This window comes from Geodermatophilus sp. YIM 151500 (genome assembly GCF_025716945.1).
GTDB lineage: Bacteria > Actinomycetota > Actinomycetes > Mycobacteriales > Geodermatophilaceae > YIM-151500.
Map to the genome: position 1 here is coordinate 1 of NZ_JAOVZT010000011.1, position 55,884 is coordinate 55,884.

Below are 55,884 nucleotides of genomic sequence, written 5' to 3' on the forward strand. Positions count from 1 at the left end.
GACGCGATGGTCGGCCACCGTTCACCCCGGTACCTGCGCTTCGGCTGGGCGGCCGCCCGCGCCGACGACGTCGCCACCTGGCTGCCCGCCCGGCTCACCGCCGCGCTCACCGTCGCCTGCGCCCCGCTCGCCGGCGGCTCGCCCGCCGGTGCGCTGCACACCTGGTGGCGCGACGGCGCCGCCCATCCCAGCCCCAACGCCGGCCGCTGCGAGGCCGCGGCCGCCGGGGCACTGGGTCTGCGGCTCGGCGGACGCAACCGCTACGGCAGCCGCGTCGAGGAGCGACCGCGTCTCGGCGACGGCCGCTCACCGTCGGCGGCCGACATCGGCCGTGCGGTCCGGCTGTCGACCGCCGTCGGCGCGGCCGCGGCAGCCCTGGCCGTCGCCGTCCGCCTGCTGGCCCCCGTCCGCTCCCCGCCCGGGACGACGCGCCCGAGCCCGTGAGGGATAGGCGACCCTAAGTGAGGGCACGTCCGGTCGTCACCGGGAGATCACCGCACGGCCACCGGAAAGTCGGTGCGCCCGGGCCTACGGATGGGTAACGTCCGAACCGTTCGGAGCGACCGATCCGGTTCCGGTCGGTGGTCCCGCGGCGCGTCCAGAAGCGGCGTGCCGCGGACCCGTCGGTGCTCCCGGCGCGCGTTCGACGAGGAGAGCCGATGTCCTCAGCAGCGACGACCTCGACAGCGACGACCTCAGCAGCGACGACCTCGACCACGCCGGCCCGGCAGCGCGGTCACGTCCTGCCGCTGCGGCCGGTCGCACCGCGATCGGCGACCGACGACCGGATGCCGTCCGCCGGCGCTCCCGGGGCTGCCGGCGACGCCGAGCGGGTGCGGGCCCTCGAGACCGAGGTGGCCCAACTGCGCACGGCGATGGCCAGCCGGGCGGTGATCGAGCAGGCGAAGGGCGTGCTGATGCTGCTCACCGGTTGCGGGGAACAGGCCGCCTTCGACCTGATGGCGCACATCTCCAGCCACACGCACCGCAAGGTCCGCGACGTGGCGCACGTCCTCACCGCGTCGGCGTCCGGGCGCACCGGCCTGCCCGACGACGTCCGCGCCATCCTGCGCGACGCCTGCCCGCCCAGCGTCCCGCTGCACTGACGCCGCGACGCCCCGCCCGACGGGGGCACGCGCCCGGGGCGTCCACCGCACGGACCTGACATCGCTCCCTGCCCGGCGGTTCGGGATGATGCCCGAGCCGCCGGTCTCTCCGCCGTGCGCGGCACCGAGGGAGGGAGCGCCTGCGTGTTCTACGGGATCGCCAGGTTCGTGCTGAAGCCGCTGTTCTTCCTCGTCTTCCGGCCGCGGGTGACCGGCCGGGAGAACGTGCCGCTCACCGGTCCGGTCATCCTGGCCAGCAACCACCTGTCCTTCATCGACAGCATCGCCATCCCGCTGGTCGCTCCGCGGCGGGTCTCCTACCTGGCCAAGTCCGAGTACTTCACCGGCCGCGGCTTCGGCGGCTGGCTGAGCCGCACGCTGTTCACCGCGCTCGGTGCGCAGCCCGTCGAGCGGCAGACCCAGCGCGCCGCGCAGGCTGCCCTGGACACCGCGCTCGGCGTCCTCCGGCGGGGGAACGCCTTCGGGCTGTACCCCGAGGGCACCCGGTCGCGCGACGGCCGCCTGGCCCGGGGCAAGACCGGCGTGGCCTGGTTGGCGCTGACCGCCGACTGCCCGGTGGTGCCGGTGGCCGTGGCCGGCACGGACAAGGCGCAGCCGATCGGGGCCCGCTGGCCCCGGCCGCACCGCATCTCGGTCACCTTCGGCCGGCCGCTGACCTTCCCCGAGCAGCGCGGCCAGGCCGGGCGCAACGCGGCCCGGCGGGTGGTGACCGACCGGATCATGCTGGCCATCGCCGACCTGTCCGGGCAGGAGAAGGCGGGCTGGAACGCCCCGCGCGAGGTCGCGTGACGCCGGGCGCGCTGCTCGTCGCCGGGACGACGTCGGACGCCGGCAAGTCGCTGGTCACCGCCGGCATCTGCCGGTGGCTGGTCCGCCAGGGGGTGTCGGTGGCGCCGTTCAAGGCGCAGAACATGAGCAACAACTCGATGGTCACCCCGGACGGCGCCGAGATCGGCCGGGCGCAGGTGGTGCAGGCCGCCGCCGCCCGGGTCGAGCCGGAGGCGGCGATGAACCCGGTGCTGCTCAAGCCGGGCGGCGAGGACGCCAGCCAGGTCGTCGTCCTCGGCCGTCCCGTCGCCGAGGTGACCGCGCTGTCCTACCGGCCGATGAAGGCCGCTCTCCTGGAGCAGGTGCTGGCCTCGCTCGCCGAACTGCGCGCGCGCTTCGACGTCGTCGTCTGCGAGGGCGCCGGCTCCCCCACCGAGATCAACCTGCGCGCCGACGACATCGCCAACATGGGCCTGGCCACCGCGGCCGCGCTGCCGGTGGTCGTGGTCGGCGACATCGACCGCGGCGGGGTCTTCGCCTCCCTGTTCGGCACCGTCGCGCTCATGCCCCCGGCCGACCAGCGACTGGTGGCGGGGTTCCTGGTCAACAAGTTCCGCGGCGACGTCCGACTCCTGCAGCCGGGGCTGGACGAGCTGGCCCGGCTCACCGGCCGGCCGGCGCTGGGCGTGCTGCCGTGGCTGCCCGGCCTGGCGCTGGACACCGAGGACTCCCTCGGCATCGGCGTCCCGCTCGCCCCGGCCGGCCCGCCCGCCGGGGAGGAGGTGCTGCGGGTGTCGGTGGCCCGGCTGCCGCGGCTGTCCAACGTGACCGATCTCGACGCGCTCGCCGCAGAGCCCGGCGTCCTCGTCCGGTACGCGACCCGCCCGGAGGAGTTCGGCGACGCCGATCTGGTCGTGCTGCCGGGCACCCGCGCCACCGTCGCCGACCTGGCCTGGCTGCGCGCGTCCGGGCTGGCCGACGCCGTGCGCCGGCGGGCCGCCGAGGGCCGGCCGGTGCTCGGCATCTGCGGCGGGCACCAGATGCTCGCCCGCACGATCACCGACGAGGTGGAGTCCGGCGCGGGCACCGTGCCCGGGCTCGGTCTGCTGCCGGCCGACGTCCGCTTCGGACCGGAGAAGGTGCTGGCCCGCCCCGTCGGCAGCGCCTTCGGCGAGCCGGTGCGCGGCTACGAGATCCACCACGGGGTGGTCGGCTACGACGAGGGCGGGGCCGAGCCGTTCCTCGACGGCGGCCGGTCCGGGGCCGTCTTCGGCACGACGTGGCACGGCGCGCTGGAGAACGACGGCTTCCGTCGCGCCTTCCTGACCGAGGTGGCCCGGCTGTCGGGACGGCGGTTCGCGCCGGCCCCGGGCACCGATTTCGCCGCCGTCCGCGAGGCCCGGCTCGACCGGCTGGGCGACCTGGTCGCCGAGCACGCCGACACCGGCGCGCTGTGGCGCCTCCTCGAGTCCGGCGTCCCCGACGACCTGCCCCTCCTCCCGCCGGGTGCGCGGGCGCGCTAGGCCCGCCCGCCATCCCGGGCGGGGCGGCGGATCAGTCGGTCAGCTTGGCCCGGATGTCGTCGGGCCAGGGCGCCGGGCGGCCGTCGGCGATGGCCACGTAGGTGTTGCGGACGACGCAGCAGACCCGCTCCCCCACCCGCACGGTGTAGCGCACCGTGACGCTGGTGGTGCCGAGCCGCTCGAGGTCGGCGTCGACGGTGACCGTGTCGCCCCACCGCGCCGACGACGTCCACTCCAGCGACGAGGCCTTGACGACCGGGTCCCACCCCTGGGCGACCAGCGCGTCCCAGGGCAGGCCGCGCGAGGCCCACCAGTGGTTGGACGTCTCGTCGGCCCAGGTCAGGTAGTGCGCGTTGAAGACGACACCCTGCTGGTCGCACTCGACGTAGCGGACCGGCGAGCTCCACCGTGCTGACACGGGGCAGCACGCTAACGGGCGGCCGTCCCGGGCACGGCGGCCGCCCGCCCGGCCGCCCGGTCGCCGGACCGCCGGGCTCGGGGAGCCGCCGGGCCCCGGCCGGGAGCGGCAGGCCCGATACGGTCCGACCCGTGGACGCCACCCCCGGACCCGCGAGCCGCGCCGACACCGAGGTGCTCGCGGGCTACCGCGCGCCCTCCCAGCGGGTGCTCGACAAGGTCGTCCACCGCATCGACGAGCACTGCGCGGCCTTCATCCGGCTGGCCCCGTTCGCCACCCTGGCGACGTCGTCGGCCGACGGGTGGCCGGAGGTCTCCCCCAGGGGCGGCGACCCGGGCTTCGTGAAGGTGCTCGACGAGCACCGGCTCGCGCTGCCCGACCGGCAGGGGAACAACCGGGTCGACAGCCTGCGCAACCTGGTGGGCAACCCGCGGGCCGCGCTGATGTTCCTCGTGCCCGGCATCGACGAGACGCTGCGGGTGTACGGCACGACCGCGCTGGTCGGCGCCGCCGACCTGGGCCTCGACCTCACCGAGTTCGGCCGGCCGCCGCTGTCGGTGCTGGTGCTGCGGGTGGAACGGGCCTACTTCCAGTGCTCGAAGGCGGTGATGCGGTCGGGCCTGTGGGACCCCGCCCGCCGGGTCGAACGGTCCGTGTTCCCGCCCTTCAGCCAGGTGCTGCGCGACCACTGCCGCGACGACTCCGTGCCCGACGAGGTGGCGCTGCGGGCCGGCCTGGCGCAGGAGCTCTGACGCCGCCCGTTCCGTCGGCGCCCTGCCCTAGCGTGCGGCCATGGCACACGACATCCAGATCGCGGTCGACTGCGCACGGCCGCACGAGCTCGCCGACTGGTGGGCCGCAGCGCTCGGCTGGGAGGTCGAGCCGCAGGACGAGGCGTTCATCCGGCGGATGATCGATGCAGGGCACGCCTCGGACGCCGACACGGTGGTCCACCGCGGGGCGCTGGTGTGGCGCCAGGGGGCGGCGATCACCTCGCCGGACCCCGGCCGCCCGCGTGTCCTCTTCCAGGTGGTGCCGGAGCCGAAGACGGCCAAGAACCGGCTGCACCTCGACGTGCACGTCGGCGCCGCGGCCCGCGAGGCCGAGGTCGCGCGGCTGGTGGCGATGGGCGCGCGCGAGCTCTGGCGCTCCTCGCAGGGCCCGCTGGAGTGGGCCACCCTGGCCGATCCGGAGGGCAACGAGTTCTGCGTCGCGTGACGACAGGGCCGGGAGCATCGCAGCGAGCGCCAGCGAGCGAGGAGCGGACCGGCCCGCGGAGTCACGCCGGGGACACCGCGTGACGACAGGGCCGGGAGCATCGCAGCGAGCGCCAGCGAGCGAGGAGCGGACCGGCCCGCGGAGTCACGCCGGGGACACCGCGTGACGACAGGGCCGGTGTGGCCGGTCAGCCCGCCCGCAGGTCCCGCGCGAGCTTGCGCGACACGACGGTTCGCTCGGCGACCTGGCGGATGCGCTCACGGTGGGGTCTGCGCTCGGGGCCGCGGTACCGGGCGTCCTCGACGAGCTGCAGTGCGGCCAGCACGCTGGCCTGCACCTCGCGCTCGCGCGGGGCAGCCGGACGGGCGGGTTCTGCCGAGGTCATGGGAACCCCCTCTCCCGGGCACCCCGGAGGAGGTCCCCGTGGGGCCATGGTGCCCTGTCACCGGCACACCGAACCCCATCTGTGACTGCTTGATATCAATGGGTCACATGAGGCGTCGACCGCGCCGACCCGGCCCGCGGGATCCGGCCGGGCCGCGCTGCGATCGGGCCCACGGAGCCTGCCCCGGGCTGCGATCGGGCCCGCAGAGCCTGCCCGGGGCTCGGCCGGGCCCGCGTAGCGTGCCGTCATGACACAGCACCGCCTCCGGCGGCTCGGCGCGCGACTGGCGCGCGGCGTCGGGCGGCGGCTCGGCCGGTCCCGGGGCCCGGCCGCGCGGACCGCGCCCGGCGGACGGTCGCCGGGTGAACGGCGACCGCCGGACGACGCCCGACGGGCAGACCAGGAGCACCTCGCGGCCGGACCCGCACGTGCCGGTGCCCCCGCCGGCGCGCCCGTCGTCGACTACCGCCCCTACGACGACGAGCGGCCCGATCCGGGCGAGGTCGTCTGGGCGTGGGTGCCCTTCGACGAGGGCGACGGCCGGGGCAAGGACCGCCCGGTGCTGGTGATCGGCCGCCGCGGACCCGCCCTGCTCGGGCTGACGCTGACCAGCCGCGACCACGACCGCGACGCCGCCGACGAGGCCCGCCACGGCCGCGTCTGGATGGACCTGGGCCGCGGCGCGTGGGACGCCCGGGGCCGCCCGAGCGAGGTGCGCCTCGACCGGCTGCTCGAGCTGGACCCGGCGACCGTCCGCCGCGAGGGCGCCGCGCTGGACCGCGCCCGGTTCGACCGCGTCGTCGCCGCCGCCCGGCAGGTCCAGGGCTGGTAGCCCGGGTCAGGTCGCGGCGACCGGTGCGAAGCCCGTCAGCAACTCGTCGAGCGCCTTCTGGTCGGGGCCGACGAACGGGTCGGCGTCCGGCGCCAGCCGGATGGTGTCCAGCAGGTCGTCGACGCCGTGCAGCGCCGGCGGCAGGTGGGTGCTGAGCACCGCTGACGGCGCCATGGCCCGCAGGCGGTCCATCGTGCGTTCCCACCTCGACCGGTCCACCACGTGCACCCACGGGCTGTCGACCGCGGCCCACAGGAGCTGGGCCGCACGGAGGTCGTCGGCGGGCACCGCCCGGACGTCGTCCGCTCCTGCAAGCTCCCAGGTCGGCAGCGGGGCGCCGAAGCAGTCGGAGCTGAAGACCACACCGGTTGCCGTCTCGAGGAAGCCGGTGGTGGCCGGGCTGTCGTACAGCGGCGGCCGGAACGCCCGCAACTCACGATCACCGACCGAGAGGCTCTGCCCCGGGTTGACCAGGCGCACCCGATCGAGCGGCAGCTCCCGCTCGCACCCGAGGATCCCCATGCCCAGATACGTGGTCACGACGGTCACTCTCGGCGCGGCGGCGAGCAAGGAGAACAGACCTCCGGTGTGGTCGCGGTCGGGGTGCGTCAGCCAGATCCAGCGGACGTCGGCCGGGTCGAGCACCGCGGCGAGATCCTCGACGAAGCGCCGGTCGCCCAGCGACATCCCGGTGTCGACGACGACCGGTTCGGCCGCGTGCAGCACGAAGGCGTTCACCGGCAGCACGCCGATCCCCGGGACATCCTGCGGATCGGCGAGCGTGGTCACCCCCGGCAGGGGGCGGAAGGTGTCCATGACGCTCCTCCATATCTCTGACGCGAGGCGCGCATGCTCGCCCGCGGGGCGGCGGGCGTGCCGATCCCGCCGCAACTCAGAAGGGCACCTGCTGCGCCAGCAGGCCGTCGCCGGTCCCCCGGCCCGACAGCACGCGGCAGAAGTCCACGGCGTCGAGCTCGTGCGCCTCGACGTCCGCACCGCCGTCCGCCCCCGACGACCACTCTCCGCCGGCCGGGCCGGTGAGCCGCAACCGGTACGGCTGGCCGTGCCGGCCCGCCCACTCGGCGACGACGTCCGCGACCAGGACGCCGTCGTGGTCCGCGGTCAGGACTGGCTCCGTGCCGGTGGCCGCGGCGAGGTCCATGCGGTGCATCCACGGGTCACGGGTGAGGACGACGTCGGTGAGGAAGCCGATCCGCCACCACTCGCGCTCGGGACCGACGACCTGCTCCTCGGGCAGCTTCACGGCGCCGAGCAGCACGGACAGCCGACGGCGGCCGCGGACGGCCCGGGGTGCGGCGGCGGCGAGCCGGTCGACCAGCTCCGCGGGCGACAGCCCGGCCCGCTCGCGCACCTGGACGGCGGTGAGCGCGTCGATGCCCCCGCCGGCCCGCGACGCGGCGGCGTTCTGGTGCACCAGCTGGCGCAGCGACGCGGTCATCTCGGTCATGCCGAGGGTGTGCGCGGCCATGGCCCGCACGTCCCACGCCGCGCAGACGGTGGGGCGGGACCAGTCGGCGGGGCCGAGCGCTCGCCACGCGGCGAGCGTGCGGTCGTACTCGGTGGTGGCCAGCCGGTACGCGGTCGCCCGGTCGAGCCGCGGCGCGCGCGGGCGGGAGCGGACGGAGGTCGGAGCGGCCATGTCGGCCTCCTGGATCAGCGGGGACGGGACGGGGAGTGGTGGTGGGCCAACCACATGTCCACCACGTCGGGCAGGATCGAGGTGAAGGCGCCGGTCTCGAACGGCTCACCGGGGGCGTTGGACAGCTGCTGCGAGACGACCCCGCTGAGCACCGCCGTCCAGGTGCGCAGCGCCCGGTCGACGTCGACGTCGACCGGGAGCACGCCCCGGTCGCGGAGCCGGACGACCTCGCCCCGGCCGGCCCGCTCGGCCTCGACCGCAGGCGCGTACGCGCGCTCGGACGGCACGAAGCCGGGAACCGGGCGCCAGAACATGAGCGCCGAGTACGCGGGGTGCTCGACCGCCCAGCGGACGAACTCGCGGGCGACGGCGTGGATGCCGGCCACCGGATCCGGGCCGTCGAGGGCCGCCGCCACGTCGTGCGTCGCGGCCAGCAGCAGCCGCCAACCGCGTTCGAACAGGGCGTCGTAGAGCGCGTGCTTGCCGTCGAAGTAAACGTACAGCGAGGGCGGCCGGATGCCCATCCGCCGGGCGACCTCGCCGAGGGTGAGCCCCGCGACACCCTGCTCGGCCATGACCTCGACGGCGACGTCGAGCACCTGCTCGATCGTCTCCTGCCGCCGCCGCTGCCGGCGGTCGAGCGGCACCGCCCCGGTCACCCCGCGGAGTGTTCTCCTAATGACCTTAGGAAGTCAACGAGGTCGTAGGTCCTGATCCGCCGTCATCCTGCCGCCGGCCGGTCGGCCGGTCGCGGCGCGGCCGCCGTCCGCAGGTGGTAGACCGAGTTGCGGCCTGGCAGCTCCTGCCGGTCGTAGCGATGCACGACCTTCGGGCCCGCGTGCAGGTGGACATGGGTGATCGTCGCCGGCGGCTCGCCGAAACGCGCGGCACGGACCTGCACCCGGCCGTCGAGCGGCCCGCCGATGAAGAGCAGGACGGCGTCCTCCGCCGTCGCCTCCGCAGGTACCGGCATCTCGCCCCCCTCCTCGTGCGGCCCGTGCCAGGGTAGGCGGCTTCCGGCTCGCCGGCGGCGGCTCGCGCGGCCGGCCACCCGTCGGGGGCGGGTCCTCAGCCGGCCCGGCGCCGCAGCCACGCGGCGACCAGCGGCGCGCTCAGCAGCACGGCGAACAACCGCAGCACCTGGACGGCGAGCACGAAGGTGGCGTCCGCCCCGCTGTCGCTCGCCGTCGCGAGGACCGCGTACAGCCCGCCGGGCGTCGTGGCCAGGTACCCGTCGAGCGCGCTGACACCGGTCGACCACGACAGCACCGCCCCGAGGCCGGCGGACGCGGCGACGACGGCCACGATGAGGGCCAGCGCCGCGGGCAGCGCCCGGCCGACGACCGCCAGGCTCGCCCGGGTGAAGGTCAGCCCGACCTGCAGGCCGATGACCAGGAAGGCCGCCGCCGCCAGCGGGCCGGGCACCTCCGCACCGCGCGACCACCCGCTGAGGTCCAGCGCCGCGGCCAGGACCAGCGGCCCGAGCATCGCCGCGACGGGCAGCCGCAGCAGGCGGCCGAGCAGGACGCCGGCGACGCCGCAGACTCCGCACAGCAGCACGCCGGCCGCCCAGCCGGGCCCGCCACCGGTCATCGCGTCGGACCCGTTGCCGGCTGCTCCGCCGTACAGGACGGTGGCCACGACCGGCATGAAGACCAGGACGAGCAGCACGCGCAGGTACTGCAGCACCGCGACCATGCGCTGGTCGGCGCCCAGCTCGTCGGCCATCGCGGTGACGCCCGCGGCGCCGCCGGCGAGCATCGAGAACGCCGCCGTCACCGAGCTGATCCCCCGCTGCAGGCGCAGCACGGCCGCGCCGAGCAGGCTCAGGACGAGCGTGCCGACGGTGACCAGCAGGACGGGGAGCCAGTCGCGGGCCACCGCCTCGAGCGTGCCCACGTCGACCAGCGTGCCGACCATGACGCCGATGACCGCCTGCCCGGACTGCCCGGCCCAGCGCGGGACCCGGGGAGCGCCCGGGGCCACCAGGGCGCGGCCGAGGCCGGCGGCCAGGCCGCCGAACAGGGTCGGCGACGGCAGACCGGCGAGGTCGAGCAGCAGGCTGAGCAGCAACGCGACACCGAGGACGGCGAGGGCGTCGAGCAGCACGAGGACCCGCCGCCTGCCCACAGTGCCTCCTGCCGCCGTCCGCTGCGCCGCCCATGCTGCCCTGCGGGGGGCGGCGCACCTATGAGGCGCCGGTCACACCGGCCGCGCGAGTGGCTGCCGGCCGGATCGCGGCCGGTCAGAGGCCCGCGATGCGGCGCAGCTCGGCGACATGCGCGTCGAAGGCCCGCCGTCCGTCCTTCGTCAAGGACAAGCTGGTGCGCTGGCGCGAGGCGATGGTCGCCTTGTGCACCTTCACGTAGCCGGCCTCCTCCAGCTGCTTGACGTGCTTGGAGAGGACCGAGTCGCTGACGCCCACCCGGTCGCGGACGGCGGCGAACTCCATCAGGTCGACCGCGGCGAGCAGGCCGCAGATCTGCAGCCGCGGTGGCGGGTGGATGACCACGTCGAAGCGCGGCGCGACCGTGGTCACAGCTGCCCGCGCAGCTCGGCGATGTAGATCCGGCTCCACCAGCGGCTGACCAGCGCGATGGTGAGACCGACGACGGCGCCGGCGACGACCATCGCCCCGCGGACCTCGAGGCCGAGCTCGACGACCAGCGCCGGGATCAGGACCGCCGACGCCGCCACCCAGTAGACGCGGACGGCCCGCCGCGTCGGCCCGGGACGGGTGCCGTCGACCCAGGTGCCGGTGAGCCGCCGGTACACCGACATCAACCAGCGCATGCCGAGCAGGTACAGCGGCAGCGCGACCACGGTCACCCAGGGAAAGGCGATCGAGTAGGAGGAGAGGAAGGCGAAGGTCAGCAGCCCGAGCAGCGCGTCGTACCACCACGGCTGCATCGCGCGGTCGGCCAGCGCCGCCCGGTCGGCCTGGAGCGCGGCCAGCTGCGCGGCGGCGGCGTCCCGGTCGGCCGGCGGCTCGATCCGGTCGCTCACCGCTCGCCCCGCAGCTCGGCGGCCCACTGCCGGCTCCACCGGCGGTTCAGGAGCGCGAGGGCGAGGCCGAGGACGGCGCCGGCGACCGGCATGGCCCACACCTGGCCGTACCCGTCCGCCAGCACGAAGGCCGGCACCAGGACGGCGGCGGCGAGCGGCACCCAGGTCAGCCACACGTTCCTGTCCGGGTACGCCCAGACGCCGGTGCGCCACCAGTAGGTCCAGGCCAGCCCGCAGAGACCGACGGCGAAGGCGAGCGTCACGAGCGCACGCACCTGCGAGTCCTCGAGCACCCAGGACGCGAGCAGGCCGGAGAGCAGCAGCCCCGACGCGACGTCGTGCCACCACGGCTGCACGACCCGGTCGGCGAGGTCCTCGCGGTCGGCCTGCAGCGCGGCGAGCTGGGCCGCGGCGAAGTCCCGGTCGGGAAGGTCGGTTTCCATGTCGGAAAGAGTGGCTGTGACTTTCCGATCCGTCAAGTGACGGGGCGGCTGTCCTCGAAACCTCCCCCCGTGGTGTGATGACGCGGCCACTGCGACGGCAGTGGAGGAAGCCGGTGCGAGTCCGGCGCGGTCCCGCCACTGTGACCGGGGAGTCCGACCCCAGGCTCCGCCACTGCGTCCCCGAGGATGTCCCGACGGGATGCGGGAAGGCGGGGGTCGGGCGCCGATCCGGGAGCCAGGACACTCCCGCCGTCGTCCACTGCCACTCCGGGCCACCGCGGATGTACGGCCACCCGGGGAGAGGACGAGTGCCATGCGCTCCGAGGTCGGTTGACCTATCCCTTCGGCGCGGTCGTCGGCATGGCCGACATGCGCCTGGCCCTGTTGCTCAACGCGGTCTCCCCCGCCATCGGCGGCGTGCTGGTGCGCGGCGAGAAGGGCACCGCGAAGTCGACCGCCGTCCGGGCGCTGGCCGCCGTCCTGCCGCCGGTCGACGTCGTCACCGGCTGCCGGTTCGCCTGCGACCCGGCCGCGCCCGACCTGGCCTGCCCCGACGGGCCGCACGATGCCGGCGCGCCCGGCGCGCGGCGGCCGGCCCGGCTGGTCGAGCTGCCGGTCGGCGCGTCGGAGGACCGGGTCGTCGGCTCCCTGGACCTCGAGCGGGCGCTCACCGAGGGGGTGAAGGCGTTCGAGCCCGGCCTGCTGGCCGCCGCGCACCGCGGGGTGCTCTACGTCGACGAGGTCAACCTGCTGCACGACCACCTGGTCGACCTGCTGCTCGACGCCGCCGCGCTGGGCACCGCCTACGTCGAGCGCGAGGGTGTCTCGGTGCGGCACGCGGCCCGCTTCCTGCTGGTCGGCACGATGAACCCCGAGGAGGGCGAGCTGCGGCCGCAGCTGCTCGACCGGTTCGGGCTGACCGTCGAGGTGGCAGCGCCCCGCGAGCCGGCCGAGCGCGCCGAGGTGGTGCGCCGCCGGTTCGCCTTCGATGCAGACCCCGTCGGCTTCGCCGCGTCCTGGGCGGACGAGGAGGCCGCGCTGGCCGGGCGGATCGCGGCGTCGCGGGCCCGGCTGCCCCACGTGGTCCTCGGCGACGACGCGCTGCGCCAGGTCACCGCGGTCTGCGCCGCCTTCGACGTCGACGGGCTGCGCGCCGACCTGGTCACCGCCCGGGCGGCGGTGGCGCACGCGGCGTGGTCCGGCCGCGACCAGGTGACCGAGGACGACGTCCGCGTCGCCGCGCGCCTGGCCCTGCCGCACCGCCGCCGGCGCAACCCCTTCGACGCCCCCGGCCTGGACGACGACACGCTGGAGCAGGCGCTCGCCGACGCCCGCCCACCGGAGGGCCCGCCGGAGCCCCCCGACGACGGCGGCCCGGGCAGCGGCGGCCCGGACGGCGGCGGCACCCCGCCCCCACCCGACCAGGGCATAGGAAGCTATGCCGACGATCCGGCGCCCGGGACGCAGGCAAAGCCTCCTATGCCGCCTCCTACGCCGCCTCCTGTGCCGCGTGAGGACATGCCGCGTGAGGACGGCGGAGGCTCGGGCACGCCGGCGGTGGAGCGGGCCGCGGTCGCGCCGTCCGACCCGTTCCGCGCTCGCCGGCTGGAGGTCCCGGGGATCGGCGCCGGCGCGGCCGGCCGCCGGTCACGTGCCCGCAGCGAGCGCGGCCGGGTCGTCGGCTCCCGCCGTCCGCAGGGCACCGTGACCAAGCTGCACCTCACCGACACCGTGCGCGCCGCCGCCCCGCACCAGCGGGCGCGCGGCCGCACCGGCGGCGGGCTGCGCCTGGACCGCGACGACCTCCGGCAGGCCACGCTCGAGGGCCGGGAGGGCAACCTGGTGCTGTTCGTCGTCGACGCCAGCGGCTCGATGGGCTCGCGGCAGCGGATGGCCGCGGTGAAGGGCGCCGTCCTGTCGCTGCTGCTCGACGCCTACCAGCGTCGCGACAAGGTCGGGCTGGCCACCTTCCGCGGGGCGGACGCCGAGCTGGCGCTGCCGCCGACCTGGTCGGTCGAGGCCGCCGCGGCCCGGCTGCGCGAGCTGCCCACCGGCGGGCGGACGCCGCTCGCCGCGGGACTGCTCCGCGCGCACGAGACCGTCCGGGTCGAGCGCGTGCGCGATCCCCGGCGGCGCCCGCTGCTGGTCGTGGTCACCGACGGCCGCGCGACCGGCGTCCGCGGCGGGGACCACGTCGGGCGTGCGCACGCGGCCGCCGGGCTGCTCGCCGCGGAGGGCACGGCGAGCGTGGTGGTCGACTGCGAGAGCGGACCCGTGCGCCTCGGCCTGGCCGGCGCCCTCGGCGCGCACCTCGGAGCCGACGTGCTGCGGCTCGAGGAGCTGGCGGCCGACGCGCTCGCCGCCACGGTCCGCGCGGCACGGGAGGCGGCCTAGTGGACGGGCGGGCGAGCTCCCCGACCGGCACCGCGCCCGCGGGCACCCCGCGCCCGAGCGCCGGCGAGGAGGACTAGTGCCCAAGGGTCAGGTCGCCGTCGTCCCGCAGGACGGGCTGACCACCAGGCAGCGGCGCAACCGCCCCCTGCTCGCGGTGCACACCGGCGAGATGAAGGGCAAGTCGACCGCCGCGTTCGGCATGGCGATGCGGGCCTGGACGCAGGGCTGGCCGATCGCGGTCTACCAGTTCGTCAAGAGCGCGAAGTGGAAGGTGGGCGAGGAGACCGCGCTGACCGCGCTCGGCCGGCTGCACGAGCAGACCGGCGAGGGCGGGCCGGTCGTCTGGCACAAGATGGGCAGCGGCTGGAGCTGGTCGCGCCGCCAGGGCACCGAGGTCGACCACGCCGCCGACGCCGCCGAGGGCTGGGCGCAGATCAAGCGCGACCTGGCCGCCGAGGCGCACCGCTTCTACGTGCTCGACGAGTTCACCTACCCGATCACCTGGGGCTGGGTGGACGTCGACGACGTCGTCGCGACGCTGGCCGCCCGGCCCGGCACGCAGCACGTCGTCGTCACCGGCCGCGACGCCCACCCGAAGCTGGTCGAGGCCGCCGACCTCGTCGTCGAGATGACCAAGGTCAAGCACCCGATGGACGCCGGCCAGAAGGGCCAGCGGGGGATCGAGTGGTGAGCGCGGCGCCGGCCCCCAAGGGAGTTGATCATCGTCGGATCGCGGTCGACTCGCCGGTGGGCCCCAGCCATCCGACGATGATCAACTGGGTGGTGCGGTGAGCGTCACCCTGCCGCGGGTGGTGCTCGCGGCGCCGTCGAGCGGGGCCGGCAAGACCTCGATCGCCACCGGCCTGATCGCCGCGCTCACCGCCAGCGGGCTCGCCGTCTCCCCGCACAAGGTCGGCCCCGACTACATCGACCCCGGCTACCACGCGCTCGCCGCCGGGCGGCCCGGCCGCAACCTCGACCCGTGGCTGGTCGGCGAGGAGCGCGTCGTCCCGCTGCTGCTGCACGGCGCCCGGACGCCGCGTCCCGCCGACGTCGCCGTCGTCGAGGGCGTGATGGGCCTGTTCGACGGCGCCAGCCACCCCTCCGTGGCGCCCGGCTTCGGCTCCACCGCGCACGTCGCCGCGCTGGTGCGGGCGCCGGTCGTGCTGGTCGTCGACGCCGCCGCACAGGCCCGCAGCGTCGCCGCGCTGGTGCACGGGTTCGCCACCTTCGACCCGTCGGTCCGGATCGGCGGCGTCGTGCTCAACCGGGTCGGCAGCGACCGGCACGAGGCGATCCTCCGCGAGGCGCTGGGCGCCGCCGGCGTCCCGGTGCTCGGCGCGGTGCGCCGGCTCGACGCCCTGCGCACCCCCTCCCGGCACCTGGGCCTGGTGCCGACCGCCGAGCGCTCGGCCGAGGCGGTCGCCACCGTGCGCCGGCTCGGTGCGGTGGTCGCCGGCTCGGTCGACCTGGACGCCGTCCTGCGCCTCGCCCGCTCCGCGCCCGACCTCCATGGGCGCCCCTGGGACCCGGTGGAGGAGGTGACCGCCATACCCGGCCGGCCGCGGATCGCGGTCGCCGGCGGGCCGGCCTTCACCTTCGGCTATGCGGAGAACGCCGAACTGCTGACCGCCGCCGGCGCCGAGGTCGTGACCGTCGACCCGCTGCGCGACGAGGCGCTGCCCGACCGCACGGCCGGGCTCGTCGTCGGCGGCGGCTTCCCCGAGGTGCACGCGGCGGAGCTGTCGGCCAACGGGGCGTTGCGGGCCGACGTCGCCGCGCTGGCCGCCCGCGGCGGACCGGTCGCGGCCGAGTGCGCCGGGCTGCTGTACCTGTCCCGCGAGCTCGACGGCCACCCCATGTGCGGCGTCGTCGGCACCCGGACGGCGATGGCACCGACGCTCACCCTCGGCTACCGCGCGGCCGTGGCGCCCGCCGGCTCGGTGCTCGCCGCGGCCGGCACCCGGGTCCGCGGGCACGAGTTCCACCGCACGCACGCCGAGCCGGGCGCCGGCACCGTGCCGGCCTGGCAGTGGTCGGCCACCGGCCCCGAGGGCTTCGTGCAGGGCGGCGTGCACGCCTCCTACCTGCACCTGCACTGGGCGGGCGCCCCGGAGCTCGCCGGACGCTTCGCCACCGCCTGCGCGGCCACCCGCCGCCCCGTCCCCGAGGAGACCCGTGCACATCGCTGAGGGCTTCCTGCCGCCCGCGCACGCCGTCGGCTGGACCGTCGCCGCCGCACCCTTCGTCCTGCACGGCGCCCGGGCGGTGGTGCGGGAGGTCCGCGAGCGCCCCGAGTCGACGCTGCTGCTCGGCGCGGCCGGCGCGTTCACCTTCGTGCTGAGCGCGATCAAGCTGCCGTCGGTCACCGGGAGCTCCAGCCACCCGACGGGCACCGGCCCCGGGGCGATCCTCTTCCGACCACCCGTGATGGCGCTGCTGGGCACCGTCGTCCTGCTGTTCCAGGCTCTGCTGCTGGCGCACGGCGGGCTGACCACGCTGGGTGCCAACGCCGTCGCCTTCGCCGTCGTCGGCCCGTGGGTCGGGTACGGCGCCTACCGGCTGGTCCGCGGACTGGGCGCCGGGCTGCTGCCGGCGGTCTTCGCCGGTGTCGCGCTGGCCGACCTGGCCACCTACGTCACGACGTCGCTGCAGCTGGCGCTCGCCTTCCCGGACGCGAGCACCGGCTTCGCCGGCGCGGTCGCCAAGTTCCTCGGCGTCTTCGCGATCACCCAGGTGCCGCTCGCCCTCGCCGAGGGACTGCTCGGCGTGCTGCTGTTCCGGGCGCTCACCGCCAACGCCCGCCCCGAGCTCGAGCGGCTCGGCGTGCTGCGCCGTGAGCCCGCCGTCCCCGCCGGGGGTGCCGCGTGACCCGCCGCTCGCTGGTGACCGCCCTGCTCGTGCTCGCGGTGGTGGCGCTGGTCGCCGTCCCGCTGGTCGCCGCCTCCGGAGACTTCGGCGGCACCGACGGTGCCGCCACCGAGGCGATCGAGGCGGAGGGCTACACGCCCTGGTTCGACTCGGTGTTCAGCCCGTCCGGCGAGGTCGAGTCCGGCCTGTTCGCGCTGCAGGCGGCGCTGGGTGCCGGCGTGCTCGGCTACGTGCTCGGCCGGCTGCACGGCCGGCGGCAGGCCGCCCGGACCCCGGCGGCGACGGCGGCGCCGGACGACGGACCCCGGTGAGCGCGCCCCGGTGAGCCTGGCCATCGACGACGCGGCCTGGGCCAGCGCCTGGCGGCGCCGCTCCCCCGCCGACAAGCTGCTGCTCTGCGGCGGCCTGGTCGGCTGCGCGCTCGTCCTGCCCGCGTGGCCGGGGAGCGTGCTGGTGGCGCTGGCCGCCGTCGTCCTCGCCCTCGGCCCCGCCCGGGTGCCGGCGCGCACCTTCGCCCGGGCGGTGCGCTGGCCGCTGGCGTTCGTCGTCGTCGGCGCACTGACCGCGGTGGTCACCGTCGACGGCGGCGGCCTGGGCTGGACGCCCGACGCCCCGGCCCGCGCCGGGTCGCTGGTCGGGCACGCGGTGGCCGGTGGCGCGGCCGTGCTGCTGCTGGCCACCACGACACCCATGTCGGACCTGCTGCCCGCGCTGCAGCGGCTGCGCGTGCCGGCCGCGGTCACCGAGGTCGCCTCGGTGACCTACCGGCTGCTGTTCCTGCTGCTCGACGGCCTGCGCACGATCCGCGAGGCGCAGGCGGCGCGGATGGGCCACTCGTCGACCCGGCGGTCGCTGCGCTCGTCCGGGGTGCTCGCCGCTGCCGTGCTCACCCGCTCCTGGGACCGGGCCCGCCGCCTGCAGGAGGGCCTGGCCGGGCGGGGCATGGAGACCGGCCTGCGCGTGCTGCCCGAGGCGCTGCCGTCGTCCCGGCGCTTCGTCGCCGCGACGCTCGCCGGCCTGACCGGGCTCGTCGCCGTGAGCCTGGCGGTGGCATGAGCCACCGGACACTGGCCGCGCACGGCCTCGTCGTCGGCTACGGGCCCGGCCCGAGGGTGCTCGACGGCGCCACGCTCACCGTGCCGGCCGGACGGCGGTTGGCGCTGCTCGGGGCCAACGGGTCGGGCAAGACGACGCTGCTGCGCTGCCTGTCCGGCGCGCTGCGACCCGGCGCCGGGCAGGTGACGGTCGACGACACCCGCCTCGAGCACACCCGGCGGGGTCTGCGCGCGCACCGCCAGGAGGTGCAGCTGGTCCTGCAGGACCCCGATGACCAGCTGTTCAGCGCCTCGGTGGCGCAGGACGTCTCGTTCGGTCCGCTCAACCTGGGGCTGCCCGAGGACGCCGTGCGGGCGCGCGTCGATGAGGCGCTGCGGCTGCTCGGCGTCGCGCACCTCGCCGGCCGGCCGGTGCACCAGCTCTCGTACGGCGAGCGCAAACGGGTGGCCATCGCCGGCGCGGTCGCGATGCGGCCCTGCGTGCTGCTGCTCGACGAGCCGACCGCCGGGCTCGACCCCACCGCCGTCGCCGAGGCGCTGGCGGCCGTCGACCGGCTGCAGCAGCACGGGTCGACCGTGGTGATGAGCACGCACGACGTCGACCTGGCGCTGCGCTGGGCCGACGAGGTGGCCGTGGTCGTCGACCGGGCCGTCGTCCAGGGCCGGCCCGCCGCGGTGCTCGGCGACGGCGAACTGCTTGCCCGCGCCCGTCTCGACCGCCCCTGGGCGCTGACGGTCGGCGCCCGGCTGCGCGCGCTGGGCCTGCTCCCGGACGGCGCGCTGCCGCGCGACGCCGACGCCCTGCTCGCCGCGCTGCCCGAGCGGCCCGGGGTCCCGACGTGACACCGCCGGCGCGCGGTGTCAGCGTGGGCGTCGGCGCGGTCGCCGGGGTCTCCGCCGACGAGGTGCTGGCCGCGGTCGACACGGTGCTCCCACCCGGCGCGGCGGACGTGCGGCTGGCCACCCTGGCGGCACGAGCGGCCGAACCCGGCTTGCGCGGTGCCGCTGCGGCCCGCGGCTGGCCGCTGACCGGCTACACCGCGGCCGAGCTGGCCCCGGTGGCGGTGCCGGCGCCGTCCGCGCGGGTCGCGGAGCACGTCGGCACCGGCTCGGTGGCCGAAGCGGCCGCGCTCCTGGACCGGACGGCGCTGGACGGCGCCGGCGAGCTCGTCGTCGGCAAGACCGTGCTCGGGCGGGTCACCGTGGCGGTCGCGAGGGAAGCACCGTTGTCCGCGGCGGATGGGGGGCCGGAGGCCCTCCGGACGGCGGGGACACCCTCGCTCCACCACCACGGTGACGACGAGCTGGCGCCCGGCCTCGTCGACCTCGCCGTCAACGTGCGTGCCGGCACGCCGCCACCGTGGCTGCGGACTGTGCTACGCGACGCGGTCGACGCGAGCTCGGCCTATCCCGACACGCGGCCCGCTCGCGCCGCAGTGGCCGCCGCGCACGGCCGCGATCCGGCGGACGTGCTGCTCACCGCCGGGGCGGCCGAGGCGTTCGTGCTGGTCGCGCGGGCGCTGGCGCCCCGGCGCGCGGTCGTCGTCCACCCGTCGTTCACCGAGCCGGAGGCCGCCCTGCGGGCGGCCGGGCACCCGGTCGAGCAACTGGTGCTGCGATCCGGCGACGGCTACCGGCTGGACCCGGCGGCGGTGCCGGACGACGCCGACCTGGTCGTGCTCGGCAACCCGACCAACCCCACCTCGGTGCTGCACCCGGCCGCCGACGTCGCCGCGCTCGCCCGCCCCGGCCGGGTGCTGCTGGTCGACGAGGCGTTCGCCGACACGGTGCCCGGCGAGCCGGGGTCGCTGGCCGGGCGGACCGACCTGCCCGGGCTGCTCGTGGTGCGCAGTCTGACCAAGACGTGGGGGCTGGCCGGCCTGCGGGTCGGCTACGCGCTCGGCCCGGCCGGCCTGGTCGCCGCGCTGGCCGCCCAGCAGCCGCACTGGCCGGTGTCGACCCCCGCGCTGGCTGCGCTGACGGCCTGCACGACCCCGGCCGCGCGGGCCGAGGCGGACGCGGCCGCACGCGAGCTGGCCCGCCACCGCGCCGCGCTGCTGGCCGCGCTGCCGGCCGGCGTGGAGGCGGTCGGCACCCCCCGCGCGTCGTTCGTCCTGCTGCGCGTCCCCGACGGCGCCCGGGTGCGCGCCGCGCTGCGCGACCGGGGCTGGGCGGTGCGCCGGGGCGACACCTTCCCCGGGCTGTCCGCCGACCACCTCCGGGTGGCCGTGCGCGACCCGGCGACCTCCCGTGCATTCGCCGCCGACCTCGCTGGGATCATGGCCGCCGTCGCCCCGACGACACCGCCCGCCCCGGCACCGGCGCCGCAGGTCGTGTCCGACCGCCTCGAGGAGATCCGCTGAGCACCGACCGCACCCCCTTCGCCGGCACCCTGCTGGGCGAGACGATCGCCGCCGTCCGACCCCGCGACGCCGCGGCCGAGCTGGCCGCCCGCGAACGGCTGGACCGGATGACCAAGCCGCCGGGCTCTCTCGGCGCGCTGGAGGACGTCGCCGCGCAGCTGGCCGGCATCGCGGGAAGCTGCCCCGCGCCGCTGCCGACGCCCGCCACCGTTGCCGTCTTCGCCGGTGACCACGGGGTGCACGCCCAGGGCGTGACGCCGTGGCCGCAGGAGGTGACCGCGCAGATGGTGGCCAACTTCCTGGCCGGCGGGGCGGTGGTCAACGCGTTCGCCGCCGGGGTGCGGGCCGAGGTGGTCGTGGTCGACGTCGGCGTGGCCACGCCGCTCGAGCCGGCACCCGGCCTGCTCGAGCGCACGGTGCGCCGGGGCACCGCCGATCTGTCCACCGGCCCGGCGATGACCCTCGACGAGGCCCGCCGGGCCGTCGAGGCGGGCGTGCAGGTGGCGTGGGAGCTCGCCGGCACCGCCGGCTGCCTGGTCACCGGCGACATGGGCATCGCGAACACGACGCCGTCGGCCGCACTGGTGTGCGCGTTCACCGGCGCCGACGCGGCCGCGGCCACCGGCCGCGGCGCCGGGATCGACCAGGCGATGCTGCGGCACAAGGTCGACGTGGTGCGCCGCGCGGTCGCCCGGCTGCCCCGGCGTCCGGCGACCCCGGACGACGCGCTGGCCGCACTGGCCGAGGTCGGCGGGTTGGAGCACGCGGCGATCGCCGGCTTCGTGCTCGGTGCCGCCGCCGCCCGGACGCCGGTGCTGCTCGACGGCGTCATCGCCGGCTCCGCCGCCCTGGTCGCGGCCGCGCTGTGCCCGACGGCGATCGAGCACGTGATCGCCGGCCACTCGTCGGCCGAACCCGGGCACGCGCTGGCCCTGGCCCACCTGGGCCTGCGCCCGCTGCTGGGCCTGGACCTGCGGCTCGGCGAGGGAACCGGCGCGCTGCTGGCGCTGCCCCTGGTGACCAGCGCGGCGCGCGCGCTGCGGGACGTGGCCACCTTCGACTCCGCCGGTGTGACCGAGAAGAACTGATGAGTGCGCCGAGCGCGTCCGGTTCCCCGGCGGAGCCGTGCTGATGCCCGAGACGCCGGTCGACCCGAGCACGGGCGTGGTCTACCCGGTCGGCCTGCGGCTGCTCGACCGCCGGGTGGTCGTGGTCGGCGGCGGGCAGGTCGCCCACCGGCGGGTGGCCGGGCTGGTGGAGGCCCGCGCGCGGGTGACCGTGGTCAGCCCCGAAGTGACACCGGCGCTGGAGGCGCTGGTGGCGCCGGGCTCGGTCACCTGGCTGGCCCGCCGCTACCGGCCCGGAGACCTGGACGGCGCCTGGTACGCCGTGGCCGCCACCGACGACCCCGAGGTCAACGCCGCCGTCGCCGAGGAGGCCGAGGCGGCCCGGATCTTCTGCGCCCGCGCCGACGACCGCGCCGCCTCCAGCGTGTGGACGCCGGCGGTGGGGCGGCAGGGCGACCTCGTCGTCGGCGTGCACGGCGGTGGCGACCCGCAGCGGGCCGTCGGCGTCCGCGACGCGGTCGTCGCCGGGCTGACCGACGGCTCCATCCGCGACCGGGCCGCCCGCCCCGCGGGCGGCGGCGTGCGGCCCGGCAGCGTGGTGCTGGTCGGCGGCGGCCCCGGCGACCCCGGGCTGATCACCGTGCGGGGGCAGCAGGCGGTGGCGCAGGCCGACGTGGTGGTCGCCGACCACCTCGCCCCGCAGTCGCTGCTGGCCTCGCTGCCGGCCGACGTGGAGGTCATCGACGCCTCCAAGCTGCCCCGCGGCCGGTCGATGGCCCAGGAGGTGATCAACGCGCTGCTGGTCGAGCGGGCGCTGGCCGGGCAGCGGGTGGTGCGGCTCAAGGGCGGCGACCCGTTCGTCTTCGGCCGCGGCATGGAGGAGCTGGAGGCCTGCGCGGCGGCGGGCGTGCCCGTCGAGGTGGTCCCCGGGGTGACCAGCGCGATCGCCGTCCCCGCGCTGGCCGGTGTCCCGGTGACCCACCGCGGCATGACGCACGAGTTCGTCGTCGTGTCCGGGCACCTGCCGCCAGGCCACCCGCAGTCGCTGGTCGACTGGTCCGCCCTCGGCCGGCTGCGCGGCACCGTCGTCGTCCTGATGGGCGTGGAGACGGCGGGCGCCATCGCCGCCGCCCTGGTCGAGCACGGCCGCGCCCCGGACACCCCCGTGGCCGTGGTGACCGACGGGTCGACGGCGACGCAGCGCCTGGTGCGGACGACGCTGGTCGACCTCGCGCGCACGATCGCCGACGAGGGCGTCCGGCCCCCCGCGGTGTGGGTGGTCGGCGACGTCGTCGGCCTCACCGCCGCGGCGGGCACGGCTCGCTGACCCCCGGCGCCGGCGCCCACCCGGGAAACGCCGTGGACCGATCCGGCCTCCCGACCTAGGGTCGGCTCGCCGGCGCGGCGGGGAGGCGGGGGCAGCGTGGACGACGCAGCGGACGCCGTGGTCGCGGTCCGCGACCTGCGGATGACCTACGGGACCACCGAGGTGCTGACCGGCGTCGACTTCGACGTCCGGGCGGGCGAGGTCGTCTGCCTGCTCGGCCCCAACGGTGCGGGCAAGACGACGACGATCGAGATCCTCGAGGGCTTCCGGCTCCGGTCGGCCGGATCGGTGCGGGTGCTCGGGGTCGACCCGGCGCACGCGGACGAGGCGTGGCGGGCGCGCGTCGGCGTCGTCCTGCAGTCGTGGCGGGACCACCCCCGGTGGACGCCGCGGCGGCTGCTCACCCAGCTGGGCGGTTACTTCGCGCCGTACGCCACGCCGGAGCGCAGCCGGCCGCACGACGTCGAACGGCTGCTGGCCACGGTGGGGCTCACCCGGCACGCCGACCGCAAGATCGCCACGCTGTCCGGTGGCCAGCGACGGCGGCTCGACGTGGCCGTGGGCATCGTCGGCCGGCCCGAGCTGCTCTTCCTCGACGAGCCCACCGCGGGCTTCGACCCGCTGGCGCGGCGGGACTTCCACGAGCTGGTGCTGCGGCTGGCCGATCTCGAGGGCACGACGATCCTGCTCACGACGCACGACCTCGCCGAGGCCGAGCGGCTGGCCGACCGCATCCTCGTCCTGGCCGCGGGCCGCATCGTCGCCGACGGCACCGCCGCCGAGCTCACCCGGCAGGTGGCGGGCACCAGCGAGGTGCGCTGGTCGGTCGAGGGGCGGCGGCAGTCCGCGTCGACCGACGACGCGACGGCTTTCGTCCGCCGGCTGTTCGAGCGGCACGGGGACGCGCTCGGCGACCTGGAGGTCCGCCGGGCCAGCCTCGAGGACACCTACCTGGCGATGGTCGCGCGCTTCGAGGCCGGCGACCGGACGGCGGCCGACCTCGAGGAGGTGCTGCGATGACGGCGGTCCCGGGGCGCGCCCCGGCGCACGCCACCCGGAACGCCCTCCGGCTCGGGGCGCTCCGCGGCTGGACGGAGTTCGTGCAGAGCCTGCGCAGCACCCAGGACCAGGGTTTCTACGTCTTCATGGGCGTCGCCTCGCTGGCCTACCTGTGGTTCACCCGGAACGGCGAGGTGGAGGGCACCGACCTGTCGATGCCCACGGTGGCGATGCCCAGCCTGCTCGGCGCCCTGCTCGCCTTCGGGGTGGTGATCGGCCCGGCGTACGCGCTGGCGATGGAGCGCGAGGACGGCACCCTGCTCCGGCACAAGTCGGTGCCGCACGGGATGCAGGGCTACGTCACCGGCCAGGTCGTGTTCCACTCGCTGGGCCTCGTGCCGCTCCTGGCGGTGCTCCTGCTCCCGAGCCTGGTCCTGTTCGACGGGCTGATGAGCAACGGGGCGGCCGGCTGGCTGACCGTCGGCTGGGTGCTGGTGCTCGGCCTGCTGGCCACGCTGCCGCTGGGCATGGTCCTCGGTGCTGTCGTGCCGAGCACGCAGAAGGTGGGCACCTGGGGCATGCTGCCGGTGATGGCGATCACCGCCATCTCGGGCATCTTCTTCCCGATCCAGGCCCTGTGGGGCTGGGTGCAGGCGGTCGCGCAGGTCTTCCCGACGTACTGGATCGGCCTGGGCATGCGCTCGGCGTTCCTGCCGCCGGAGGCCGCGGTGGTCGAGCTCGGCGGCTCCTTCCGCACCGGCTGGACCGTGCTCGTGCTGGCCGCCTGGGCGGTGGTCGGCCTCGCCCTCGCCCCCCGGGTGCTGCGCCGGATGGCCCGGCGGACGTCGGGCTCGCAGGTGCAGGCGGCCCGCGACGCCGCGCTGCAGTGGGTCAGGTGACCAGCCGCCACATGGCAAGCTCGCGGTCGTGGGCCTGCAGCCGGCCGACCGCCTGCTCGAGCGTGCGGCCCTCCACCAGTTCGTAGAACAGGAAGACCGGGGCGAAGAGGCTGGCGTAGCCGAACGGGCCGCCCGCGGGGGCCACGTAGGCCGCCGCCCCGCAGTCGAGCACCGCCCGCGCCAGGTCCGGGTGGCCGGTGTCGCAGCCGGTGGCGATCACCGTCGCCCCGTCGAAGCGGGCGAACGACCGCAGGTCGGCCGGCCCGAGCCGGCCGTGGAACGGCTGCCAGCGCTCGACCTCCTCGGCCAGCTCGGGCAGCACGATCGCGCCCTCGTCCCCGTGGCAGGCCAGGACCACGTACGGGGCGCGCTCCCCGCCGGTCAGCGCGGCGACCAGGTGCCGTGCCTGGCCGATGGCCGTGCGGTCCACCCGGATGCCGAAGGCCTCCAGGGCGTCCCGGAGGACCGGCCCGTGCCCGGTGTCCACGTCGACGAGTTCGACCCGGGTCCACGCGGGGGCACCGGCCTGCACCTGCCGGATCCGGGACGGCCGCAGCGCGGCCAGCCAGGCCGCCTCGTCGTCCGGGCCACCACCGTCCGGGCCGCCAACGTGCGGGCCATCGCCGTCCGGGCCGCCGTCCGTCCCGCCGCGCATGCCGTCCTCCCGTCAGATGTTGGCGCCGTCCGGCGGCGGGTCCTCGGGCAGCGGCGCGGCGACGCCGCTGCCCTCCGGCTCCGGCGCCGGCAGCCCGACCGTGTACGCGGTCATCGACAGCGAGCCGTACGCGTAGCCGTCGACCAGCACGTCGACCGGCGCGCCGGTCGCCCCGGCCACGCCGGCCACGTAGAGCAGCGGCAGGAAGTGCTCGGGCGTCGGGACGGCGAGGTCGAAGTCGCGGTGCCCGTCGAGCCGGCCCACCTCGGTGGGCTCGGTGAGCATCAGCTCGCGGGCCTGCCCGTCGAAGCGCTGCGCCCAGTCGAACCCGGCGTCGGGCAACGCGCGGCTCACCCCGCCGAGGTTGTGCACGACGTTCCCGCTCCCGATCACCAGGACGCCGTTCTCGCGCAGCGGCGCCAGCGCCGCGCCGAGCTGCAGGTGGTAGTCGAACGGCTTGAGCGCGTTGATCGACAGCTGGACGACGGGGACGTCGGCGTCCGGGAAGGCGTGCACCAGCACCGACCAGGTGCCGTGGTCGATGCCCCAGCTGTCGACGTCGGCGCCCACCCAGGCCGGGTGCACGAGGTCGGCGATCTCCTCGTGCAGCTCGGGCAGCCCCGGAGGCGCGTAGTCGACCTCGAACAGCGCGCGCGGGAAGCCGTAGAAGTCGTGGATCGTGCGCGGCCGCGGCATCGCGGTCACCGCCGTCGCGTGCACGTACCAGTGCGCGGAGACGACGAGGACGGCCCGCGGGCGGGGCACCGAGCGGCCGAACGCCCGCCAGGCCTCGGTGTAGCGGTTGCGCTCGAGCGCGTTCATCGGGTTGCCGTGGCCGAAGAACGCGGCGGGCATGGGGGTCATGCGCTGCTCCTCCCGTCGGGCGGCACCTCGCTCCGGACCCCTCCTTCCCCGCCGCCGCGCCTTCTCACCCGCGATCGCGTCGTCAACCGGCGTCGGCCGCGGTGGTCAGCTCGCGTTGCTGGTGGGCGGCACCCGGCGCAGGGCGGGCGGCAGCCAGCGCGCCCCGGGGCCCTCCCGGCCGGCCACGTCGCCGGGGTTGGAGAGCCGGCACCGGCCCAGCGAGAGGCAGCCGCAGCCGATGCACGAGGTGAGCCCGTCGCGCAGCTGCACCAGCGCGGCGATCTGCTCGTCGAGCCGGTCCCGCCAGTCGCGCGACAGGCGGGCCCAGTCGCGCGCCGTCGGCGGGCGGCCGTCGGGCAGGGTCGCCAGCGCCGCCCGGATCTCGGCCAGCGACAGCCCGACGTTCTGCGCCGCCCGGACGAACGCCAGCCGCCGCAGGACGCCGCGCGGGTAACGGCGCGCCCCGCCGGGCGTCCGCGCGGGGGCGAGCAGGCCCTGCTGCTCGTAGTAGCGCAGCGCGGACGCCGCGACGCCGGACCTGGCGGCCACCTCGCCGATGGTGAGCGTGTCCACCGCGCACCCCCTTGACCTGAAGTCAACTTGAGGTTGAACGGTACCCCCATGGACATCCCCACCGCACTGGTCACCGGAGCCTCCCGCGGCCTGGGCCGCGCCCTGGCCGCCACCCTCGCCGCCCGCGGCTGGCGGCTGGTCGTCGACGGCCGGGACGCCGACCGGCTCGCCGCCGCCGTGGCCGCCCTCCCCCATCCGGAGCTCGTCACCGCGCTGCCGGGGGACGTCGCCGACCCGGCCCACCGCAGCGCGCTGGCCGCGGCCGTCGGCGCCCGGCTCGAGCTGCTGGTCAACAACGCCAGCGACCTCGGCCCCACTCCGCTGCCCGCGCTGGCCGACCTCCCGCCGGCCGCGCTGGAACGGGTGCTCGCGGTCAACACGGTGGCGCCGCTCGCCCTGACCCAGCTCGTGCTGCCGGCGCTCGAGGCGGCCGCCGGCTCGGTGGTCAACATCAGCTCGGACGCCGCCGTCGAGGCCTACGAGGGCTGGGGTGGTTACGGGGCGAGCAAGGCGGCGCTCGACCAGTTGTCCGCCGTGCTGGCGGTCGAGCACCCGCACCTGCACGTGCACGCCGTCGACCCCGGCGACATGGACACCGACATGCACCGCGCCGCCGACCCCGCGGCGACCGGGCTGCCCGCGCCGGAGTCGGTCGTGCCCGCGCTGCTGCGGCTGGTCGACGAGCGGCTGCCGAGCGCCCGCTGGCGCGCCGAGGACTTCTCGCCGGCGGCCGCGCGATGACCGCGACGTTCACCCTGCCGCCGGGCGCCGAGGCGCCGTCGCCGCCGGAGTGGCGGGGGCTGGCCCGCGACGAGGTGCGGCTGATGACCGTGCGGCCGGACGGCGTCACCCACGCGCGCTTCCGCGACCTGCCCGGCCTCCTCCGGCCCGGTGACCTCGTCGTGGTCAACACCTCCGCCACGCTGCCGGCGCGGGTCGACGTCCGGCGGGCCGACGGCGTCGTCGTCCCGCTGCACGTCTCGACCCAGCTCGACGACGGCAGCTGGGTGGTCGAGCTGCGCCGTCCGGACAACCGCGGGCCCGACCTCGGCGTCGAACCGGGCACCGGGCTGGCCCTACCGGGCGGGGTCCACCTCGTGCTGCTCGACGGCCACCCCGACCCGCAGCGGCCCGGCCGGCTGTGGCGGGCCCGGCCCGATCCGGCCGTGCCGACCACCGCCTACCTGCCGGCGCACGGCCGTCCGGTCGGCTACGGCTACCTGGACGGCGACTTCCCGCTCGCCGCCCGGCAGAACGTGTACGCCGCGGAGCCGGGCAGCGCGGAGATGGCCAGCGCCGGGCGCCCGTTCAGCAAGACCGTGCTGGTGCGGCTGATCGCCCGGGGCGTCGTCGTGGCCCCGCTGGTCCTGCACACCGGCGTCTCCAGCCCCGAGCCGGCCGAGCCGCCGTACCCCGAGCGGTTCGCCGTCCCGGAGGTCACCGCCCGGCTGGTCACCGGCACCCGGGCGGCCCGGCGGCGGGTGGTCGCCGTCGGCACCACCGTCACCCGGGCGCTGGAGTCGGCCACCGGTGAGGACGGCGTCACCCGCCCGGCCACCGGCTGGACCGACCTCGTGCTCGGGCCCGACCGGCCGGCGCGCGCGGTGACCGGCCTGGTCACCGGCCTGCACGCACCCGAGGCGAGCCACCTGCAGCTGCTCGAGGCGGTGGCCGGCCCGGTGCTCGTGGCCCGCGCCTACGAGGCGGCGGTCGCCGAGCGGTACCTCTGGCACGAGTTCGGCGACTCGATGCTCTTCCTTCCCTGACCGGAGGAGATCCGTGCGCGTGACCCGCACGGATCTCCTCCACGTGAGGCGGCGCGGCCGCGCGCACGTCGGGCTAGGGTGCGCGTCACCCGCACGCCTCACCCCCGGAGGTCCTCGCGCATGGGGCGAGCCCCGACCCGGTCGTTCCTCATCGCCCTCGTGACCGGGCTCGTCGCGGCCTGCTCCCCCTCCGCCGCGACCACCGAGCCCACCGCGACCCCCGAGCCCACCGCGACCGCCGCGGCCACCGAGTTCACCGAGCCCACCGACCCGACCGCGGCGCAGGACCGGTCACCGCCGCCGGCGACCGAGTACTTCGTCGACGAGGCGAAGCTGCCGTTCGGCCCGCCGGCCAACGGCGTCGAGACCACCCGCCGGTGGGGTGTGCTGGGCGGCGCCGGCTTCCGCATCGAGGTGCCCGAGTCGTGGAACGGCGACCTGGTCGTCCACGCGCACGGCTACCGCGGTACCGGTCCGGAGCTGACCGTCGACGACCCCCCGCTGCGGGAGCACCTCGTCGCCCGTGGCTACGCCTGGGCCGCGTCCAGCTACGACGAGAACGGCTACGACGTCGGCTCCGGCGTCCGGAGCACCCACCGGCTCGTCGAGCACTTCGACGCGACCGTCCGCGAGCCCCGGCGGCGGTACCTGAGCGGCGTCTCGATGGGCGGGCACGTCACCGGTGTCACCCTCGAAACCTTCCCCGACGAGTACGACGGAGCCCTGCCGGTGTGCGGCGTGATGGGCGACCGGCGGCTGTTCGACACCTTCCTCGACTACAACGCGGCCGCCCAGGCGCTCGTCCCCGACACCGCGACGCTGCCCGTCTACCCGGCGCCGGGCGACTACGTCACGACGGTCGTGCCGCAGCAGATCGCCCCGGCGCTCGGCACGCCGTACCCGCTCGTGCCCACCGAGGCGGGCGAGGACCTGCGCGCGCTGACCGTGCAGCGCACCGGCGGCGACCGGCCGCTCACCGACCGCGGCTTCGCCGAGTGGGCGCAGTTCCTGTTCACCCTCTACCCGACCGATCCCGGACTCGGGGAGGAGCCCGGACCGGTCGGCGGCAACGCCGGCACGGTCTACCAGCTCGACGCCGACCCGGCGCTGACCACCGAGGAACGGGCGCTCAACGAGGAGATCCTGCGCGTGGAGGCCGCGCCGGGCGGCGGCGGGCTCACCGGCGTGCCCACCATCGACGGCCGGCCCTCCGTGCCGGTGCTGACCCTCCACGGCCTGGGCGACCTGTTCGTGCCGTTCAGCATGGAGCAGGAGTACGCCCGCGACGTCGCCGCCCGCGGGGACCCCGACCTGCTGGTGCAGCGGGCCGTCCGCACCGTCGCGCACTGCGACTTCTCGCCGCAGGAGTGGACGACGGCGTTCGACGACCTGGTGCGCTGGGTCGAGGACGGCGTCCGACCCGCGGGCGACGACGTGCTCGACCCGGTCGTGGTCGCCGATCCCGGCTACGGCTGTCGGTCCACCGTGCCGCTGCGCCCCTACGACCCCGGCTGCGGCTGACGCGACCGGCGTGGATCCGTGCGCGTCACGCCCGTGCGCGTCACGCCCACGGATCCACTCCGCACCGGGCGGCTGCGCTCCGGGCATACGCCGGACGGCGGTCGGCAATACGGTGTGGTGGAGGACACACGACGGCCCCACCCGCGTCGCAGTGACGCGACGCCCGACCCTCGGAGGTAGCGGCATGAGCGAGTCGACCCAGGCGCAGGACCGGACGTTCCCGCCCCCGGAACAGCTGGCCGCCGGCGCCAACGTGGGCCCCGACGTCTACGCCGAGGCCGACCGCGACCGGCTCGCCTTCTGGGAGCAGGCCGCGCGCCGGCTGTCCTGGGAGCGGGAGTGGGACCAGGCGCTCGACTGGAGCAAGCCCCCGTTCGCCAAGTGGTTCGTCGGCGGCAGGCTCAACGTGGCCTACAACTGCGTCGACCGGCACGTCGAGGCCGGCCACGGCGACCAGGTCGCCTACCACTGGGAGGGCGAGCCGGGCGACCAGCGGACGATCACCTACGCCCAGCTCAAGGACGAGGTCTGCCGGGCGGCCAACGCCCTGCTCGAGCTCGGCGTGCAGGTCGGCGACCGGGTCGCCATCTACCTGCCGATGCTCCCCGAGACGGTCATCGCGATGCTGGCCTGCGCCCGCATCGGCGCCGTCCACATGGTGGTGTTCGGCGGCTTCTCCGCCGACGCGCTGGCCAGCCGGCTCGACGACGCCGGCGCCGTCCTGGTCATCACCGCCGACGGCGGCTACCGGCGGGGTGCGCCGTCGGCGCTCAAACCGGCCGTGGACGACGCCGTGAGCCGCAGCGGGAACGTGCGCAACGTGGTCGTGGTCAAGCGGACCGAGCAGGACGTCGAGTGGACCGAGGGCCGCGACCTGTGGTGGGACGACGTCGTCGGCCGGCAGTCGACCGAGCACACCGCCGAGGCCTTCGACGCCGAGCACCCGCTCTACATCATGTACACGTCGGGGACGACGGCCAAGCCCAAGGGCATCCTGCACACCAGCGGCGGCTACTTGACCCAGGTGGCCTACACCCACTGGGCGGTCTTCGACCTCAAGCCCGACACGGACGTCTTCTGGACGGCGGCCGACGTCGGCTGGGTCACCGGCCACAGCTACATCGTCTACGGGCCGCTGGCCAACCGGGCGACGTCGGTGATGTACGAGGGCACGCCGGAGACGCCGCACCGCGGCCGCTGGTGGGACATCGTCGACCGGTACGGGGTCACCATCCTCTACACCGCCCCGACGGTGATCCGGACCTTCATGAAGTGGGGCGAGGACGTCCCGGCGAAGGCCGATCTGTCCTCCCTGCGGGTGCTGGGTTCGGTGGGCGAGCCGATCAACCCCGAGGCCTGGCTCTGGTACCACGAGCACATCGGCCACGGCCGCTGCCCGATCGTCGACACCTGGTGGCAGACCGAGACCGGCGCGCACATGATCACCCCGCTGCCGGGGGTCAGCACGCTGGTGCCCGGCTCGGCGCAGACGCCGTTCCCGGGCATCTCGGCCAAGGTGGTCGACGACGAGGGCAACGAGCTGGCCGACGACTCGACCGGGCTGCTGGTGCTCACCGAGCCGTGGCCGTCGATGCTGCGCACCATCTGGGGCGACGACGACCGCTACGTCGACACCTACTGGTCGCGGTTCGGCCCGAGCACCTACTTCGCCGGTGACGGGGCGAAGAAGGACGCCGACGGCAACATCTGGCTGCTCGGCCGGGTGGACGACGTCATGAACGTCTCCGGCCACCGGATCTCCACCACCGAGGTCGAGTCGTCGCTGGTGGCGCACCCCACCGTGGCGGAGGCGGCCGTCGTCGGGGCCAGCGACCCCACCACCGGCCAGGGCATCGTCGCGTTCGTCATCCTGCGTGGCGACGCGGCCGAGAAGTACGGAGCCGAGGGCGCGGGCGGCGAGCTGGTGCAGACCCTGCGGAACCACGTGGCCCGCGACATCGGCCCGATCGCCAAGCCGCGGCAGATCATGGTGGTCCAGGAGCTGCCCAAGACCCGGTCGGGCAAGATCATGCGGCGGTTGCTGCGCGACGTGGCGGAGAACCGCGAGCTCGGCGACGTCACCACGCTGACCGACTCGTCGGTGATGAGCCTGATCAAGGACAAGCTCCCTTCCTCGCCGTCCGAGGACTGACCGGAGTGCGGGAGCGCAGGTTTCCTGCGCTCCCGCACTCCACCGGCCGGGGGACCCGGGGGGCGCGGTCGGCGCCGGTGCGGCACGATCTCTGCTGACCTGCACCCGAACCGACCGAGGGAGAGCCCGTGGCCCAGACCGTGCCGGCGCACCGGACCGCACGCACCGACGACTCCTCGATCGGCACGCTCGTCCAGAGCGCGATGGCCGACGTGTCGGTGCTCGTGCGAGGCGAGATCGAGCTGGCCAAGACCGAGCTGACCCGCTCGGTGAAGCGCGCCGGCGTCGGCATCGCGGCCTTCGTCGTGGCCGGTGTCGTGCTGCTGTTCAGCCTGATCTTCCTGCTGGTGGCCCTGGCCGAGGGGCTGACCGCCCTGGGGCTGTACCGCTGGCTGTCCTACCTGCTGGTGTGGCTGCTGCTCGCGCTGGTCGCCGCGGTGGCCGGGCTGGTCGGGCTGCGGGCGCTCAAGAAGATCGAGAAGCCCGAGCGCACGCTCGAGAGCTTGCGCGACCTGCCCGAGGTGCTGCACCGCGAGGCGCCCGGCCAGCGGCGCCGTGATCTGCCCACCGTCGAGCAGGGCCGGGTCGAGCGGCGCTCCCCCGACTCCTACCTGGTCTGACCCGGGGCGCCCGCCGCATGGCAGCCGGCCGCCTCGCGGGGTCGCGCTGAGCGGCGGCACGGGCGGTCCGGGCAGCGGTCGTCCCGATGCGACCAGCGTCCTGCTGCCCGGGCCGTGGCAGCACCGCGACATCTCCGCCAACGGCATCCGGCTGCACGCCGCGGAGGCCGGTGAGGGTCCTCTCGTGCTGCTGTTGCACGGCTTCCCCCAGTTCTGGTGGACCTGGCGTGCCCAGCTACCGGCCCTGGCCGACGCCGGATTCCACGCCGTCGCGCCGGACCTGCGCGGCTACGGCGCGAGCGACAAACCCCCGCGCGGCTACGACCTGCCCAGCCTCGCCGCCGACGTGGCAGCACTGGTCCGCGCGCTCGGCGAGCGCGACGCCGTCGTCGTCGGGCACGACTGGGGGGGCCTGCTGGCCTGGACGACGGCCGCGCTGCACCCGCGCACCGTGCGTCGGCTGGTCGTCCTGTCGATGGCCCATCCCCGCCGGCTGCGGGCCGCGATGGCCGACCCGCGGCAGCGGCGGGCCTCCCGGTACGCGCTGCGTTTCCAGCTCCCCCGGCTGCCCGAGCGGCGGCTGACCCGCACCGACGACGACCCGGTCGCCGACCTGCTGCAACGGTGGGCGGGACCGGCGTGGGTGCACACGCCCGCCTTCGCGGAGGCGGTCGAGCGCTACCGCTCCGCCGCACGCATTCCGCAGGCGGCGTACGGCGCCATGGAGTACCACCGCTGGGCCGGCCGCTCGCAGCTGCGCCCCGATGGGCTGCGCTACGCGCGCCGGATGGCCGCCCCGGTGACCGCACCGACCCTCCAGCTGCACGGCGAGCTCGACCCGTGCGTGCTGGTGGAGAGCGCGCGGGGGTCGGGCCGCTACGTCGCCGGCGCCTACGACTGGCGCGAGCTGCCCGGCGTCGGCCACTTCCCGCAGGAGGAGGCGCCCGACGAGGTCAGCCGGGCGCTGGTCGCCTGGGCCACCCAGCTCCGCTGAGGGGGGTGGGGAGGACGCGGCTCCCCAGCAGGGTCCCGCCGCGAGCCTGCGAGTGGTGGGGGGCGGGGTGGCCCCGTCCCGGGTCCCGCCCCGAGCCTGCGAGTGGTAGGGGGCAGGGCGGCCCCGTCCCGGGTCCCGCCCCGAGCCTGCGAGTGGTAGGGGGCAGGGCGGCCCCGTCCCGGGTCCCGCCCCGAGCCTGCGAGGGGTGGGGAGGACGCGGCCCCCCTGCAGGGTCCCGCCGCGAGCCTGCGAGTGGTGGGGGGTAGGGGGGTCCTCTTACTCGCAGGGGCCGGTGGCCGCGGGTGCGGTGGCGGCGAGCCCGGTGGAGGCGGCCTCGGCGACCTGCGCGGCGGTGAGGGCGTAGCCGGTGTCGGGATCGTCGACCGCCGAGGCGAACACCACGCCGAGCACGCTGCCGTCGGGTGCGAACAGCGGCCCACCGGAGTTGCCCGAGCGCACCGTGCCGAAGAGCGCGTACACGTCGCGGACGACGGTGCCGCTGTTGCGGAAGTCCGGCCCGCTGATCTCGCCGCGCTGGCGCACGCGCGCCGGGCCGACGTAGAGGTCACCGCCACCCGGGTAACCCATGATGATCGCGTCGTCACCGCTGTCGGCCGGCTCGGGGGTGAACCGCAGCGGCACCGTCGGCAGGCCCGGGACGGCGAGCACCGCGACGTCGGTGGCCTCGTCGACGTACACCGGCGTCGCCGGGTACTCCTCGCCCTCGGCCAGCACGACCGGTTCGGTCACACCGGCGAGCACGTGCGCGTTGGTCATCACCCGGTCGACGGCGTAGACGAATCCGGAGCCGTCGATCTGCCGCGAGCAGCTCGGCGCGATGCCGCTGATCTTGACCACCGACCCGCGCACCGAGCCCACGACCGGGCTGGCGGCGAGCGCCTCGTCGGGCACCGGGACGTCCGGCACCCGCGTGGGGGTCAGCGGGTCGAGCACGTCGGGCAGCCCGTTGCGGTCGATGGCCTCGCGCAGCGAGTCGTAGACCGTCCGCACCTGGTCGGGCACGGCCTGCTCGACCGCCTGGACCAGCGCGGACTGCCGCACCTGGCTGGCCACCGTCGGGAAGGGGGAGCTGGCCAGCGGGGAGGCCACCATCCAGGCCACCAGCAGGACCGCGATCGCGGACACCACCGCGCCGGCGACGGAGTCGACCACCTTGGCCGGCTCCCAGGTCACCCGTTGGCGCAGCGCGCGTCCGACAGCCCCGGCCACCACCTGGCCGAGCAGCGCGCCGGCGAGGACGACGACGAGCGCGGCGAACACCCGGGTGACGCTCGAACCGTCGACCCGCTCGGCGACCGGCTGGGAGAACTGCGCGCCCACGACGGCGCCACCCAGGAAGCCGAAGAACGAGGTGGCCGACACCAGGAGCCCCTGCCGGAAGCCGGACAGCGCGAAGAGCAGCGCCACGCCGATGAGGATCAGGTCGACCACGGACATCAGGGCACGCGCACCCGTCCGGACCGCCGTCCCGTCGCCGCCGGGGCGCCCGCGCGCGCCGTCATCCGCCGGTCACCGTCATCGTGCCGACCTGACCCAGGCGGATGTGGAAGCTGCACTCGAACGGGTAGTCGCCCGTCGCCGTCACGTCGAACTCGATCGTCTCCCGCTGCCCGGGGGCGAGCAGGTCGATCTCCTCGGCGATCGACGCCGGGCCGGTATCCGGTGTGAACCGGAAGTTGTGGGTCAGCTCCTCGGCGACGTTGTCCACGGTCAGCCGCACCCGCCCCGGCTCCACGGTGAATTCGGCGGGCGTGAAGACGTAGTCGTCCTGGGTCTGCAGCGTGACCTCCTGGACGCCGTCCGAGGCGGTGGTCACCGTGCCCACCCCGGCCGGGGCGGACGGGGCGGTCTCCGGAGCCGCCTCGCCCCCGCCGCACGCGGTGAGGAGGGCGCACGCCAGCGCCGCCGCGGGAACCCCGCGCCGGACCGCCAGCCGCCCTGCCGTCATCGACCGGGAACCGTACGCGTCGGAGGGCCGTCCGGAGCGGGGTCGGCCACCGTCGGCGTGCCGTCGCCGGCCGCCGGACCGTCGTCACCCTCCGGCTCGGCACCGAGCGGAGCGGCTTCGTCCTCCTCGTCCCCGTCGTCGGCCCCGGGCAGGGTGGCCGGCCGCGTCCCCACCGGAGGCAGGGGACGGACGTCGCGGACGTCCCACGGTCGGGCGAGCCCGGCGGCGGTGAGCAGGGCGTCGAGGAGGCCGGCGGTGAAGCCCCAGACCACCATGTCGGCAACGCCGAAGGCCGGGCCGACGTAGCCGGAGGGGTGCCGGACGCGGAACCGGTTGGCCGGATCGACCAGGTCGGCCAGCGGCACCCGGGCGACCCGCGCGACCTCGTGGGGATCGGCGACCAGGACGTCGGCCGGGTCGTCCCACCAGGCGACGACGGGGACGACGAGCCGGTCCGACGGCGGGATGAACAGTTCTTGCAGGGTCGCCAGCACGCGAACCCCGGCCGGGTCGACACCGGCCTCCTCCTCCGCCTCGCGCAACGCGGTGCCGATCGGGTAGTCGTCGGCCGGGTCGGCGCCTCCGCCGGGGAAGGCCGGCTGCCCCGCGTGGCTGCGCAGGTGGGCGGTCTTCTCGATGAGGAGGACGTCGTGGCCCGCCGGTCCCTCACCGAACAGGATGAGCACCGCCGACCGCCGGGCGGTGGCGGTCGGGGTCGGCATGCGGTGGCGCAGCGGCAGGTCGTCGGCGGCGTCGAGCAGGCGGCGCAGGAACGCCGGCAGCTCCTCCGGCGGCGCGGTCGGCGGCGCGGTCGGCGGCGCGACGGTCGGCGGCCGGGACGGCTCCCCCGGTCGTGCACCGGGCCGGGACGCGCTCACTGGTGCACCCCCTTCCTCACACCCGCACCCCGAGGTGGGTGCCGACGAGGCCGCGGAGCTCGTCGAGGGATTCGACGGGGCCGACCTCGGTGTGCACGAGGGCGCCGTCGGCGTCCAGGAAGTACGTGAAGGGCAGCAGGTTGATGCCGAGCTCGGTCATCAGCCGCCCCTCCCCGTCGAAGGCGCTCGGGAAGGCGACGCCCGCGTCGGTGGCGAACGACGCGGCCTGGGGGGCGCCGTCCTTGCTGATCACGCCCACCACCCGCACCGCCTCACCGGCGGCGTCGGCCAGCTCCTGGAGCACCGGCAGCTCCTCGCGGCACGGCCCGCACCAGCTGCCCCAGAGGTTCACGACGGTGGGCACGCCCGGTGCCCGGCCGAGGTCGAGCGATCCGCCGGCCGGGCAGTCGAGGGCGAGGGCGGGCAGCGTCCGGGCCCCGGTGGCCGGTCGATCCGGCTGCTCCGGGCAGGGCGGCAGCACCGCGGCGAGCGGATCCGGATCGGCCGGCGGCCGCTCCGCGCCGTCGACCGCCTCCTCGGTCGAGCAGCCGGCCAGCAGGACGAGCAAGGCTGCGGTGGCGGCGGTGATGGTGCCGCTCATTCGGTGTCCGACGCGGCCGGGGACTTCACCAGCTTCAACGCGGCCGGCGGATCGGTGGGGCCGATGCCGTAGGAGGGACACCACCGGGCCAGCCCGCAGGCGCCGCAGGCGGCCTTCTTGGCGTGGCAGACGCGGCGGCCGTGGAAGATCACGCGGTGGCTGAAGTCGGTCCATTCCTTCTTCAGCACCAGGGCGGCGACCTCGGCCTCGACCTTGACCGGGTCCTCCTCCGCCGTCCACCCGAAGCGGCGGACCAGCCGGCCGAAGTGCGTGTCGACGGTCAGCCCCGGCACGCCGAAGGCGTTGCCGAGGACGACGTTGGCGGTCTTGCGCCCCACCCCGGGCAGCGTGACCAGGTCGGCCATGCGGCCCGGCACCTCCCCGTCGAAGCGCTCGACCAGCGCGGTGGCCAGGCCGAGCAGGGAGCCCGCCTTGGCGCGGTAGAAGCCGGTGGGCACGAGCAGCTGCTCGAGCTCGGTTCGGTCGGCGCCGGCCAGGGCCACCGCGTCGGGGTAGCGGGCGAAGAGCGCCGGCGTCACCCGGTTGACCGTCTTGTCGGTGGTCTGCGCGGACAGCACGGTGGCGACGAGCAGCTCGAAGGGGTCGCGGAAATCCAGCTCGCAGTGCGCGTCGGGGTGGATGGCGGCCAGCTCGCGGGCCATCCGGCGGGCGCGGCGGGTGCGCGCGAGCGGCGTCTCGTCCGGGTCGAACGGCGAGGCACCGGCCGGCAGGGACCGACGCGCCGGGCGCTGCCGCACCGGGCGGGCGTATCCCGGCGCCCCGCGCTGGACCGGATCCGCGGACACCCCCGGGGCCGCCTGCGACGACGCGGAGGACGGCTCGGACGACGACGCGGGCGCGGACACGCGTTCGAGAGTAGGCGGCGCGGCCGACGGGTACCGCCGTGTCATCATCGGCACCGGGCGACGCCGGCCCGCGCGCCGGTTGCCGACGCAGCGAAGAGCGCCCCCGATCCGATCGAGGAGGTAGTGGTGGTCGCCTTCAGCGTCGTCCTGTTCCCGCCCCTGCTCATCGCCTTCCTGCTCGTCATGGAGCGCGTCGAGGAGCCGCTGCGCCGCCCCGGGTCCGCGCGCGACATGGACGAGTTCCTCAGCACCACCACTCCCGACGACGTCGACGAGTTCCTCAGCACCGCGACCCCCGACGACGTCGACGAGCTGGCGCACTCCGGTATCCGCCGGGCGCTGACCCGCTGGCGGGGCCGCCGCGGCCGCGGCCGGACCGCCAACCCGCCGCTCGTGTGAGAAAGGCCTCCCTGCCCCATCCCTGCCCCCCACCGCTCGCGATCTCGCAGCGGGGCCCTGCAGGGAGGCCGAGCCTCGCCCCGTCTGGGGACGCTCGGGCCCACCGATCGGGTGAGTGATCGCACAGCCCCCTAGACTCCGTGCGGACACGGATGCCGGTGCGTCCGTCGAGAGCGTGCGGGAGGACGTGCAGTGGACGAGGTGCTGGCCCAGTCCGGGCTCTTCCAGGGGTTGTCGGAAGAGGCGGTGGAGCCGGTCGCCAGCCGTTTGGAGACCCTCACCCTTCCTCGCGGCAAGACGGTCTTCCAGGAAGGCGAGCCGGGCGACAGCCTCTACATCGTCCTGCAGGGCAAGATCAAGTTGTCCCGGCGGGCGCCGGACGGGCGCGAGAACGTGCTGGCGGTCATGGGGCCGTCCGACCAGTTCGGCGAGCTGTCGGTGTTCGACCCCGGCCCGCGCACCGCGTCGGCCACCGCGGTGACCGACGTCAAGCTGGCCCGCATGCCGCAGTCGGTCCTGCGGCTGTGGATCGAGGCGCACCCCGAGATCGGCGAGCAGCTGCTGCGAGTGCTGGCCCGCCGGCTGCGGCGCACCAACGACTCGGTGGCCGACCTGATCTTCACCGACGTGCCGGGCCGCGTCGCCAAAGCGCTGCTTCAGATGGCCGACCGGTTCGGCAGCCGCGAGAGCGAGGGCCTGCGGGTCAAGCACGACCTGACCCAGGAGGAGCTCGCCCAGCTCGTGGGCGCCTCGCGCGAGACGGTCAACAAGGCGCTGGCCGACTTCGTCCACCGCGGCTGGATCCAGCTGCAGGGCAAGTCGGTGGTCATCCTCGACGAGGACCGGCTGCGCCGCCGCGCGCGGTGACACCCGTCGAGCGCTGAACGCGAGAGCCGCCCTGCGGGGGTCGCGGACCCGGCGCGGGGGCCGGAGGCTCCCCGGCGGGGACGCGAGGCGGGGCTCCACGCAGCGGGGGAACGGCCGTTGGCCGCGGTGCCGGCGAGAGCCGCCCTGCGGGGGTCGCGGACCCGGCGCGGGGGCCGGAGGCTCCCCGGCGGGGACGCGAGGCGGGGCTCCACGCAGCGGGGGAACGGCCGTTGGCCGCGGTGTGACCCGGAGGGTCACGAAGGCAACGGCACGACCATCCGGATGCGGGTGCCGTCGGGCAGCACGGCCCAGCGGCCGTCGGGCTCCTCGGTGAAGATCGGGCTGATCGGGTGCAGCGGCTCGGGCGGCGAGCCGGCGAGGGCGGCCGTGACGTCGGGGAACGGCTTCAGCTGGCCCAGGGTGTGGATGGTCGGCGGCAGCATCGGCCGGGTGCCCGCGGACATCTCCGCCAGGGCCGCCTCGGGTCGCAGCCAGCACGCCTCGTCGGCCTCCCCGGAGACGTGCCGGGCCTCCTGGCCGAGCGGGAGCGCCGCGGCGAAGAACTTCGTGTCGTAGCGGCGCGGCTCGACCGGCGGGGTGATCCAGTGCGCGAAGGGCCGCAGCAGGTCCGAGCGCACCGAGAGGTCGCGGACGGCGAGCAGCTCGGCGAGGGAGAGCTCCCGGCTGAGCAGCGCCTGGCGCTGGTCCTCCCAGTCCTGGCCGGACACGTCGGGGACGACGCCGTCCCCCGAACCCGCCAGCAGGACGCCGGCCTCCTCGAAGGTCTCCCGCACCGCGGCGCAGACCAGCTCGCGGGCGAGCCGCTCGTCGCACCCGAAGGCGGCCGCCCACTCCGCGGGTGGCGGCCCCACCCAGCCGATCTCGGTGTCACCGTCCCGCGGGTCGACGCCCCCGCCCGGGTAGGCGGTCATGCCTCCGGCGAACGGCATGCCGCGCGTCCGGCGCAGCACGTACACCTCGAGGCCCTCGGCCCCGTCGCGCAGGAGCAGCACCGTCGCCGCCTGCCGTGGGACGGCGGTCACGGTCGCGCCGGGAGGCCGTGGTCGCGGCGCGGAGGCCGCAGGCTGCCCGCCCGGACCACGCTCCCCGTCGGCCGTGACGGCGCCTCGTGGTGGTCCCGTCCGGAGGACGGCGAGGTCACGGCCTCCGGGCCTCCGCACCGGGACCGCAGCATGCTCGATCTCACTCCGCCAGTTCGACGGTCAGCTCGACCTCGACCGGGGAGCCCAGCGGCAGCTCGGCCACCCCGATCGCGCTGCGCGCGTGCTGACCGGCCGGGCCGAAGATGCGGCCGAGCAGCTCGCTGGCGCCGTTGATCACGCGCGCCTGGCCGGTGAAACCCTCGACGCTGGCCACGTAGCCGACGACCCGCACGACCCGGGCGACCGAGTCCAGGCCGACCAGCTCGTCGATCGCGGCGAGCGCGTTGAGCGCGCAGACCTTGGCGTCGGCGGCGGCGGCCTCCACGTCGACTGAGCCACCCACCTTGCCGGTGCGTCGCAGCCCGCCGTCGACGAAGGGCAGCTGCCCAGAGGTGAACACGAGCGAGCCGGTGCGGACGGCGGGCACGTACGAGGCCACCGGCGCGGCCACCGCCGGAAGCCGGATGCCCAGCTCGGCGAGGCGGGCCTGCCAGCTCCGCGGCGGGTTCCCGGACGGCGACGGGGAGGTCATCGGCGCCGCCTCACTCGACCGGCCGCTTGAGGTAGGCCACCGGCTGCTCCGGACCACCCGGGCCGGGCAGCACCGCCACGAGTTCCCAGCCGTCGACGCCCCACGAATCGAGGATCGCCTTGGTGTTGTGGATCAGCAGCGGGATGGTCGCGTACTCCCACCTGCGACGGGCCGGTTCGCTCATGACCTGGACGCTAGCGCAGCCGCCCGCGGCCCGGCGTGGCCCCGGGGCACCCGACCTTCCTGCAGGGTCCCCGCCGTGAGCTTGCGAACGGTGGGGGGCAGGAGGGTCCTCCGACTCCTAGGCTGGTGCGGGTGAGCGCTGCGCGACTGCACGTCGTCACCGGAAAGGGCGGCACCGGCAAGACGACGGTCGCCGCCGCCCTGGCGCTGGCGCTGGCCGCCGACGGGCGCACGGTGCTGCTGGTCGAGACCGAGGGCCGCCAGGGCATCGCCCAGCTGTTCGACACCCCGCCGCTGCCCTACGAGGAACGGCGGGTCGCGGTGACCCGCGGCCACGGCGAGGTCCGGGCGCTCGCGATCGACGTCGAGGAGGCGTTGCTCGAGTACCTCGACATGTTCTACAACCTGCGCCGGGCCGGCCGGGCGCTGCGCAAGATGGGCGCGATCGACTTCGCCACCGCCATCGCCCCCGGGCTCCGCGACGTGCTGCTCACCGGCAAGATCAAGGAGGCGGTGACGCGGCGGGAGAAGGGCCGTCCCGTCTACGACGCCGTCGTCGTCGACGCCCCGCCCACCGGCCGGATCACCCGCTTCCTCGGTGTCACCGCGGAGATGGCGCAGCTGGCCCGCTCGGGCCCGATCAGGACGCAGAGTGACGGCGTCATGGCCGTGCTGCGCTCGCCGCAGACCGCCGTCCACGTGGTCACGCTGCTCGAGGACATGCCGGTCCAGGAGACCGCCGACGCGATCGCCGAGCTGTCGGCGGCCTCGCTGCCGATCGGCTCGGTCATCGTCAACATGGCCACCGAGCCGGCGCTGCCCGAGACCGACCTGCGCCGGGCGGCGGAGGGTGGGCTCACCGGCGCCGACCTGGCCGCCGCGCTGGGCACCGTGCACCTGCCCGGCACCGACGGCCTCGCCGCCGCGCTGGCCGCACAGGTCGTCGAGCACGCGCAGCGCTGGGCGGCGCAGGACGAGCTGCGCGACGACGTCGAGGCGCTCGGCCGGCCGGTCGTCGAGCTGCCGCTGATGCCCGGGCCCATGGACGTCGGCTGCCTGTTCGAGCTGGCCGGCCGGCTGGAGGAGCACCTGCGCGCCGAGGTGGCCGCCTGATGGCGGTCGAGCCCGCCGCGGCCACCGAGCCCGCCGGCACGCACCGGCCCGCCCCCGGTGCCCGGCCGCAGCCGGGTCGCGAGGCCCCGCCGATGGACCTCGCCGCCCTCATCACCGACCCCGGCTCGCGGATCATCGTCTGCTGCGGCGCCGGCGGGGTCGGCAAGACGACGACGTCCGCGGCGCTGGGCCTGGCCGCGGCCGAGGCCGGGCGGCGGGTCGTCGTCCTCACCATCGACCCGGCCCGCCGGCTGGCCCAGTCGCTGGGCCTGGAGGAGCTGGACAACGAGCCCCGACGGATCGACGTCCCGGGGGCCGCCGGCGAGCTGCACGCGATGATGCTGGACATGAAGCGCACCTTCGACGACATCGTCGTGGCGCACTCCACCCCCGAGCGGGCCCAGCAGATCCTCGACAACCCCTTCTACCAGTCGCTGTCGTCGTCCTTCGCCGGGACGCAGGAGTACATGGCGATGGAGAAGCTCGGCCAGCTGCGGGCCGCCGACACCTGGGACCTCATCGTCGTCGACACCCCGCCGTCCCGGTCCGCGTTGGACTTCCTCGACGCCCCCAACCGGATGAGCCGCTTCCTCGACGGCACGATGATCCGGCTGCTCACGGCCCCCAGCCGGGCCGGCCTCAAGTTCGTCAGCGCCGGCTTCCTGGTCTTCAGCCGGATCATCTCGAAGGTGCTCGGCGGCCAGCTCCTGCGCGACATCTCCGCCTTCGTCTCCGCGCTGGACACCATGTTCGGCGGTTTCCGCGAGCGGGCGAACGCCACCTACGAGCTGCTCCACCGCCCCGGCACGTCGTTCGTCGTGGTCGCCACCCCCGAGCCGGACGCGCTCCGCGAGGCCTCCTTCTTCGTCGACCGGCTTTCCACGGAGGGCCTGCCGCTGGCCGGGCTGGTGCTCAACCGCACCCACCCGCCGGCGACCACCGTGCTGTCGGCGACCCGCGCCGAGGGCGCCGCGGAGGAGGTGGTCGAGGCCGGCGGCGAGGGCGCCGAGCTGGCCGCGGCGGCGCTGCGGGTGCACGCCGAGCGGATGACCCTGGCCGCCCGGGAACAGCACCTGGCCGACCGGTTCACCAGCGCCCACCCCGACGTCGCCGTCCGCACCGTGCACGCCGCCGCGGGCGACGTGCACGACCTCGAGGGGCTGCGGGAGATGGCCGGCGAGCTGACCGGCCCGGACGACACCCCCACCGGGATCCCGCGGACCCGCGTGCTGCCCGTCCGCCGCCGCTGATCCGACGCCGCCGCCGCGTCACCGAGCGTCGCGACTCGACGTGACGCAGCTCATACCCTCCGGCACGTACTCTGGCCTGCGATGACGGAGAACGCGCGCCGCCGGTCCACGATCCTCGCCAAGCTCGCCATGACGGTCGTCGTGGCGGGTGCGCTGCTGGCCGGCCTGCTGCTGCCCTGGGTCGGCGGGACGGGCATGGTGGCGCGCAACTCGGCGTCCCTGCTCGAGACCCTGCCGGAGGAGCTGACCGAGGCCACACCGGCCGGCAACACCCGCGTGCTGGCGGCCGACGGCTCGCTGATCACGAACTTCTACACGAACAACCGGTCGCCGGTGCCCAGCGACCAGATCGCCGACGTCATGAAGCAGGCGCTGGTCGACATCGAGGACTCGCGCTTCTACGCGCACAACGGGCTCGACGTCCAGGGCACCATGCGCGCGCTCGCCACGAACCTGGCGGCGGGAGCGGTGCGCGAGGGCGGCTCCACCCTCACCCAGCAGCTCGTCAAGCAGACGCTGCTGCAGAGCGCCGACACCGCCGAGGAACGGCGGGCGGCGACCGAGCAGAACGTCGGTCGCAAGCTGCGCGAGGCGCGTCTGGCCCTGCGGCTGGAGGAGGAGTACTCGAAGGACGAGATCCTCACCCGCTACCTGAACCTCGTGTACTTCGGCCAGGGGGCCTACGGCGTCCAGGCCGCGGCGCAGCGCTACTTCAGCGTGAACGCCGCCGATCTCAGCCTGCCGCAGGCCGCCATGCTGGCCGGCCTGGCGCAGAGCCCGGCCAACGACGACCCCATCCTCAACCCGGAGAACGCGCAGGTCCGCCGCAACCAGGTGCTGCAGCGGATGCACGTGCTCGGCCACATCACCGACCAGGAGCTCGCCGACATCTCGGCCACCCCGGTCGAGGTCGCGCCGCAGCCTCCGGCGCAGAACGGCTGCATCGACGCCTCCACCGGCGGCTTCTTCTGCGCCTACGTGCGCGAGTACCTGATCGGGACGCTGGGCCTGACCGAGGGCGAGCTGGCGAACGGCGGGCTGACGGTGCAGACGACGCTGCGCCCCGACGTCCAGGCGGCCGGCGACCAGGCGGTGCTGAACACGCTGCCGATGGGCGACTCGCTGGCCGGTATGTACACCGTCGTCGAGCCGGGCACGGGCCACGTGCTGGCGATGAGCGTCAACCGGGAGTACGGCTGCTCCGACCCCGCGGTCTGCGAGTCGGTCGTGCTCAACGTGCGGGCGAGCCAGGGCTCCGGGTCGACCTACAAGGTGTTCACCGCGGCGGCCGCGCTGGAACGGGGCTTCTCGCAGTACTACACGATCAGCACCGGCAACCGGTACACGTCGCGGGTCTACAAGAACGGCAGCCGCCCCTACTCGGTCCCCAACGCCGGCAGCGGCTACCCGGGCACGTCGGACATGGAGCAGGCGCTGGTCATGTCCTCCAACACCTACTTCCTGGCGCTGGAGGACGCGCTCGGCAGCGTCGAGGGCCCGGTGCGCATGGCCGAGCGGATGGGCATGCGCTTCGACCAGCCCAACCAGACGCCGGCGGACCAGATCATCGACGAGAACCGGGGCTCGTTCACCTTCGGCGCCGAGCCGACCAGCCCGCTCGACCTCGCCAACGCCTACTCGACGCTGGCCGCCAACGGGACCCGCTGCGACCCGACGCCGGTCACCGCGGTGCTCGACCGGGACGGCGAGCCGCTGCAGAAGGACGGCCGGCCGCTGGTCGCCGACAACAGCTGCACACCCGGGTCGATCCCGCAGGGCGTGGCCACGACGCTGAACCAGATCCTGCGCAAGGACGTCGAGCCGGGCACGCCCGGGCAGACCGGCGCTCGCGCCTACGTGCCCGGTCACCAGATCGCCGGCAAGACCGGGACGACGCAGAGCCGCTACTCGGTCGCCTTCGTCGGCTACACGCCCGAGTACGCGGCCAGCGTGATGGTGCTCGACCCGAAGGAGGGCCGCGACGTCGGCAGCTTCGGCGGCGGCAAGGGCGCGACCATCTGGCACGACGCGATGGCACCGATCCTCGGCGGGCGGCCGATGGTGCCCTTCGCGGCCGCCGACCCCGTGGTGCAGAACGGCAACACCCGCGTCGTGCCGGACTGCCGGGCGCTCGACGAGTGCCGGCGCGCGCTGCAGGCCGCCGGACTGCGCTCCGCCGTCACCGAAGCCGGCGCCGACCAGCCACGGGGCACCGTCCTGGGGCTCTCGCCGGCCGCGGGCTCCCGGGTGTCGGCCGGGCAGGTGGTCACGATCCAGGTGAGCGGCGGCGGCTCCGATCCGGCCGCGCCGGACGGCGGCACCGGCGCCGGCGCCGGCGCCGGCGGGGACGGTGACGCCTCGGGCGACCGGCGCAACGGCGGCGGCGGCAACGGCGACCGCAACGGCGGCGGTGGCGGCGACCGGCGCAACGGCAACGACTGACCCGAGCGGAGTGGATCCGTGCGGGTGACCGCCATGCGGGTGGCCGCCACGGATCCACTCCGCTCGCGGGTCAGCTCAGCTGGCGACGTACCTCGGCCGCCACGCGGGAGCCCTCCGCCCGCCCGGCCACCGCACCGGTCGCCGCGCCCATGACGCGGCCCATGTCCTTCATCCCGGTGGCGCCGGTGCGCGTGACGACATCGGCGACCAGCGCGGCGAGGTCGGCGTCGTCCAGCTGCGCCGGCAGGTAACCGGCCAGCACGTCGCCCTCCGCGCGCTCGCGCTCGGCCTGCTCGCTGCGGCCCGCCTCGGCGAAGGCCTCCGCGGCCTCCCGGCGCTTCTTCGCCTCGCGCCGCACGACGGCCTGCACCTCGTCGTCGGTTAGCGTACGGGCCTCCTTGCCGGACACCTCCTCGGCGCTCACCGCGGCCAGCACCATGCGCAGGGTCGCGGTGCGCAGCTCGTCGCGGGCCTTCATCGCGGTGGTCAGGTCGTCGCGCAGACGGTCCTTCAGGTCGGGCACCCGGTCAGCCTGGCACGGCCGCCGGTCCGGCGGACCGTAGGGTGGGCAACCGTGCGCTGGTACACCGCCCTGCCCTCGGCCGCCCTCCTGACCGGCGGGGCCGTCACGGGGTACGCGAGCCTGTACGAGCGCACCCGGTGGACGCTGCGCCGCGTCGACGTCCCCGTACTCGCCCCCGGGTCCGCGCCGCTCACCGTGCTGCACGTGTCCGACCTGCACATGACCGCGGGGCAGACCGGCAAGCAGGAGTGGGTGGCCGGGCTGGCGGCGCTCGAGCCGGACCTGGTGGTCGACACCGGCGACAACCTGGCCGGGCACGACGCCGTCCCCGCGACGCTGCGTGCCCTCGACCCGCTGCTCGACCGGCCCGGCGCGTTCGTGTTGGCCAGCAACGACTACTACGCGCCCCGGCCGAAGAACCCGCTCAAGTACTTCAAGCGGAACCACGAGCGGGTGCACGGCGACCCGCTGCCGTGGACCGACCTGCGCGACGGGCTGCTCTCCCGCGGCTGGCTGGACCTCACCAACCAGCGCGGCGAGCTGGTCGTCGGCGGACGGCGGATCGTGTTCGCCGGCGTCGACGACTCCCACCTCGGGCTCGACCGCTACGACCGGGTGGCCGGCCCCGCCGACCCGGCCGCCGACATCCGCATCGGGCTGGCCCACTCCCCCGAACCCCGGGTGCTCGACCGGTTCGCCGCCGACGGCTACGACCTGCTGCTCTGCGGGCACACCCACGGCGGGCAGCTGCGCGTCCCCGGTTTCGGGGCGCTGGTCACCAACTGCGGCATCGACCGGGCCCGTGTCCGGTGGCTGCACCGCTGGGCCGCCCCGTCGCCGGGCTCGCCGGCGGGCACCTGGCTGCACGTGTCCGCCGGCCTGGGCACCAGCCCGTACGCGCCGGTCCGCTTCGCCTGCCCGCCCGAGGCGACGCTGCTCACGCTGACCGCTCGGGAGGCCTGACCGCAGCCGCCGGGCGGTCGGCTAGACTCGTCCGGCACCCCGGGGTGTGGCGCAGCTTGGTAGCGCGCGTCGTTCGGGACGACGAGGCCGCAGGTTCAAATCCTGTCACCCCGACCCCGCTCAGGGGCCGCCGGAACCGGCGGCCCCTGAGTCGTCCCGGGGGTGCGTCGAGACCGGCACCGGCCCGGGGGATGATGGCCCGCGATGACTGCGCAGCCCGCCCCGTCCCCGTCCGACACCGTGGCGGGGGCCGCCCCGCTGTCGGCCGCTCCGCCGCCCGCCCTCCCGCCCGAGGTCACCGCCCGCTGGCAGGCCCGCTTCCGGGCGCCGCGGGTGTCGCTTCCGGAGTGGGCCCACGACGCGCCGCACCGCTGCCTCTACACCTCCGACGTCAGCGGCGTCGTGGAGCAGTACGCCTGGGACCGGGAGACCGGTGAGCACCGCCGGGTCACCGACCGGCCCAACGGCACCCTGGTCGGCACGCTGAGCCCGGACGGCGGGACGATCTGGTGGTTCGCCGACAGCGACGGGGACGAGTTCGGCGTCTGGCGCACCCAGCCGTTCACCGGCGGTGACGACGTCGTCGCGGTGCCGGAGGTGGAGCCCGCCTATCCGGCCGGCCTGGAGATCGGGCGCTCGCTGGTGGCGATCGGCCGGTCCACCGACGACGGCAGCGAGCTGTGGTTGGCGCCGTCCGGCGACCGGCCGCGGGTGTTCTACCGGCACCCGGACCCCGCGTCGGTGGACGCGCTCACCCGCGACGACGAGCTGGTCGTGCTGTCGCACTCCGAGCACGGCGACCCGCGGTACCCGGCGCTGCGCGTGCTGCGCACGACGCACACCACCCTGGACGCGCCGGCCGTCGTGGCCGAGAAGTGGGACGGCGAGGGCCGCGGCCTGCACGCCCTGGAGTTCGGCCCGCTGCCCGACGACCGGCGGTTGCTCGTCGGGCACGAGCGGCGCGGCCGCGAGGAGCTGCTGGTCTGGGACGTCGCGGCCGACACCGAGCAGGAGATCGTCCTGGACCTGCCCGGGGACGTCACCGCCGGCTGGTACCCCGACGGCTCGGCGCTGCTGGTCGGGCACGACCACGCCGCCCGCACCGAGTTGTACCGCTACGACCTGGGCACCGGTGCCCTGGAGAAGCTGGACACCCCGCCCGGCGTCGTCCGGGGTGCCACGGCACGGCCCGACGGCACGGTGGAGCTGGCCTGGTCGTCGTCGGTGGAGCCGCCGGTCATCCGGCGCGCCGACGGGCCGGTGGTGCTGTCGGTGAGCGACACCGCGCCGCCGGCGGCCTACCCGGTCGAGGACCGCTGGGTGCCCGGTCCCGGCGGCTCCGTGCACGCGCTGCTGGTCCGGCCGGCCACGGGCGGGCGGGGAGGTGCACCGCCGTACGCGACGGCCTTCCTCGTGCACGGCGGACCGGAGGCGGCCGACGACGACTCCTACCGCGCCCGCCGGGCTGCCTACGTCGACGCGGGCTACGCCGTGGTGCACGTGAACTACCGCGGCTCGACCGGCTACGGCAGCGCCTGGCGCGACGCCCTGACCGGCCGGCCGGGTCTCACCGAGCTGGAGGACGTCGGCGCCGTGTACGACGCGCTGGTCGCCGAGGGTGTCGTCGACCCGCAGCGGGCGCTGCTGTCGGGCGGCTCCTGGGGTGGGTTCCTGACCCTGCTGGGCCTGGGCACCCAGCCGGAGCGGTGGGCGGCCGGCATCGCCGAGGTGCCGGTGGCCGACTACCTGGCCGCCTACGAGGACGAGATGGAGGGCCTGCGGGCCTACGACCGGGCGCTGTTCGGGGGCTCACCGGACGAGGTCCACGACGTCTACGTCCGTTCCTCGCCGCTGACCTACGTCGACGCGGTCGCCGCGCCGGTGCTCGTGGTCGCCGGGGCGAACGATCCGCGCTGCCCGATCCGGCAGATCGAGAACTACCTGACCGCGCTGACCGAGCACGGCAAGCCGCACGAGGTGTACCGCTTCGACGCGGGCCACGGCTCGCTGGTCATCGAGGAGACCATCCGCCAGGTCGAGGCCGCCCTGTCGTTCGCCCTCCGACACTGTCCGCCTACCGGCGGGCACCCGCGGCCAGGAGCCGCTCCCCCGGTGAGCTGAGCCGCTGCGCGGCTGTCCCGCGGGAGGCCTCCGGCCTCCGCGCCGGCCACCACAGGCGGTGGTCAGCTCTTCGAGTCCCTCACCAGCTCGGCGATCTGGACGGTGTTGAGCGCCGCCCCCTTGCGCAGGTTGTCGTTGCTCACGAACAAGGCCAGCCCGCGCGCGTCGGGCACGCCCGGGTCCTGCCGGATCCGGCCGACGTAGCTCGGGTCGCGGCCGGCGGCCTGCAGCGGGGTCGGGACGTCGGAGAGCTCCACCCCGGGCGCGGCCGACAGCAGCTCGACGGCGCGCTCGACCGGCAGCGGCCGGGCGAACTCGACGTTCAGCGACAGCGAGTGCCCGGTGTACACCGGCACCCGGACGCAGGTGCCCGACACCAGCAGGTCCGGGATGCCGAGGATCTTCCGGCTCTCGTTGCGGAGCTTCTGCTCCTCGTCGGTCTCGTGGGACCCGTCGTCGACCACGGAACCGGCCATCGGCAGCACGTTGAACGCGATCGGCCGCACGTACTTCACCGGCTCCGGGAAGGCGACCGCCGTCCCGTCGTGGGTCAGCTCCGGCGCCTTGTCGACGACGGCGCGCACCTGGGTGTCGAGCTCCTCCACGCCGGCCAGGCCGCTGCCCGACACCGCCTGGTAGGTGCTGGCGACGATGCGGGCCAGCTGCGCCTCCGCGTGCAGCGGGGCGAGCACCGGCATGGCGGCCATGGTGGTGCAGTTCGGGTTGGCGATGATCCCCTTGCGCATCTCGGCCAGCGCGTGCGGGTTGACCTCGCTGACGATGAGCGGGACGTCGGGGTCGCGGCGCCAGGCCGAGCTGTTGTCGATCACCGTGACGCCGGCCTCGGCGAACTTCGGCGCGAGGGCCTTGGAGGTGGTCGCACCCGCGGAGAAGAGGGCGACGTCGAGCCCGCGGGGGTCGGCGGTGGCGGCGTCCTCGACCTCGATCTCGCCGCCCGCCCAGGGCAGGGTGCTGCCGGCCGACCGGGCCGAGGCGAAGAAGCGCAGCTCGCCGAGCGGGAAACCGCGCTCGGCGAGGATCTGCCGCATCACGCCGCCGACCTGCCCGGTGGCGCCGACGACGCCGACGCGCAGGCCGTCGGAGGTGAACCCGCTGCTCATCGTCCCGTCCCTCCGTAGACCACGGCCTCGATCTCGTCGCTGCCGAGCTCGAACGCGTCGTGCACCGCCCGGACGGCGATGTCGACGTCGGAGTCCCGGCAGACGACCGAGATGCGGATCTCCGACGTGCTGATCAGTTCCAGGTTGACACCGGCGTCGGCGAGCGCCCCGAAGAACCGCGCCGACACGCCGGGGTGCGAGCGCATGCCCGCGCCGACCAGCGAGATCTTGCCGATGTGCTGGTCGAAGCTCACGTCGGTGAAGCCGACGGTGTTGCGGACCTTCTCCAGCGCCGCCAGCGCGGTCGGGCCGTCGCTCTTGGGCAGGGTGAAGGAGATGTCGGCCAGCTTGCTGGCCCCGGCCGACACGTTCTGCACGATCATGTCGATGTTGATCTCGGCGTCGGCCAGCACGCGGAAGATCTGCGCCGCCTCACCCGGACGGTCGGGCACGCCGTAGACGGTGATCTTGCCCTCGCTGCGGTCGTGCGCGACACCGGAGATGATCGCCTGTTCCACGGGGAGGTCCTCCATCGAGCCGGTCACGGTGGTGCCGGGGAGCTGGGAGTAGGAGCTGCGGACGTGCACGGGGATGCCGTAGCGACGGGCGTACTCGACGCACCGGAGCACGAGCACCTTCGCGCCGGAGGCGGCGAGCTCGAGCATCTCCTCGTAGGTGATCGTCTCCAGGCGCCGGGCGTTGGGCACGATGCGCGGGTCGGCTGTGAACACGCCGTCCACGTCGGTGTAGATCTCGCAGACGTCGGCCCGCAGCGCCGCGGCGACGGCGACGGCGGTGGTGTCCGAACCGCCGCGGCCCAGCGTGGTGATGTCCTTGGTGTCCTGGCTGACGCCCTGGAACCCGGCGACGATCACGATGGAACCCTCGTCGAGCGCCTGGCGCAGCCGGCCCGGCGTCACGTCGATGATCCGCGCCTTGCCGTGGCTGCCGGTGGTGATCACGCCGGCCTGCGAACCGGTGAACGAGCGGGCCTCGTAGCCGTGCGTCGAGATCGCGATCGCCAGCAGCGCCATGGAGATGCGCTCGCCGGCGGTGAGCAGCATGTCCAGCTCGCGGCCGGGCGGGTCGTCGGTGATCTGGCTGGCCTGGTCGAGCAGCTCGTCGGTGGTGTCGCCCATGGCCGACACCACGACGACGACGTCGTGCCCGTCCTTCTTCGCGCCCACGATCCGTTCGGCCACCCGTTTGATGTGCTCGGCGGACGCGACGGAGGAGCCACCGTACTTCTGGACGACGAGGGCCACGGGTGCACAGGCTACCGAGGCGGCCCGGCGCCCTCGTGGTTGCGTCCGGCCGCCGCGGCGGCTGTGATCTCCCGGTGGACTCCCCCGCCGACTGGCTGCTGACCGCCGAGGAGCGGGGCAACCCGGCGACGCGGCTGCCGGCCTGGACCGAGGGCAACCTCGTCGAGCCGCTGGTGCACGGCAGCACGTACTTCGACCGGCTGGTCCAGGCGGTGGAGGCGCTCGACGCCGGGGACCACCTGTTCTTCACCGACTGGCGCGGCGATCCGGACGAGCGGCTGCGGCCCGAGGGTCCCAGCGTGGCGCAGCTGCTCACCGAGGCGGTTCGCCGGGGGGTGTGCGTCCGCGGGCTGGTGTGGCGCTCGCACTGGGACGGGCTGTCGTTCAGCAAGGAGGAGAACCGGGCGCTCGACCGCGAGGTCGAGCACGGCGGCGGGGAGGTGATCCTCGACCAGCGGGTGCGGCGCAACGGGAGCCACCACCAGAAGCTCGTCGTCCTGCGCCACGACCAGGACCCGACCCGGGACGTCGCCTTCGTCGGCGGCATCGACCTCTGCCACGGACGGCGGGACGACGCCGACCACGCCGGTGACCCGCAGCCGCTGCCCATGTCCTCGGTGTACGGCCCCCGACCACCGTGGCACGACGTGCAGCTGCAGATCCGCGGGCCGGCCGTCGGGGTCCTCGACACCGTCTTCCGCGAGCGGTGGGACGACCCGACCAACGCCGACGTGCACAACCCGCTGGCCTGGGTGCGGGACCGGCTGCGGGGCGCCCGCCTGGAGCCCGACCCGCTGCCGCCGCAACTGCCACCTCCACCGGCGTGCGGACCGCACGTCGTGCAGAACCTGCGCACCTATCCCGCGATCCACCCGCCGTACGACTTCGCGCCGCTCGGCGAGCGGTCGGTGGCCCGCGGTTACTCGAAGGCCGTGCAGCGGGCGCGGCGGCTGATCTACCTGGAGGACCAGTACCTGTGGTCGTCCGAGGTCGCCCGGCTGTTCGCCGGGTCGCTGGAGGCCAACCCCGACCTGCACCTGGTCGTCGTGGTGCCGCGGGTGCCCGAGCAGGAGGGCGCGATCTCGGAGCGGCCGCAGTACATCGGCCGCTGGCAGGCGCTGCAGCTGTGCGAGCGGGCCGGCCGCGGCCGGGTGCACGTCTACGACGTCGAGAACGCCGCCGGCACGCCGGTGTACGTGCACGCCAAGGTCTGCGTCGTCGACGACGTGTGGCTCAGCGTCGGCAGCGACAACTTCAACCGCCGGTCGTGGACGCACGACAGCGAGCTGTCCAGCGCCGTGCTGGACACGACCCGCGACCCGCGGGAGCCGCGCGACCCCGGCGGGCGCGGCGACGGCGCCCGGGTGCTCGCCCGCGACCTGCGGTTGCGGCTCGCCCGCGAGCACCTCGACCGAGCCGCCGACGGCAGCGAGGACGCCGACCTGATCGACCCCGATTCCTTCGTCACCGCGCTGCAGCGCAGCGCGGACGCCCTGCAGGCCTGGCACGACGGCGGCCGCGCGGGACCCCGGCCGCCAGGGCGGCTGCGGCCGCACCGCGCCGAACGGGTGGCCTGGCCCACCCGGCTCTGGGCCACCCCCGTCTACCGGCTGATGGTCGACCCGGACGGCCGCCCGATCCGGCTCCGGCTCCGGCACACCTTCTGACCGACGGGCGCCCCCCGGGACCCGGCGCGGGATGAGCGTCGATCTCCTGGCCCGTACGGCCGCCGCGGCCGGGCTCCGGCTGGCACTGCTCGACGGCGACGGCGTCGAGGTGCGTCCCATGGCTGGCGACGCCGTCCGCGGCCGGGACGCGCGCCGGGCCGCCGCCGGGGACCCACCCGGCGACCACCAGCTGCCGCGGCCCGGCGTCGGACCCGGGGTGGGTCCGTGACTGCCCGCCCGGCTGCGACGAGCTGGAGGACTGGCAGGGGCCGCCGAAGCACACCGACGCCTGCCCGTGCCGCTGCGATCCGTGCTGATCCACTGCTACGGTGAGGGCGTGCGTGGCGGCCTCCTGCTTACCCGCCGCGGCGAGGCCCTCTCCTAGGTCGGCCCCCTCGCCGCGGGGAACGCGCGTACCCGGCGCCTGCTGACCGCCCCCCGACAGCCGAGCCACCGCCGGCCGGCGTCGCGCCACACAGCCCGCGCCCGAGGAGCCCAGGACCGTGAGCACCCACCCCGCCCACCCGCACGTACGCAACCCGCAGCAGCCCAGCGGCATGCCGGTCCACCGGTACACCGCGTTCACCCCGATCGCCCTGCCCGACCGCACCTGGCCGGAGACGGTCACCACCCGCGCTCCGCGTTGGTGCGCCGTCGACCTGCGCGACGGCAACCAGGCGCTGATCGACCCGATGACGCCGGACCGCAAGCGACGCATGTTCGAGCTGCTGGTCCGGATGGGCTACAAGGAGATCGAGGTCGGCTTCCCGGCCGCCAGCCAGACCGACTACGACTTCATCCGCCAGCTCGTCGAGGACGACCTGGTCCCCGACGACGTCACCATCCAGGTGCTCACCCAGGCCCGGGACGAGCTGATCGAGCGCACCTTCGAGAGCCTGCGCGGCGCCCGGCAGGCCATCGTGCACCTGTACAACTCGACGTCGACCCTGCAGCGGCGCGTCGTCTTCGGCCTCGACCGGGCCGGCATCACAGACATCGCCGTCCACGGTGCCCAGGTCGTGCGCAAGCTGGCCGAGGAGATGGGCGACACGGAGATCCGCTTCCAGTACTCCCCCGAGTCGTTCACCGGCACCGAGCTGGACTACGCCGTCGAGGTCTGCAACGCGGTCACCGACGTCTGGGAGCCGACGCCCGAGCGGCCGACCATCATCAACCTGCCTGCCACCGTCGAGATGGCCGAGCCCACCGTCTACGCCGACCAGATCGAGTGGATGCACCGCAACCTCGCCCGGCGCGACGCGGTCGTCCTCAGCCTGCACCCGCACAACGACCGCGGCACCGCGGTCGCCGCCGCCGAACTGGGCCACCGCGCCGGCGCCGACCGCATCGAGGGCTGCCTGTTCGGCAACGGCGAGCGCACCGGCAACGTCGACCTGGTCACGCTCGGCCTCAACCTGTTCAGCCAGGGCGTCGACCCGGAGATCGACTTCTCCGACATCGACGAGATCCGGCGCACCGTCGAGTACTGCAACCAGCTCGGCGTCCACGAGCGGCACCCGTACGGCGGTGACCTGGTCTACACCGCCTTCTCCGGCTCCCACCAGGACGCGATCAACAAGGGCTTCACCGCCCTGAAGGCCGACGCGCAGGCAGCCGGGAAGCCGGTCGAGCAGATGCCCTGGGCGGTGCCGTACCTGCCGATCGACCCCAAGGACGTCGGCCGCAGCTACGAAGCCGTGATCCGGGTGAACAGCCAGTCCGGCAAGGGCGGCGTCGCCTACATCATGAAGACCGAGCACCACCTCGACCTGCCGCGCCGGCTGCAGATCGAGTTCTCCGGCGTCATCCAGCGGCACACCGACGACGAGGGCGGCGAGGTCACCGCCGCGCAGATGTGGCAGGTGTTCAGCTCCGAGTACCTGCCCGACCCGGCCGCCCCGTGGGGCCGGTTCGCGCTGTCCGGACACCGGCACCAGACGCACGGCGAGCACCTCGACGAGATGGTCGTCGAGCTCACCGACGGAGGCGTCCCGGTCACGGTCGAGGGGCGGGGCAACGGCCCGATCGCCGCGTTCGTCGACGCGATCAGCGCGCTCGGCGTCGACGTCCGGGTGCTCGACTACGCCGAGCACGCCCTCTCTGCCGGCGGCGACGCCCGCGCCGCCGCCTACGTCGAGTGCGCCGTCGGTGACCGGGTCCTGTGGGGCGTGGGCATCGACCCCAACATCGTCAGCGCCTCGCTGCGCGCAGTGGTCTCCGCGGTGAACCGGGCCCTTCGCTGAGGGCGCGACGGCACGGCAGGATGCGGCCGTGGTCGCTCGACTGACGCCGTACCTGGCCGTCCGCGACGCCCGGGGGGCGATCGCCTGGTACGCCGAGGCGCTCGGCGCCCGCCAGGTCGGCGATCCGGTCGTGATGGACGACGACCGGATCGGCCACGCCGAACTCGACGTCGGCGGTGCCACCGTCTACCTCGCCGACGAGTGGCCCGAACTCGGCC

General features: G+C 75.5%; 60 protein-coding genes, 1 tRNA gene and 1 riboswitch (1 of these 62 only partly in view). Of the genes, 37 read left to right on the forward strand and 24 right to left on the reverse strand.

Features of this window, described 5'->3' with window-relative positions:
• The 4 genes from OF117_RS16700 to OF117_RS16715 form a co-directional block, all read left to right on the forward strand.
• Positions 1–444 (forward strand): cobalamin biosynthesis protein (locus tag OF117_RS16700; protein ID WP_263553975.1); only part of this gene is annotated, 444 nt, incomplete at its 5' end.
• Between the two features lie 215 nt (positions 445–659).
• Positions 660–1,106 carry an ANTAR domain-containing protein gene (locus OF117_RS16705; protein WP_263553976.1) on the forward strand — a complete coding sequence of 149 codons (447 nt, stop codon included), beginning with the start codon at positions 660–662 and terminating at the stop codon, positions 1,104–1,106.
• A gap of 144 nt (positions 1,107–1,250) precedes the next feature.
• Positions 1,251–1,916, forward strand: coding sequence for a lysophospholipid acyltransferase family protein (locus OF117_RS16710; protein WP_263553977.1), 666 nt, complete (start codon positions 1,251–1,253; stop codon positions 1,914–1,916).
• On the forward strand, positions 1,913–3,418 hold the full coding sequence (locus OF117_RS16715; protein WP_263553978.1) for a cobyric acid synthase: 1,506 nt from the start codon (positions 1,913–1,915) through the stop codon (positions 3,416–3,418). The genes OF117_RS16710 and OF117_RS16715 overlap by 4 nt, the downstream gene beginning before the upstream one ends.
• Before the next feature lie 31 nt (positions 3,419–3,449).
• Here OF117_RS16715 and OF117_RS16720 read toward each other — a convergent pair whose 3' ends face one another.
• Complete coding sequence (locus OF117_RS16720; RefSeq protein ID WP_263553979.1) at positions 3,450–3,836, reverse strand: acyl-CoA thioesterase; 387 nt, start codon at positions 3,834–3,836, stop codon at positions 3,450–3,452.
• Between the two features lie 131 nt (positions 3,837–3,967).
• On the opposite strand from OF117_RS16720, the gene OF117_RS16725 reads away from it, so the two are divergent.
• Together OF117_RS16725 and OF117_RS16730 are read left to right on the forward strand one after the other, a co-directional pair.
• Positions 3,968–4,588 (forward strand): MSMEG_1061 family FMN-dependent PPOX-type flavoprotein, encoded by a 621-nt coding sequence (locus OF117_RS16725; RefSeq protein ID WP_263553980.1) that lies wholly within the window; start codon positions 3,968–3,970, stop codon positions 4,586–4,588.
• Between the two features lie 40 nt (positions 4,589–4,628).
• Positions 4,629–5,054 carry a VOC family protein gene (locus OF117_RS16730; protein ID WP_263553981.1) on the forward strand — a complete coding sequence of 142 codons (426 nt, stop codon included), beginning with the start codon at positions 4,629–4,631 and terminating at the stop codon, positions 5,052–5,054.
• A gap of 187 nt (positions 5,055–5,241) precedes the next feature.
• Here the strand turns inward: OF117_RS16730 and OF117_RS16735 are convergent, their stop codons facing one another.
• Positions 5,242–5,439: a hypothetical protein gene (locus OF117_RS16735; RefSeq protein WP_263553982.1), complete on the reverse strand. Its 198-nt coding sequence runs from the start codon at positions 5,437–5,439 to the stop codon at positions 5,242–5,244.
• A 247-nt stretch (positions 5,440–5,686) separates the two neighbouring features.
• Between OF117_RS16735 and OF117_RS16740 the strand changes: the two genes are divergently transcribed.
• Positions 5,687–6,271, forward strand: a complete 585-nt coding sequence (locus tag OF117_RS16740) for a type II toxin-antitoxin system PemK/MazF family toxin (RefSeq protein ID WP_263553983.1) — start codon at positions 5,687–5,689, stop codon at positions 6,269–6,271.
• A 6-nt stretch (positions 6,272–6,277) separates the two neighbouring features.
• On the opposite strand, the gene OF117_RS16745 is transcribed toward OF117_RS16740, so the two are convergent.
• The 8 genes from OF117_RS16745 to OF117_RS16780 form a co-directional block, all read right to left on the reverse strand.
• Positions 6,278–7,087: an MBL fold metallo-hydrolase gene (locus OF117_RS16745; protein ID WP_263553984.1), complete on the reverse strand. Its 810-nt coding sequence runs from the start codon at positions 7,085–7,087 to the stop codon at positions 6,278–6,280.
• Positions 7,088–7,163: 76 nt separating this feature from the next.
• Entirely contained in the window at positions 7,164–7,931 is a 768-nt protein-coding gene (locus OF117_RS16750; RefSeq protein ID WP_263553985.1) for a maleylpyruvate isomerase family mycothiol-dependent enzyme, read from the reverse strand.
• A gap of 14 nt (positions 7,932–7,945) precedes the next feature.
• Positions 7,946–8,590 (reverse strand): TetR/AcrR family transcriptional regulator, encoded by a 645-nt coding sequence (locus tag OF117_RS16755; RefSeq protein ID WP_263553986.1) that lies wholly within the window; start codon positions 8,588–8,590, stop codon positions 7,946–7,948.
• Positions 8,591–8,652: 62 nt separating this feature from the next.
• Positions 8,653–8,904, reverse strand: a complete 252-nt coding sequence (locus OF117_RS16760; protein WP_263553987.1) for a hypothetical protein — start codon at positions 8,902–8,904, stop codon at positions 8,653–8,655.
• 95 nt (positions 8,905–8,999) lie between these two features.
• A complete protein-coding gene (locus tag OF117_RS16765; RefSeq protein ID WP_263553988.1) occupies positions 9,000–10,061 on the reverse strand; it encodes an AbrB family transcriptional regulator in 1,062 nt (353 codons plus the stop codon).
• A 115-nt stretch (positions 10,062–10,176) separates the two neighbouring features.
• Positions 10,177–10,470 carry a transcriptional regulator gene (locus OF117_RS16770; protein ID WP_263553989.1) on the reverse strand — a complete coding sequence of 98 codons (294 nt, stop codon included), beginning with the start codon at positions 10,468–10,470 and terminating at the stop codon, positions 10,177–10,179.
• Positions 10,467–10,937 carry a hypothetical protein gene (locus OF117_RS16775; RefSeq protein WP_263553990.1) on the reverse strand — a complete coding sequence of 157 codons (471 nt, stop codon included), beginning with the start codon at positions 10,935–10,937 and terminating at the stop codon, positions 10,467–10,469. The genes OF117_RS16770 and OF117_RS16775 overlap by 4 nt, the downstream gene beginning before the upstream one ends.
• Positions 10,934–11,380, reverse strand: coding sequence for a hypothetical protein (locus OF117_RS16780; protein ID WP_263553991.1), 447 nt, complete (start codon positions 11,378–11,380; stop codon positions 10,934–10,936). Before OF117_RS16780 ends, OF117_RS16775 begins: the two co-directional genes overlap by 4 nt.
• A gap of 103 nt (positions 11,381–11,483) precedes the next feature.
• Positions 11,484–11,626: riboswitch (cobalamin riboswitch) on the forward strand.
• Between the two features lie 84 nt (positions 11,627–11,710).
• Here OF117_RS16780 and OF117_RS16785 point away from each other — a divergent pair.
• The 12 genes from OF117_RS16785 (at position 11,711) to OF117_RS16840 (ending at position 24,355) form a co-directional block, all read left to right on the forward strand.
• Positions 11,711–13,774 (forward strand): putative cobaltochelatase, encoded by a 2,064-nt coding sequence (locus tag OF117_RS16785; protein WP_263553992.1) that lies wholly within the window; start codon positions 11,711–11,713, stop codon positions 13,772–13,774.
• A 76-nt stretch (positions 13,775–13,850) separates the two neighbouring features.
• Entirely contained in the window at positions 13,851–14,465 is a 615-nt protein-coding gene (cobO, locus tag OF117_RS16790; protein WP_263553993.1) for a cob(I)yrinic acid a,c-diamide adenosyltransferase, read from the forward strand.
• 97 nt (positions 14,466–14,562) lie between these two features.
• Entirely contained in the window at positions 14,563–15,966 is a 1,404-nt protein-coding gene (locus OF117_RS16795) for a cobyrinate a,c-diamide synthase (protein WP_263553994.1), read from the forward strand.
• On the forward strand, positions 15,953–16,645 hold the full coding sequence (locus tag OF117_RS16800; RefSeq protein ID WP_263553995.1) for an energy-coupling factor ABC transporter permease: 693 nt from the start codon (positions 15,953–15,955) through the stop codon (positions 16,643–16,645). The genes OF117_RS16795 and OF117_RS16800 overlap by 14 nt, the downstream gene beginning before the upstream one ends.
• A complete protein-coding gene (locus tag OF117_RS16805; protein ID WP_263553996.1) occupies positions 16,642–16,956 on the forward strand; it encodes an energy-coupling factor ABC transporter substrate-binding protein in 315 nt (104 codons plus the stop codon). Before OF117_RS16800 ends, OF117_RS16805 begins: the two co-directional genes overlap by 4 nt.
• Positions 16,957–16,966: 10 nt before the next feature.
• Positions 16,967–17,701 carry a cobalt ECF transporter T component CbiQ gene (gene cbiQ / locus OF117_RS16810; protein ID WP_263553997.1) on the forward strand — a complete coding sequence of 245 codons (735 nt, stop codon included), beginning with the start codon at positions 16,967–16,969 and terminating at the stop codon, positions 17,699–17,701.
• Positions 17,698–18,543 (forward strand): energy-coupling factor ABC transporter ATP-binding protein, encoded by an 846-nt coding sequence (locus tag OF117_RS16815; protein WP_263553998.1) that lies wholly within the window; start codon positions 17,698–17,700, stop codon positions 18,541–18,543. Before cbiQ ends, OF117_RS16815 begins: the two co-directional genes overlap by 4 nt.
• The gene (cobC, locus tag OF117_RS16820; protein ID WP_263553999.1) at positions 18,540–20,063 is read left to right on the forward strand and encodes an Rv2231c family pyridoxal phosphate-dependent protein CobC; all 1,524 of its coding nucleotides are present in this window, start codon (positions 18,540–18,542) and stop codon (positions 20,061–20,063) included. Before OF117_RS16815 ends, cobC begins: the two co-directional genes overlap by 4 nt.
• Before the next feature lie 44 nt (positions 20,064–20,107).
• Positions 20,108–21,151 carry a nicotinate-nucleotide--dimethylbenzimidazole phosphoribosyltransferase gene (cobT, locus tag OF117_RS16825; protein ID WP_263554113.1) on the forward strand — a complete coding sequence of 348 codons (1,044 nt, stop codon included), beginning with the start codon at positions 20,108–20,110 and terminating at the stop codon, positions 21,149–21,151.
• Positions 21,152–21,194: 43 nt separating this feature from the next.
• Positions 21,195–22,457: a uroporphyrinogen-III C-methyltransferase gene (gene cobA / locus OF117_RS16830; protein ID WP_263554000.1), complete on the forward strand. Its 1,263-nt coding sequence runs from the start codon at positions 21,195–21,197 to the stop codon at positions 22,455–22,457.
• A gap of 96 nt (positions 22,458–22,553) precedes the next feature.
• Positions 22,554–23,477 carry an ABC transporter ATP-binding protein gene (locus OF117_RS16835; protein WP_263554001.1) on the forward strand — a complete coding sequence of 308 codons (924 nt, stop codon included), beginning with the start codon at positions 22,554–22,556 and terminating at the stop codon, positions 23,475–23,477.
• The gene (locus OF117_RS16840; protein WP_263554002.1) at positions 23,474–24,355 is read left to right on the forward strand and encodes an ABC transporter permease; all 882 of its coding nucleotides are present in this window, start codon (positions 23,474–23,476) and stop codon (positions 24,353–24,355) included. Before OF117_RS16835 ends, OF117_RS16840 begins: the two co-directional genes overlap by 4 nt.
• Here OF117_RS16840 and OF117_RS16845 read toward each other — a convergent pair.
• From OF117_RS16845 to soxR, 3 genes are all read right to left on the reverse strand, one after another.
• Positions 24,348–25,010, reverse strand: coding sequence for a hypothetical protein (locus OF117_RS16845; protein WP_263554003.1), 663 nt, complete (start codon positions 25,008–25,010; stop codon positions 24,348–24,350). The two genes, OF117_RS16840 and OF117_RS16845, sit on opposite strands and share 8 nt — an antisense overlap.
• 12 nt (positions 25,011–25,022) lie before the next feature.
• Positions 25,023–25,874 (reverse strand): 4,5-DOPA dioxygenase extradiol, encoded by an 852-nt coding sequence (gene ygiD, locus OF117_RS16850; RefSeq protein ID WP_263554004.1) that lies wholly within the window; start codon positions 25,872–25,874, stop codon positions 25,023–25,025.
• A 105-nt stretch (positions 25,875–25,979) separates the two neighbouring features.
• A complete protein-coding gene (gene soxR / locus OF117_RS16855; RefSeq protein WP_263554005.1) occupies positions 25,980–26,447 on the reverse strand; it encodes a redox-sensitive transcriptional activator SoxR in 468 nt (155 codons plus the stop codon).
• A gap of 48 nt (positions 26,448–26,495) precedes the next feature.
• On the opposite strand from soxR, the gene OF117_RS16860 reads away from it, so the two are divergent.
• The 6 genes from OF117_RS16860 (at position 26,496) to OF117_RS16885 (ending at position 33,500) form a co-directional block, all read left to right on the forward strand.
• The gene (locus OF117_RS16860; RefSeq protein ID WP_263554006.1) at positions 26,496–27,188 is read left to right on the forward strand and encodes an SDR family NAD(P)-dependent oxidoreductase; all 693 of its coding nucleotides are present in this window, start codon (positions 26,496–26,498) and stop codon (positions 27,186–27,188) included.
• On the forward strand, positions 27,185–28,213 hold the full coding sequence (locus OF117_RS16865) for an S-adenosylmethionine:tRNA ribosyltransferase-isomerase (protein WP_263554007.1): 1,029 nt from the start codon (positions 27,185–27,187) through the stop codon (positions 28,211–28,213). Before OF117_RS16860 ends, OF117_RS16865 begins: the two co-directional genes overlap by 4 nt.
• Before the next feature lie 120 nt (positions 28,214–28,333).
• Positions 28,334–29,734, forward strand: a complete 1,401-nt coding sequence (locus OF117_RS16870; protein WP_263554008.1) for an esterase — start codon at positions 28,334–28,336, stop codon at positions 29,732–29,734.
• A gap of 184 nt (positions 29,735–29,918) precedes the next feature.
• Positions 29,919–31,886, forward strand: coding sequence for an acetate--CoA ligase (gene acs / locus OF117_RS16875; protein ID WP_263554009.1), 1,968 nt, complete (start codon positions 29,919–29,921; stop codon positions 31,884–31,886).
• A 128-nt stretch (positions 31,887–32,014) separates the two neighbouring features.
• Positions 32,015–32,506, forward strand: a complete 492-nt coding sequence (locus tag OF117_RS16880) for a phage holin family protein (protein ID WP_263554010.1) — start codon at positions 32,015–32,017, stop codon at positions 32,504–32,506.
• A 184-nt stretch (positions 32,507–32,690) separates the two neighbouring features.
• Positions 32,691–33,500 carry an alpha/beta fold hydrolase gene (locus OF117_RS16885; RefSeq protein WP_263554011.1) on the forward strand — a complete coding sequence of 270 codons (810 nt, stop codon included), beginning with the start codon at positions 32,691–32,693 and terminating at the stop codon, positions 33,498–33,500.
• A gap of 276 nt (positions 33,501–33,776) precedes the next feature.
• On the opposite strand, the gene OF117_RS16890 is transcribed toward OF117_RS16885, so the two are convergent.
• The 5 genes from OF117_RS16890 to nth form a co-directional block, all read right to left on the reverse strand.
• Positions 33,777–34,958: a MarP family serine protease gene (locus OF117_RS16890; RefSeq protein ID WP_263554012.1), complete on the reverse strand. Its 1,182-nt coding sequence runs from the start codon at positions 34,956–34,958 to the stop codon at positions 33,777–33,779.
• Positions 34,959–35,019: 61 nt separating this feature from the next.
• A complete protein-coding gene (locus OF117_RS16895) occupies positions 35,020–35,469 on the reverse strand; it encodes a plastocyanin/azurin family copper-binding protein (RefSeq protein ID WP_263554013.1) in 450 nt (149 codons plus the stop codon).
• Positions 35,466–36,347, reverse strand: coding sequence for an NUDIX hydrolase (locus OF117_RS16900; RefSeq protein ID WP_263554014.1), 882 nt, complete (start codon positions 36,345–36,347; stop codon positions 35,466–35,468). The genes OF117_RS16895 and OF117_RS16900 overlap by 4 nt, the downstream gene beginning before the upstream one ends.
• A gap of 16 nt (positions 36,348–36,363) precedes the next feature.
• Positions 36,364–36,948: a TlpA family protein disulfide reductase gene (locus OF117_RS16905; RefSeq protein ID WP_263554015.1), complete on the reverse strand. Its 585-nt coding sequence runs from the start codon at positions 36,946–36,948 to the stop codon at positions 36,364–36,366.
• Positions 36,945–37,814, reverse strand: coding sequence for an endonuclease III (nth, locus tag OF117_RS16910; protein ID WP_263554016.1), 870 nt, complete (start codon positions 37,812–37,814; stop codon positions 36,945–36,947). Before nth ends, OF117_RS16905 begins: the two co-directional genes overlap by 4 nt.
• A gap of 126 nt (positions 37,815–37,940) precedes the next feature.
• Here nth and OF117_RS16915 point away from each other — a divergent pair, with 126 nt between their 5' ends.
• Together OF117_RS16915 and OF117_RS16920 are read left to right on the forward strand one after the other, a co-directional pair.
• Entirely contained in the window at positions 37,941–38,213 is a 273-nt protein-coding gene (locus OF117_RS16915; protein WP_263554017.1) for a hypothetical protein, read from the forward strand.
• Positions 38,214–38,405: 192 nt separating this feature from the next.
• Positions 38,406–39,080, forward strand: a complete 675-nt coding sequence (locus tag OF117_RS16920) for a Crp/Fnr family transcriptional regulator (protein ID WP_263554018.1) — start codon at positions 38,406–38,408, stop codon at positions 39,078–39,080.
• Positions 39,081–39,334: 254 nt separating this feature from the next.
• Here the strand turns inward: OF117_RS16920 and OF117_RS16925 are convergent, their stop codons facing one another.
• The 3 genes from OF117_RS16925 to OF117_RS16935 form a co-directional block, all read right to left on the reverse strand.
• Positions 39,335–40,123: an NUDIX hydrolase gene (locus OF117_RS16925; RefSeq protein WP_263554019.1), complete on the reverse strand. Its 789-nt coding sequence runs from the start codon at positions 40,121–40,123 to the stop codon at positions 39,335–39,337.
• A 160-nt stretch (positions 40,124–40,283) separates the two neighbouring features.
• Complete coding sequence (locus tag OF117_RS16930) at positions 40,284–40,775, reverse strand: RidA family protein (RefSeq protein ID WP_263554020.1); 492 nt, start codon at positions 40,773–40,775, stop codon at positions 40,284–40,286.
• Positions 40,776–40,785: 10 nt separating this feature from the next.
• Positions 40,786–40,959, reverse strand: a complete 174-nt coding sequence (locus tag OF117_RS16935) for a DUF4177 domain-containing protein (RefSeq protein WP_263554021.1) — start codon at positions 40,957–40,959, stop codon at positions 40,786–40,788.
• A gap of 131 nt (positions 40,960–41,090) precedes the next feature.
• Here OF117_RS16935 and OF117_RS16940 point away from each other — a divergent pair, with 131 nt between their 5' ends.
• The 3 genes from OF117_RS16940 (at position 41,091) to OF117_RS16950 (ending at position 45,763) form a co-directional block, all read left to right on the forward strand.
• The gene (locus OF117_RS16940; RefSeq protein WP_263554022.1) at positions 41,091–42,071 is read left to right on the forward strand and encodes an ArsA-related P-loop ATPase; all 981 of its coding nucleotides are present in this window, start codon (positions 41,091–41,093) and stop codon (positions 42,069–42,071) included.
• On the forward strand, positions 42,071–43,321 hold the full coding sequence (locus OF117_RS16945) for an ArsA family ATPase (protein ID WP_263554023.1): 1,251 nt from the start codon (positions 42,071–42,073) through the stop codon (positions 43,319–43,321). The genes OF117_RS16940 and OF117_RS16945 overlap by 1 nt, the downstream gene beginning before the upstream one ends.
• Before the next feature lie 81 nt (positions 43,322–43,402).
• A complete protein-coding gene (locus OF117_RS16950; protein WP_263554024.1) occupies positions 43,403–45,763 on the forward strand; it encodes a penicillin-binding protein in 2,361 nt (786 codons plus the stop codon).
• 70 nt (positions 45,764–45,833) lie between these two features.
• Here the strand turns inward: OF117_RS16950 and OF117_RS16955 are convergent, their stop codons facing one another.
• Entirely contained in the window at positions 45,834–46,286 is a 453-nt protein-coding gene (locus OF117_RS16955) for a GatB/YqeY domain-containing protein (RefSeq protein ID WP_263554025.1), read from the reverse strand.
• 51 nt (positions 46,287–46,337) lie between these two features.
• Here OF117_RS16955 and OF117_RS16960 point away from each other — a divergent pair, with 51 nt between their 5' ends.
• The 3 genes from OF117_RS16960 (at position 46,338) to OF117_RS16970 (ending at position 49,370) form a co-directional block, all read left to right on the forward strand.
• Positions 46,338–47,249 (forward strand): metallophosphoesterase, encoded by a 912-nt coding sequence (locus OF117_RS16960; protein ID WP_263554026.1) that lies wholly within the window; start codon positions 46,338–46,340, stop codon positions 47,247–47,249.
• Between the two features lie 40 nt (positions 47,250–47,289).
• Positions 47,290–47,363: transfer RNA gene (locus OF117_RS16965), tRNA-Pro, on the forward strand.
• Positions 47,364–47,453: 90 nt separating this feature from the next.
• Positions 47,454–49,370: a prolyl oligopeptidase family serine peptidase gene (locus tag OF117_RS16970; RefSeq protein WP_263554027.1), complete on the forward strand. Its 1,917-nt coding sequence runs from the start codon at positions 47,454–47,456 to the stop codon at positions 49,368–49,370.
• Positions 49,371–49,432: 62 nt separating this feature from the next.
• Here the strand turns inward: OF117_RS16970 and OF117_RS16975 are convergent, their stop codons facing one another.
• Complete coding sequence (locus OF117_RS16975; protein ID WP_263554028.1) at positions 49,433–50,491, reverse strand: aspartate-semialdehyde dehydrogenase; 1,059 nt, start codon at positions 50,489–50,491, stop codon at positions 49,433–49,435.
• Positions 50,488–51,756: an aspartate kinase gene (locus OF117_RS16980; protein ID WP_263554029.1), complete on the reverse strand. Its 1,269-nt coding sequence runs from the start codon at positions 51,754–51,756 to the stop codon at positions 50,488–50,490. Before OF117_RS16980 ends, OF117_RS16975 begins: the two co-directional genes overlap by 4 nt.
• Positions 51,757–51,830: 74 nt before the next feature.
• On the opposite strand from OF117_RS16980, the gene OF117_RS16985 reads away from it, so the two are divergent.
• From OF117_RS16985 to OF117_RS17000, 4 genes are all read left to right on the forward strand, one after another.
• On the forward strand, positions 51,831–53,423 hold the full coding sequence (locus OF117_RS16985) for a phospholipase D family protein (protein ID WP_263554030.1): 1,593 nt from the start codon (positions 51,831–51,833) through the stop codon (positions 53,421–53,423).
• A 31-nt stretch (positions 53,424–53,454) separates the two neighbouring features.
• Positions 53,455–53,652, forward strand: coding sequence for a hypothetical protein (locus OF117_RS16990; protein ID WP_263554031.1), 198 nt, complete (start codon positions 53,455–53,457; stop codon positions 53,650–53,652).
• A 274-nt stretch (positions 53,653–53,926) separates the two neighbouring features.
• Complete coding sequence (gene leuA, locus OF117_RS16995) at positions 53,927–55,666, forward strand: 2-isopropylmalate synthase (RefSeq protein WP_263554032.1); 1,740 nt, start codon at positions 53,927–53,929, stop codon at positions 55,664–55,666.
• Positions 55,667–55,694: 28 nt separating this feature from the next.
• Positions 55,695–55,884, forward strand: partial view of a VOC family protein gene (locus OF117_RS17000; RefSeq protein WP_263554033.1) — the beginning only. Its footprint extends 551 nt past the window's final position; 190 of the gene's 741 nt are visible here — the first part of the coding sequence; it begins with the start codon at positions 55,695–55,697; its stop codon lies off the right edge, out of view.

Coding starts and splice junctions, on each gene's coding strand:
- OF117_RS16705 (WP_263553976.1), top strand. CDS start 660: ATGTCCTCAGCAGCGACGACCTCGACAGCGACGACCTCAGCAGCGACG.
- OF117_RS16730 (WP_263553981.1), top strand. CDS start 4,629: ATGGCACACGACATCCAGATCGCGGTCGACTGCGCACGGCCGCACGAG.
- OF117_RS16735 (WP_263553982.1), bottom strand. CDS start 5,439: ATGACCTCGGCAGAACCCGCCCGTCCGGCTGCCCCGCGCGAGCGCGAG.
- OF117_RS16740 (WP_263553983.1), top strand. CDS start 5,687: ATGACACAGCACCGCCTCCGGCGGCTCGGCGCGCGACTGGCGCGCGGC.
- OF117_RS16745 (WP_263553984.1), bottom strand. CDS start 7,087: ATGGACACCTTCCGCCCCCTGCCGGGGGTGACCACGCTCGCCGATCCG.
- OF117_RS16750 (WP_263553985.1), bottom strand. CDS start 7,931: ATGGCCGCTCCGACCTCCGTCCGCTCCCGCCCGCGCGCGCCGCGGCTC.
- OF117_RS16760 (WP_263553987.1), bottom strand. CDS start 8,904: ATGCCGGTACCTGCGGAGGCGACGGCGGAGGACGCCGTCCTGCTCTTC.
- OF117_RS16780 (WP_263553991.1), bottom strand. CDS start 11,380: ATGGAAACCGACCTTCCCGACCGGGACTTCGCCGCGGCCCAGCTCGCC.
- OF117_RS16815 (WP_263553998.1), top strand. CDS start 17,698: ATGAGCCACCGGACACTGGCCGCGCACGGCCTCGTCGTCGGCTACGGG.
- cobA (WP_263554000.1), top strand. CDS start 21,195: ATGCCCGAGACGCCGGTCGACCCGAGCACGGGCGTGGTCTACCCGGTC.
- OF117_RS16840 (WP_263554002.1), top strand. CDS start 23,474: ATGACGGCGGTCCCGGGGCGCGCCCCGGCGCACGCCACCCGGAACGCC.
- OF117_RS16845 (WP_263554003.1), bottom strand. CDS start 25,010: ATGCGCGGCGGGACGGACGGCGGCCCGGACGGCGATGGCCCGCACGTT.
- ygiD (WP_263554004.1), bottom strand. CDS start 25,874: ATGACCCCCATGCCCGCCGCGTTCTTCGGCCACGGCAACCCGATGAAC.
- OF117_RS16860 (WP_263554006.1), top strand. CDS start 26,496: ATGGACATCCCCACCGCACTGGTCACCGGAGCCTCCCGCGGCCTGGGC.
- OF117_RS16865 (WP_263554007.1), top strand. CDS start 27,185: ATGACCGCGACGTTCACCCTGCCGCCGGGCGCCGAGGCGCCGTCGCCG.
- OF117_RS16870 (WP_263554008.1), top strand. CDS start 28,334: ATGGGGCGAGCCCCGACCCGGTCGTTCCTCATCGCCCTCGTGACCGGG.
- acs (WP_263554009.1), top strand. CDS start 29,919: ATGAGCGAGTCGACCCAGGCGCAGGACCGGACGTTCCCGCCCCCGGAA.
- OF117_RS16890 (WP_263554012.1), bottom strand. CDS start 34,958: ATGTCCGTGGTCGACCTGATCCTCATCGGCGTGGCGCTGCTCTTCGCG.
- OF117_RS16895 (WP_263554013.1), bottom strand. CDS start 35,469: ATGACGGCAGGGCGGCTGGCGGTCCGGCGCGGGGTTCCCGCGGCGGCG.
- OF117_RS16905 (WP_263554015.1), bottom strand. CDS start 36,948: ATGAGCGGCACCATCACCGCCGCCACCGCAGCCTTGCTCGTCCTGCTG.
- OF117_RS16930 (WP_263554020.1), bottom strand. CDS start 40,775: ATGACCTCCCCGTCGCCGTCCGGGAACCCGCCGCGGAGCTGGCAGGCC.
- OF117_RS16935 (WP_263554021.1), bottom strand. CDS start 40,959: ATGAGCGAACCGGCCCGTCGCAGGTGGGAGTACGCGACCATCCCGCTG.
- OF117_RS16945 (WP_263554023.1), top strand. CDS start 42,071: ATGGCGGTCGAGCCCGCCGCGGCCACCGAGCCCGCCGGCACGCACCGG.
- OF117_RS16950 (WP_263554024.1), top strand. CDS start 43,403: ATGACGGAGAACGCGCGCCGCCGGTCCACGATCCTCGCCAAGCTCGCC.
- OF117_RS16970 (WP_263554027.1), top strand. CDS start 47,454: ATGACTGCGCAGCCCGCCCCGTCCCCGTCCGACACCGTGGCGGGGGCC.
- OF117_RS16975 (WP_263554028.1), bottom strand. CDS start 50,491: ATGAGCAGCGGGTTCACCTCCGACGGCCTGCGCGTCGGCGTCGTCGGC.
- OF117_RS16990 (WP_263554031.1), top strand. CDS start 53,455: ATGAGCGTCGATCTCCTGGCCCGTACGGCCGCCGCGGCCGGGCTCCGG.